We start from the raw sequence: 57,671 nt of genomic DNA, 5'->3' as shown, positions 1-57,671 counted from the left end.
CTCTTCTTTTTGTTTGAATAAGTATACTTTAACGAACAGTTTTGCTAGCTAAATTGTGCTAATCCTTTAGCTGTAATCATTCTACGTTGTGATTAGCAGATCAAGTGTAAATTCTTTTAGCGAATGGGCTTCATATAGACTGTGTCGAAAAATTTACATATATTGTATGATTAAAACAGAATAAAAAGAAAACAAGAAAATGGGGATGGAAGATGTGGAAAGAAATAATGGTCGAGACCGAAAGAGGGAGCTTTGAGGTTTTTGAAAAAGGAATAGGCGAACCATTAGCTGTCACGCACCTCTATAGTGAATTTAATCATAAGGGCAATTCAATGGCCGCCGCTTTTACGGATGATTATCACGTTTATTTGATTAACCTGCGCGGTGCCGGTCGTTCTGTTGGTGCCAATGCACCATGTGAATACAGCATGGACGAAACTGTGAAAGATCTGGAAGCCATCAGAAAAGCACTTAACTATAAAAAGTGGGCTTTTGCGGGGCATTCTACAGGTGGGATGCTGGCCTTGAAATACGCCATTCACTATCCGGCATCGCTCATTAAAATTATCGCCGGCGGTGCGGCAGCGAGCAACGAATATGGAGAGGACGAGAACAGCATCTATTGCCGGAAAAATCCGCATTATAACCGGATTCTCGAAATTATGGACTTGCTGAATGATCCTGCAACTCCCTCGGAAATGCGCCAAGAGATAAGTTACGAATGGGCCAAGATGTCGTATCGCTCAGAGGAGAAATTGAAGCAATCGATGAAAAAGCCGAACAGCGGCAAAACCGTCGGTCCGCGTTTGAATTATTTCAGTAAACACGAATACCCAACTTATGACATCCGTGAGCAGTTAAAAGCAATTCACCTTCCAAGTTTCATTTATTCCGGGAAATACGATGCGCAATGCCCTTTAAGGTTCAGCGAGGAAATTGCCGAATTGATCCCAAGGGCAGCATTTACTATTTTTGAAGAAAGCAACCACAACCCTTTTTCAGAAGAGGAAAGCAAGTTCAGGGAATTTGTCAAAGGAACTTTATGAATGAAGAGGGTTCGGGGGGAACAGGAATGAATGATAAACAGAAACTTTCATCTTGTATACAAATAAGATCAATAGCCATAAATGATTTTGAAGCGGTTTTAAAATGGAGCAAAGACGACTCCTTTTGTTTTGCCAATGGATGGGAGATAAATAGAAAACCTGAAGACTTGTATAGATGGTGGCTTTTGTGTGTTAACAATGTAGCGAACGACTTTATCCGTATGGGAATAGAATATAACGGAAAATTAGTCGGATATGCAGATATGGCCAGCATTAAAGACCAGACTGCGGAATTAGGCATTGCTATAGGGGAAAGCGGGTTATGGGGAAAAGGAATTGGATTTAATGCTGCCAATTGTATGTTGAAGTTTGCAGCAGATAAATTAGGAATTACGATTTTTACAGCAGAAACAAATGAAGCAAATTTACGTTCACGAAAAATACTTGAAAAGATTGGGTTTAAAGAAATCAGCAGAGTAGGAAGTGAAGAATACTTAGGAATGGTTGGCTCGCTTATACAATATAGATTAGAGGTATAATGGGGGAGTTACGAATTTAATATTTCCGTTTCTTTCAGAAAATAGCATTCAGATCTAAATCAAATCTTATAAATACTAGCTTGACTCTTACTTAATAAGATATGCTTATAAATTGCTTGAGGTGTAATTATAGACAAAGTTGTATAGCAAGTTTACATATTAAGACTTTATCGGAACTACTCTGAAAATAGGATTGCAATAAAGGAGAAAAAGAAGTAGTTTAAAGCTTCTTTTTCTCCTTTTCAGTTGTGTAAGAGCGTTTTAATGTTTGCTTAGTAAGAAGTGACAGTGTTCTTTCTTGCTTCAGAAAAAATTGAAAATATTGGGGTCAAAACCAGCTTGGCATCCGTCTAATCTATAGGAAAGGAGTGGCAAAGGAACATGGACAAGAACAGGACCAGTGGCTTGCAGCCTTTAGAAGTTGAACATATATTATTAAGCAAATTAATGAATGAGCATGGTCCAGAGTTAAAGCGGATTGCCTTCCTATACATAAATGACATAACAGAGTCAGAAGACATCGTCCAAGAAGTCTTTATCAGCTGTTATCAACATTTGGCCAGTTTCCGAAACGAAGCTGATTATAAAACTTGGTTGATTCGGATCACCATCAATAAATGCAAAGACCACCGAAGGTTATGGGGTATCCGGAACTTAGTCTATAGACCGATCCATCAATTAGTAAAGAAAAATGAGTCGGCTGAGGCCACTCATCTGGACCAGCAATTTTCTTCAGAACTAATTGAACAGATCTCAAAGCTGTCTTCTAAATATAAGGAAGTTTTAATTCTTTACTACTATCTGGAACTAACAATGCAAGAAATCAGCGAGGTGTTGGAGATTAGTATCAATACAGTGAAATCACGATTATTGCGTGGAAAAAAATCGTTGAAAACGCGACTGGGAAGGAGCGAGCAGCATGGACAAGTTTGACCATGAAGTGAGAGAACAACTGAAATCTTTTCTGCAAGAAAAGATTCAATTTACGTCTGAAGAAAAGGAACAGGTTCACGAGAGAATACTAAGTAAAAAGAGTAAAGGCTTTCAATTCAATCCAGTTTATTGGTCCGTTTTAACAGCTGCAATCGCCCTATCGTTGTTTTTTAGCTTTTTCTATTTGACAGATTTCATGAAAAACCCTTCTTCAAATGAACAGACAGGTTCAGTGAATGGAGGAATCGTCGATACAATGGGAGAACAAAAAGAAGTTTATTCGGGAAAACCTTTGCACATTGCTGTAATCGGCGAAATTCCGATCGTTACTTCCGGCCAGGTGACTTTTAACCAAGTAGAGTCAGAAGCGCTAAAAAATAATTTACAGGCATACGATGCCTTTTTTGTGACCGATGAACATTTCGAGGAGTTGGCTACGGATGAATGGACAGACACTTTTGAACGTATGCCGGTGCCTGTCTTCTTTATCGGACTTGACGTCCAAGCCTTTATCTTTCATGAAAATGATTTGGATTACAAAAGCCATAAATATGAAGCGAATTCACACACACAAGGTTTTGTGGGAGAAAAGGCTGGTGGAAAGAGCTGGGAATATGGAGACCCTATAGAATCCACAAATCCAGGTGACACTCCGAAAGAAATATTTGCGTTGATTTTCGAAGATATCGAAGAATTTCAAACAAATAAAAAAGAGTAATAAGCAGAAGAAAGCTTTAGTTAACTATACATGCTGGTAAAGAAGGTGAATTTTTTGAAATGTGATTTCCAGCGTTTTTCAATGCAGAACCTCCTAATCGCTGCACTAATAAAATCTTAATTAAAAGAAGTAGGAGTGGATTAAGTGGATATAACATGTTTAGGATGTTCGTTAGCCAACAAAGAGTTGCCGGTAAATGTAGTTTATGAAAATGATTATGTTACTTGTATACTGGATCATGACCCTTTTAATGAAGGCCATACTCTAATACTTCCGAAGAAACATTTCCGCTATGTAGATGAATTTGATACGGAAACTGCAATTGCAGTTCTTAAGGCTTCGCAGTTACTTACAAAAGTGATTAAGAAATTGTATGACCCTTATGGAATAACGATTTGTCAAAATGGCGGTGGGGTCGATGATTTAACTCATTACCACATGCATGTAGTGCCTAGAAAAGAAAACCAAGACTTTTCCAGCTTTTTTAATGATGAAATCTGGGAAAATGACCATCTTAAGAAGAAGCTTTCGATTACTAGAAATGAATTGATTATTGCTCTGATGGCACAACTTTCACCACAAACATAAGTTACTAGTTTGCAAATCAGTAGTTATTGGATGGAGAGAAGTTAAAGATATAACTTCTCTCTTTTCTTTTGTTCGGCTAAGTGTAATTTTGCGAAAGGAAAGAAATTTTTTTACTTCTATTCCTTAAATCAGCAATTCGAGACTATCACCAACTTACCAAGAACCAGTGCCTTCCATATTGAGCAGCGTTTTTCTTGTAGGCATGTGCCCACTTTTCATTTATTAATGGGATTGGGAAGAATTAAAAAGGAGTTTTATTCAATTTAAGTAAATTTTGTTATACTCAATTTATATAGTATTGATATTGATGACAGGGAAGTCCGTGATGGCTGGAACTATTCATTCACTTAACAGTTGGGAGATATTAAGTGGGAAATAATATTAATGGGATTGTAAATATTAAACTATGGCCTTTTATGCCGCTGGTCGTGACATGGAGTGTCCTTGACCTACTGCTGCGGCCACAAGTGAATCATGGATTCAGCGACTTCTTATTCGATATAAGCCTTTATCTTTTTGTTTTATTGTGGATCTGCATTCAGTTGTCTAAACACGAAGTAGGCCTCTCCGGAATCAGCAAAACTCCAGCAGAAATTCCGTGGAGGCATATCCTGTTCTTCGTCCCTTTGACAAAAGTGACCGCAAGCATTTTATTGATGACACTAGGAGTGGGAATCGTCTATCTGTTTCCAAGCCTCTTGGATATGGCAGCAACAAGTAACAGTACGGAAACGCCGTTGCTGCCGATGGAAGTAGTTTATCGATTCTTGCTGGTGATTGTCATTGGCCCGATTGCGGAAGAGTATTTTTTCAGAGGTGTCATGCTGAATAAGTGGAAAATAAAGTTCGGGCTATTTCGTGGGCTACTGCTTACCTCTTTGGTCTTCGCTGTTATTCATCCATTAAGCTTTATCGGCGCGTTTTTAATGTCTATGCTGTTTTCCATTCTTTATCTTAAGACTGAACGGATGCTGGTAGCGATTATCGCTCACGCTTTTGGTAATCTGATTGTCTTCCTGACCGAGTTATTCGTGCTCCCGCTATTTGGTACAGACACAGATGGAGCACAGTCAGTTTCAGAAGTTCCAACGACCGGGCACTTGATTGCTGCGAGTTCATTGGCGCTTTTATTTCTGGCCGTTACTGTCTATGGACTGTATAAAATCTATCCAAAGAAAAACAGAAAGGCATTCAATCCAATTTAATGCAGGCTGCATTGATTATAGAACAAACACACGAACAGCCTTCCTGCAACTGGAAGGCTGTTTCATTGGAGAATCTTAGCTCATAGAACGTTTAGCGCAAAGGAAGGCTTTGTATAGAAAAATTTCTCTTTTTGTTCATGAAAGCGAACTTTCATGAACGCTTTGTTTCAGAAGTATCTTTGTAATGTAAAGGATTATTAACCTGTTATGCATCGTTAAGATGGATTCCAAATTTCATATACGAATCATAAAAGCATTGATATACTAAAATATAGAAGAGAAGGAGGAGATTGGGATAAGTATCCTTTCGAAAGCTTTGTTAGTAGCCATTGCTATATATGGCATTTATTTCACTGCTGGTTTTGCAGTAGGCTACATAAAAACAATGAATACTAAACCAAATGGGGAACCAGCTTGGGCGAACGCAGAAAATCTGCCAAGCGAAGTTGCTATCGGCCATGCGCCTTCTCCTTTTCTGTATCAGGGATAGGAATACAAGCAAAGCTATTTGAAAAGGGGAATTTCAGTTATGAAAGTGGCATGGACAGTATATATAATCGGATTAGTTCTTGTAATAATATATTTTAAAACAGATTCCACACTAGCCTTTGTAATCGGATGTGGGCTGCAGCTTATAGGATTTATCATTCAAACAATTACCAAAAAGAAAGTTTACAATAATTAATTTAAAATAAATGGTTGGTAGTTCGGAATATACTGATTGCTAACAGTAAATTTAGGAGTGACGAAAACGTGCCCGGTATTGAAAAAGTAATTGAAATACATGAACAAGTGTTGTCTGTTTCAGATGCACCGCCTGCAATAATTGGCGGGCTAATATGGGTTTTCCTTACAATTGCATTTGTAGTTTATCTACTAAAAGAAAAAAGAATTTTTCACTTCAGGAATGGGTTTTCAACGGTGTTATTCTTGGTATAGTACTGTTGGTTGTAGGTGGTCTATCTTTTACAATTAAGGACTATGATTTTTCGATCAATGAAAAACAATGGAAAGAAAGTTATCTGGATCCTTATATAAAAGCACTGCCTGAAAATAAGGAGTATGTGGAAGACTTTTCACAAATAGTAACTGGTGAAGAAGATGCAATTAAATCTATCTACATAAACGATAAAGTAAAACCTATAACAGTTGAAATCATTACGTTGAATAAAGAAAACGAACTCACAAAAAAAACACCAGTTCAAGTAGTTCTTCAAAAAGAACCTATAAAAAACCCATACTTAACCTATAAAACCATAGAAAAAGATATATCAAGCGAATATACAACTAAACAAAATTACGAAACAATTTTACATATACCTGAAGACTATAAGGTTATAGCTCCAACAAAGTAAATATTTTGTATAACATAACGTGGAGTTTCTCGACAGACAAGAAGCCGACAGTAAGCTGTCGGCTTCTTGTTGTCATAGGAGTTTCACCTTAGTGCGTCATCTCCTAGTTTAGTTCTATAATTTTCAATCACATTGACATACTGGCCATATCAAAGAAAAAATCATCCATTCAAAAGCTTGCTCTTTAAGGGTGTAAAGCTCGAATTTCAAAGGATGTGGTTTTCATATCGGCTGTTAGGAGAAGGCACAAGAATACAAAAAGAGAGGAGAAGCTGATTGCAGCACATTTTCTCTCATTTTATTTATAAAGTGCCCTATTACAAGAATTGAATAGCAAGGTTGGTTTACAGTAGAGCGGTGTGGTGACATCTATCCAACATCTGACCAAATTACGAATAAATTAAATGGATGAGATATTAGGTTGAAAGGGTTCATGAAGTTTACATTCAGGTAATAGATGGCTAATCGAATAACTATTCAAGCAATCCTACAGTATTTTTAAATATATAATCGGCAAAAATTATAATCCGCATTCTGAAAATATTAACTATTGAAACTTTTGTAGCGATAGAACGTATTACCATATAGATAGGTAGTGGACGATGGAAGCGCTGACTGATATGGAAAGGGGGGAAATATATGCATTGGATGATGTGGATTTTTTGGGGTTCTTTTGCAGCTTTATTTTTAGGCAGTTATCTTGTGGATGTTTTGACTCGACGGAAATACAGCTTAAATAGACAGGAAAAGACTTCAAACCAGAATTTAGCTGAAGCAGCTGCTCTGCGAGATGTTGGACGGAATAACAATCAAAGTGGAATGTTTTAATTGAACGGAATAGATTATTCAACTAATGACCTCATAAGACCATGAACTTGGAGATGCATTTCCCAGCTCATGGTCTTATGTGTATTTTTTTATATGAAATGCACCACTTTCTTTTGCGGGAACAGACAGCACTGTATGCTGCAGCAAAAAGCGGTTATGATGGTGAGGCCAATTCTTTGGGATGCTGTGATTGGCAAGGAACTGAAATTAGAAGCAGAAATGCCAGACTCGTATAACTTACTAACTACGACTTAGCCGGACTGGCTATTGATCATATACCAGCTGGTACTGCCAAGAGATGAAGAATAATCTAAAGCTAATGTATCTATCATCGTATGATAAGAGATAGCAGTAATACTAATAGCCCTATACAAAGAGGAAAAGCAGTGCTGGTTTGTACTGCTTTTCCTCTTTTTCTAATAATCGGTTAATGTTTGGGAGCATGTCTAGCTAGAAGGGAGCGGCAAATAAACCCGGCTTTCTTGCTGCAGAGTTAATATTGAGTTTCTTCAATTACCTAACATTCTTACGAAGCTGATTCATTGACATATCGAATTAATTCGATATAAGATGCGTACATGGATAATTTAAATGTTTTAGATATTTTCAAAGCGTTGTCAAATGAAACCCGCCTTAATATTTTGAAATGGTTAAGAGAGCCGGAGAAGAATTTTCCAGCACAGCAAGCGCATTTGCCGAAGGAGGTAAGCATTAAAGGTGGCGTTTGTGTCGGAGATATTCAAGAAAAAGTGAATTTATCGCAATCAACCGTTTCCCATTACTTGTCGCTCATGCAAAAAGCAGGTTTGCTGGAAGCTGTACGTTACGGGCAATGGACCTACTACAGACGAAATGAAGAGACACTGGCGAAAATTGCAAAATTCATTAACGAAGAAATTTAAGGCAATTCCATGCCTTTTTTAACTTTGAATATCGACATTTTTAGATATATCTATATATCAAAGGCACGCTTTCAAATTGGAAACAAACAACTAGGAGTGAGTTTTTCATGACCGCAGTTTTAGAAAAAGATTTGTTGAACACAAAACAAAAAGTACTGGCTATTACGCTAACATTATTAACTTTTGTAATGGGAACCAGTGAGTTTGTCATTGTCGGCCTTTTAACTGAAGTTTCCTCAGACTTACATATTAGCCTTGCGACAGCCGGCACCCTGGTATCAGGTTTTGCCATCGCTTATGCAATTGGAACGCCCGTCTTGACGGCTTATGTCAGCCGATTCCCCAAATACCCATTGATGCTTGTTTTAATTTCCATATTCATTATTGGTAATGTCATCAGTGCTTTATCCGGCACGTATGAGCTTTTAATCTTTTCTAGGATCGTTACAGCGGTAGTCAGCGGCGTATTGGTTGCGCTGTCGATGAGTATTGCCAGCGACATCATGCCGGCAAGCAAGAAAGGATCCATTATCGCTTTAATTTTCGCTGGTTTTACCATCTCTAATGTTATTGGTGTTCCTATAGGAACCCTTATCGGGCAAGTTGGCAATTGGCAATTGACCTTTTGGTTTACAACGCTTTTGGGTGTCATCAGTTTGGCTATGAGTATTTTCATCCTTCCGAGAAAACTGAAGGTGCAAAAAGGGTCTGCAAAAGAACAATTAGGTTTGCTGACTAACCCGCGTATGCTGTTGGCTTTCTTTATTCCGACATTCTCAATTGCCGGAACATATACGATTTATACGTACATCACACCGATATTGGAAGAAGGTCTGGAAATTCCCGAAAGTTACGTGAGTGCGATCTTGTTGGCCTATGGAGCGTTTTCTATCCTCAGTAATGTGTTGGCAGGGAAAATTGCCAGCCACAACGGTGTAAGCAAGCTTCGCTACGTTTTTATTGTCCAAGCTGTAATTCTGGGTTCTTTGTATTTCACAATGGAATCCACCTTTGCCGGTCTTATCAGCATCATGCTGATGGCGGTGATGATTTATGCCATGAATGCGACAATTCAATTATATTTGATGAACTTAGCCGTGCTCTATTTTCCGGCAGCCAAGGATTTTGCTTCTTCATTAACGCCTGTAGCCGTTAATATAGGCATTGCGCTAGGAGCGACAATTGGAGGGTATGTGGTGGCCAATGGAACCTTCATCCAGCTTTCGTTGGTTGGCAGCTTGTGCGCGTTAATCGCCTCTGGCCTGGCATTCGTCAGCTACCGGATGGATACTAAAGAAAACTTATCAGTTTCTGAAGCGTATGAGGGGTCAAATTCATAAATACTGTAGAACATCCTGGAAAAACCAGGATGTTCTTTATTTTTTGAATGAGTAGAAGTAAGTTTATACATTGCCGAATTACCGGACCTTAAACGTGAGTACTGGTTTTTCCATTGAGTTTTAAAAATAATTTCACCCAAAATTATTGGAGCTGCTGTTTATATTGGTGATTTCTGAGCAAGATTAATACCAAGCTCAATAAGGCAGCTAATATACCGGCCACAATCACATAAGGCGTCCCCATTGATGCGAGCAGCAATTTGGTCCATATCTTCTTATTTCAATTCAAAGTCAAAGATAATGAAATTTTCAATGCTTTTGTACTCATTTAGGTTCCTTCTTATGGGAAGTTTTACATCAAAGTGACTGCTGTTTCTCGAAATTCCTTACACCCTTTGTTCTGATCAAATGCTCAAATTCGTTTGTTTTCAGTGGTTTGGAAAAAAGATATCCTTGACCAATCATACAACCGCTTTTTTGCAGGAATTCCAGTTGATTTTCCGTTTCTATGCCCTCGGCCACAATACTTAGGTTTAAGTTCAGACTTAAATCGATAATCGCTTTGATTATAGGGGATTGATCCAGCTGATCCAATTCATCAATGAACGATTTGTCTATCTTGATTGTGTCGATCGGCAACTTTGAAAGAATGTGCAATGAAGAATAACCGGTGCCAAAATCGTCAATGGAAATTTTTACGCCCAATTCTTTTATTTGCGTTAAAATATCCATGCTCTCTCGCATATTCTGCATAATACTTTCTGTGATTTCCAGTTCCAGAAACTGTGCATCCAACTGTGATTCTTGTAAAACGGTTTTTACCGTCTTAAGAAATTTACCGTTTTGGAATTGCAGAACTGAAACATTAACGGAAACACTTAAAGGGTCCAGCCCTTGGTTCTGCCAAATTTTGTTTTGTTTACATGCTGTCTCCAGGACCCATTTGCCAATAGCTTCAATTTGTCCCGTTTCCTCAGCAATCGGAATAAATTCCGCTGGAGAAACCCAGCCATATTCAGGATGTTCCCATCTCAATAAGGCTTCCATACCGATTATTTCATTGGTTTGAAAATTTACTTTAGGCTGATACACCAACGAAAACTGATTTTTATCAATTGCTCTTTTTAACTGATTCTCAATCTCCATTTTTCGCTTCATGTAGCGATTCAACTCGGCATTGTAAAAAGTAAACTCATTCTTACCCTTTTCCTTTGAAAGATACATTGCTGCATCCGCGTTTTTCAGTAAATCTTCCTGTGTTGTCCCGTGTTCAGGAAATAAGCTGATTCCAATACTCGGAGTAAGGTCAATTTCATATGCCATTACGGAAAATGATTTTTGGAAACTTTCCAGGATTCTCTTAGCAGATTCAGCAGCACTTTCTTCTGACGCTTCAGCAAGAATGACAACAAATTCATCCCCGCCAAGTCTATATATGTGAGAATTTGTGTCTAATACCTGGCTTAATCTCGCTGCTGTTTCCACCAATATCAAATCCCCGATATGGTGGCCAAGCGTATCGTTCACTACTTTGAAACGGTCTAAATCGATCAGTAGTAAAGCAACTCGGTTATTTGAGTTTTCCTTCAAGGCCAGTTTGATATTTTCTATAAAACAAAACCGATTAGCTAACCCAGTCAGCGGATCATGATAGGCCAAATGTTTAAGTTCGTCCAGCAACTCACTGTTTTTAATAATGATGAAGAGCTGACGTCCGAGAACCATAAGAAAAGTGATGAGGAAAGATCCACTCAAGGCATTGAAATCCCATTGATAACTATAAATAACTAAAACGGTAAGTAGGATTATACTGGCATATGGTAAAAAGTATTCCTTCTTTTTAAATAGGCTGTCCGGCTTTTTGTATTCCACTGTGCTGACACCGTCTTCATAAAAGCCGGTAAAACCGATCAGAAGTAATGCGATGATCCACATAAATTCGACTATATTTCCTGTCTGGTAAATCCCCGCAATTGATAAATAAGCTAATAGGGAATCTGCAATAAGCTGAAGCAATAGACCGGCAATTAGAAACAATAGACCTCTTTTTTCGTTTTGAAATTGTATGTAGTAATAAAGCATAATACTAAAAAACAAAATTCCTAAGTCTGCTACTTGGTATCCTATTGCAATTAGGCTAATCAATAATGAAGTATCCGGTATAAGGAGCAGCGGTCCTATCAAAAAATAATAACTGATGCCAATGGCTGTAATCATATAAATGATAATATTGAAAAGGTACGTCTTATTTGAAAAAACTGCGCCGGTTTCTTTTGCTTTGTAAACCATTGCAGCTAATAAAAAGAGATAGGAAAGCACCCAAAAGAAAGAAGCAAACGCTGGAGGGTCGATGACTTTTTGGCTTGCCTGGATCAAAAAGGAAATAAAGGAGCCGCTCATGGAACATAACATCCCTAAACTTAGCAGCAGCCAAAAATTTCTGTATCGGTCTGTCTGACGACTATAAGCACCGGACAACCAAATAAAACTGAGGGCTGCGGCAAAAAGCTGAATCCCGTTTATTCCTGCAGATTTCAGCCACGCCTCTTCTTTGTATGTTACATTCCACAATAAAAATGCCAGGGTAATTGCAATTAATGACAGGATAGGTGACCTGCTAGTTTTAAACATTAGATATCCTCCCGCTTATGTTGTGATGATCATTCGAAACGAAGGAGGCAACCGTCTCTTTAGAATGATGGAAGCTAGACCCATAGATATTACAAAAAGCGTACTATGTTAGTCTTGTGAAAAGATGCAGTTAAAGAAAAACAAGCTTTAATTAGAGATAGTAACGTTCCTCGTATAAATTATATCGGCAAATTAATTAATTATTACATAGAAATTTGTGGATTTTAGAAATCGCAAAAGTTTGTTTTTTTTTCAATCAAATTTTTAGCTGCAATCACATATGAATATCTCCTAGAACGGGTTTAGACGATAGAGGCTAGCTTTTAAGGCATGAAAGTGTGTCTTGAATCTAGATGGAAAATTAACGTTTTAACCGTTTTGCTTCATTCTAAATTTTATAAGTGAAAGTACTTTATTTTTTGCATACCATCTCTGCTTAAAAATTTTTTAAATTTGTAAGGATCCACTATTGCGATTGCCCGAAAGTTGAAAGTCATTGCAGGAATTGTAATCAGAATTTTAGAAAGTAAGTGGAGACAGGAGCTGTCCAAAAGAAGTTATAGATGAGATACCGAATGATTGAGGGAAATGAATTATGCCCCCAAAAACTGTCAGTGTGATTATCCCAATTTACAATGTAAAAGTGCTTTTAGAGAAGTGTATAAAGGTGTACTTAGTCAGTCGAATCCCCGTAATGAATTGCTGCTTCTTTTGGGTAAAAAGATGACCTTTATTAATTTTTAAACCCAAATATTATTTTACGTGTTCACAAAGAAATAAGTAATACACTTTACATACGGCAGGGGGGTATGTTAAAGTTTTTGTGAAGTTGATAAAGGAGGTGAAATCAAGGTTAGCTGTTCTCCTAATGCCAGTTCGCAGTTCATATGGATTTTTGGCCAGTGAGCGAGTAATGAAGATGTGTAAAAAACGAAGAGTCATGGAAAAAGAACGTGATACTGAATAGGAGAATGTTTCATAAATTTTTTTGCAATTTAATATACCTTGTACCCGTATGAGGTAAATGAAGTGATTTTTTTGCGATGAAATTTAAAAAGTCATCCTATCTAAAGCTTTACATACTAGCAATACAAATCGAGGAAGGAGAAAAAGTCGGATGGAAAACAGTGAAAAAATAAAAATCGCCATTAATGGTGGAATCGGGTTCGGATCCAAACTTAACGCCAAACAGCTGGCAACAATTTCAAATTATATGGATGAAAAAGAGGAGCTGGAGCTGAACACATTCCAGCAGCTCTACGTCGAAATACCCACTGCTAAACAAGAAGAAATTATCGAAGAATTTACCCAGGCCGGTCTTGCCTGTTATCCGGTCGGCAATTTTGTAAAAAGCTTAAGAACCTGCAATTTCTGCAAAGGGGAAGAAGCGGAAGGGATGCCGATGGCAAAAGAATTGAACCGCCGCATTGCTGGAAGACCGGTACCTATCACGTTAAAGGCAGCCTACACGGGCTGTGCTCTCGGATGCGGGGAACCGATGCTGAGCGATATCGGGGTGATGAAAAACCGGGACCGCTACAACTTATATGTCGGTGGAAAGGCAAAAGGAAAAGATGCTAAAGTTGGTTCGTTGCTATTAGAGAATCTATCTCCGGAAGAATTGTACGAAGTCGTAGAAAAAATCATTGCAGGATACGCAGCGACGGGCAAAAAGCGCGAAACCTTTTACAAATACACAAAGCGAATAGGCATACCCCATTTAATGGGGTAAACTGCATTTTGAGTTTTTAGGAATAATGTTGATTATGCGAAGGAGTTGCTTAACATGAAAAAATCAATTTTCTTCTTACTAACGATGATGTTTGCCGCACTTTTAGCGGCATGTTCCAGTGGCGAACAGGAAGAGTTGCATATCAATATGAACTATGAAGCGATGGAAGAGATGGAACATGTGAATCATTCAAGTTCAGGTGAACTGCCTAAAGGATTAAAAGAAGCGGTAAATCCGTCATTCAAAGTGGGAAGCAAGGCCATTATGCACACGGATCACATGGAGGGAATGAACGGCGCTGAAGCAACCATTGTCGGTGCCTTTGATACGACGGTCTATGCGATTTCTTATACGCCGGAAACCAGCGGCGAACAGGTGGAAAACCATAAATGGATTGTCCACGAAGAAATTCAAGACCCTGGCGAAGAACCTTACCAAGCTGGAGAGGAAGTAACGGTGGAAGCCGACCACATGGAAGGCCTGAAAGGGGCAGTGGCGACTGTTGATTCCGCCGAACAAACGACCGTTTACATGGTGGATTACACATCAACAACTGACGGAAAGCAAGTGAAAAATCACAAATGGATTACAGAGAGTGAACTTTCTGTAAATTAACTTGAAACTAGAAGGAGATGCAACTATGACTACGTATTCACCAAAAATTCAACAAGCCGATCCAAAACGCTGGAAAGCCTTAGCACTTTTATGCTTTGCGAACTTTCTTGTGATGATGGATTCTGCAATTGTCCAGATTGCCCTGCCATCCATTAAAGAGACGCTTGGGTATAGCCAAGAAAGCCTGCAATGGGTAATGAGCGCTTTTCTTCTATTCTTTGGCGGTTTCCTGCTGCTCGGTGGCCGCTTGGCAGATTTGTTCGGCAACCGGCGCATTTTTAATCTGGGTGTCATTATTTTGATCGTATCCTCGTTATTTGCCGGCCTGGCTTGGAGCGAAATGAGCTTAAATGTGGCACGAGGCGCCCAAGGATTGGCCTCAGCTTTCATTGCGCCAGCAGCGCTGTCTTTAATCATGCTGCTGTTTTCCTCCAACCCGAAAGAGATGGGGAAAGCCTTGGCTTTCTGGGGACTATCCGGTGCAGCCGGTGGAGCACTGGGCATCGTGTTAGGCGGCGTGATAACTGAAATATTCGGTTGGCGCTGGACGCTATTGATTTATGTCCCGCTCAGTCTCATCGTGCTGAGCTTGTCGCCAAAGCTTTTGCAAAAGAGTGTACGCAGAGCGGCCGGACGTGTCGATTATCTTGGGGCTGTTTTAGTGACGGTTTCGCTCATGCTGATTGTGTATGGAATTGTCATGGCGGAACAAAGCGGCTGGCAGTCGTTCAATACCTTAACGGCTTTGGCAGCCGGCGGCGCACTGTTCTTGTTATTCCTATTGGTACAAGCCAAGAAAAAAGATCCGCTCGTACCGCTGAGTATTTTCAAGTCGCCTAACCTGACTATCGGAAATATTTCCGTATTCCTGATTGCAGCATCGTGGTTCCCGTTGATTTACATTTTGGTGCTTTACTTGCAGCAAGTCTTGCAGCTTTCCCCATTGGGCGGAGCGATGGCCTTGCTGCCGATGCCAATCTTAATGGCTATCTTCATGATTGCGGTAGCGGAAAAACTGATGGATAAACTGGGCATTAAGAAAACCATGTTCATCGGGTTTGTCATTCTCGGCATGGGCTCCATTCTGTTTTCTCAAACAGCAACAATTGAAGGAAATTACTGGACGAACGTCTTACTCGCGTCGCTATTGGCTGCATTGGGTAATGCCCTTGCATATTTGCCGGCAACAACAGCTTCGGTGTCTGCAGTCGAATCCGAAAAATCGGGTCTGGCATCGGGTCTGTACAATACGTTTTATCAAATAGGATCCGCAATTGGATTGGCAGCCATGGTGGCGGTTGCCGGTGCGGCGACAGCTTCAAGTGTTTCCGCTGATCCGATTGTCGCGTTGAATGCAGGGTTCCAACAAGCATTTTTCTGGTCAGGAATAGTAGCATTTGCCGGTGCAATCCTGTCGCTTATATTTGTACGTACTCCTGAGTTCACCCAAATTCCTGTAGAGGAATAAACTCTAGAGAAATTCATTTTCAAATGAAAAGTAGATTTCCTGATGAATCAGTTGCTTTGACAAACAAAAAATTTCACGTTAAAATACCGGTATAGGGTATGTTGATTCGGGAGTTTCAAAGTATGGAAGAGATGATGAAATCAATAGTGCAACCCAATAAGCAGCAGCTTATGAACAGGATGAAACGGATTGAGGGGCAAGTTCGCGGAGTTCATCAGATGGCCGAAACGATTGCTGCTGTGTGGAGGTCCTGCATCAAGTTAATGCCATTCAGTCGGCGATGAAAAAAGTGTCTCTTGCTTTACTGGAGGATCACGCATCATTGTGTAGCCAAAGCCATCAAAGAAAATAAAGCGAAGAAGCAATGAGTGAACTGATGGATGTCATGAGAACCATGACAAAATAAAAGTAAACAAAATGGTTGGTATACCCACGATGGGTACGTAAAAGTGAAAAAATAGGAATCGAGGAGGCAAACCAATGAATGAAACTTTAAAAGTGCAAGGCATGTCTTGCAGTCATTGCGTGAATGCGGTTGAATCGAGCGTCGGCGAACTTCAAGGCGTCTCAGCTGTAAAAGTGGACCTTGAAAAAGGCGAAGTGGCAGTTGAATATGACACAAACAAAATTTCTATAAGTGAAATTCAAGAAACAATTGAAGACCGAGGATATGACGTTGTATAAGGGTGCTGCACAGCACTATTTATTTTTAAAATAAATATACCCTACCAGGGTATTAAAGGGAGGCGTACAAAATGAAAAAGAATGAAAAAAATCATCCAGATCACGGTTCTCACTTTGAACACACGGATCCCGTTAAAATGTACCATTCTGAACATGTCGGGCATGCCTATCACGAAGCACAAGTAGAAGAGGGCACTAATGACCACAGCAATCCATCCCAGAACCACGATCCTCATGCTCATTCCGATCACAGCGGGCATGAACATGGCCATCATCATCATGGGAATTTTAAAGAAATATTCCTGAAGTCGCTGCCAATTGGCATCATCATTCTGTTATTATCGCCAATGATGGACGTTAGGCTTCCTTTTCAATTCACTTTTTTGTACTCCGACATTTTAGTCGCTGTATTGGCAACCATCTTATTAGTTTATGGCGGAAAACCTTTCTTTCAAGGTGCGGTAGCCGAATTCAAGCAAAAAGCTCCGGGCATGATGGCTCTTGTTTCTTTAGGGATTTCCGTTTCGTATTTTTATAGTATTTACGCAGTAGCGGCCTTCTATCTAAGCGGCGAACACGTCATGAATTTTTTCTTTGAATTCGCTTCGTTGCTTTTGATCATGCTCCTTGGCCACTGGATTGAAATGAAAGCTGTCGGAGAAGCAGGGGATGCGCAAAAATCGCTCGCTGAATTAGTGCCGAAAGATGCGCATGTGGTATTGGAAGACGATTTGATTGAGACGCGGCCGGTAGCCGACTTAAAAGTCGGAGATCTTGTTCGTGTTCAGGCTGGCGAGAATGTTCCTGCCGATGGCATCATCAAACGAGGAGCTTCCCGGATCAATGAAGCCTTGCTGACGGGAGAATCCAAACCCGTTGAAAAAGGAGCCGGAGACAAAGTGATCGGCGGTTCCACGAATGGTGAAGGCATCTTGTATCTGGAAGTGCAGGAAACGGGTGACCAATCATTCATCTCTCAAGTTCAAACCCTTATTGGCCAGGCTCAAAATCAGCCTTCCAGAGCTGAAAACTTGGCACAAAAAGTAGCGGGGTGGCTATTTTATATCGCCATCGCGGCAGCCTTTATCGCGTTTGTAGTTTGGCTGTATATAGCCGATATCCAAACCGCCATTCTCTTTACTGTCACGACATTGGTCATCGCTTGTCCGCATGCTCTCGGCCTTGCCATTCCTTTAGTGATTGCACGAAGCACCAGTTTGGGTGCAAGCCGCGGGTTGTTGGTGAAAGACCGGGAAGCATTGGAACTGGCAAGTAAGGCCGATGTGATGATATTGGATAAAACAGGCACATTGACTACTGGGGAATTTAAAGTATTGAACATGGAAACACTGGATGATCAACGTACCGAAGCTGAAATCGCGGCTCTTATGGTAGGAATCGAAAGCGGATCAAGCCACCCAATCGCCCAATCGATTGTCCATTACGCAAAGAAGCAGGGGATTCAGCCTGTCCGCTTTGATTTGATTGAGGTCGTACCGGGTGCCGGTGTGGAAGGAAACGCCAATGGCCGCAAATACGAATTGATCAGTCAAAAATCACTTGAAAAAGAGTTGGCGGTGGATGTTCCGAAAGGGGCAACAGTAAGTATACTGGTTGAAGACGGGAAACCGATCGGTACGGTCGCATTAGGTGATGAATTAAAAGAAACAAGTAAAACCCTGATACAAGCATTGAAACAGAGCGATATACAACCGATTATGGCTACAGGTGACAATGAAACGGCCGCCCAAGGGGTAGCTGAGCAACTGGGCATTGAATATAGAGCTAATCAATCCCCTCAAGATAAATACGATTTGGTTGAATCACTGAAAAATAAAGGGCAAACCGTCATCATGGTCGGCGATGGCGTAAATGATGCACCGTCCCTTGCGATGGCAGATGTTGGTGTCGCAGTCGGAGCCGGCACACAAGTTGCGATCGATTCCGCTGATGTGATTTTGACGCAGTCGGATCCAGGGGATATTAAATCGTTTATCGAATTGGCCAACAAAACAACCGGTAAAATGAAACAAAACCTCGTATGGGGAGCCGGTTATAACTTTATTGCCATTCCCGTAGCTGCTGGTATTTTAGCTTCGATTGGGATTACGTTGGCTCCTGCAGCAGGAGCGGTGTTGATGTCTGTGTCCACTGTTATCGTGGCTATCAATGCGATGGCATTGAAACTAAAGAATTAGATCTGTTTAATACAGTAATTGATTGTCGTAGACGAATGGAGAGTAGATGTGCATTAATCAGCATCCACTCTCCATTTTATTTTGAAAAAAATGAACTTGTTCGAACAGGTAATCTCTAATAATCACATAAACCGAAGGGTTAAAAATTGGTGTAATAGACTCGCAATAAAAGCATGGTAACACCAAGTTCTTTGGGGGATAGGCTATTTATTAATAATAATGGAAAGTTTGTAATTTACATGCTCATTCAACTCGACCAGAAATTTATCCAGTTCCTTGTTGGATGGAAATTTGCATTCAAGAATATAGCAGCTGTCCCCGCTGATCTTATAGTTGTTGAGAACATATTCCTCTTGTGTCTTCAAGAAAGACAGATAAGGCTGATGATAGGTGCTTTTGGTGAAGATGTTTATTAAGGCATGTACATAATACCCCATTTTTAGTTGATTGATATTGATGGTATAGCCCTCGATAATGTTGTTTTTTTCCAATTTCTCCACTCGTGCTGAAGCGGCGGGTCCACTTAAATGGATTTTCTCCCCCAATTCTTTCATCGAGATGCGGCTGTTCCTGGAGAGTTCATCCAAGATCCTTAAATCTGTATGATCCAACATTTGTTTCATTTCCCTTCATTAATAAAGTCAAACGGCAAAAAGACTTAATTTATGCTGTGTATTTCTAAAGTGCCCTTATTATACACTTAACATAATTCAAACTAAAGGAGTTAAGAATATGAACATACAGCAAATCCGCAACGCGACACTGGTACTCAACTATGCTGGGAAAAAATTATTAGTAGATCCGTTTTTGGCAGAGAAAGGTGCTTATCCGCCTTTTCCGAATTCAGCAAGACAAGACCAAAATAACCCGCTCGACAGCTTGCCTGTTCCAATCGATGAAATTATCAAGGATGTAGATGCCGTCATTGTTACTCATCTGCATTTGGATCATTGGGACGATGCGGCCAAAGAGGCATTGCCAAAAGACATCCCACTGTTCGTCCAAAACGAAGAAGACGCGAAAGAGGTACGAAATTCCGGTTTCCAAAACGTGGAGGTTCTTCAGGAAGATACAATCTTTGAAGGCATTCAATTGATCAAGACGAAAGGTGAGCACGGCAGAGGGGCTATACTAAACCTTACGGGTGTGGTATCGGGTGTTGTCTTCAAGCACCAAGACGAGAAAACCTTATATGTAGCTGGGGATACGGTATGGTATGACGGCGTGCAGGAAGCAATTGATGCCCACAAACCGGAAGTCATTGTGGTAAACGCAGGGGCCAATCAATTCCTGGAAGGTGGTTCAATTGTAATGGACAAAGAAGATGTTTACGAAGTTCATCATGCCTCACCTGATTCAACGATAATCGCTGTCCACATGGAATCTGCCAATCACTGGGGGTTGTCTAAAGAAGAATTGAAAAGCTTCGCAACTGAAAAAGGGATTTCTTCCCAGGTATTCGTGCCGGCAGATGGTGAATCTTACGCATTCTGATGTAAGAAGGAATTTGAGAGAGGAAGCTAAATGGTGAAGCAACTAGAACCGAAATTATGGACTTAAGATTTCATCATTCTCTCTTTAGTCCATTTTTTCTTGAACTTCGTCTGCCTTTTATTAAATGCAACAAGAAGATGCACGATTTTATATAGGGTAGATTTGGCGGATTAATCAGAGCTCCGCCTTTTTTGCATGGCTAAAAATCCTGTATACAAGGCTGCGCTGAAAATCGATGCCAGTTGGAAAGGGAAATGAAAAAGGACCAATTAAGCTTCAGTTTTTAATTTAAAGAGTTATGAATCTCATAGAGTTTGTCTTCGAAATCTTTATAGTGAACTTGTTTTTCTTCTTCAGTAAGTCTCCCATACCCACCGCTAATGATGTTAGCTGTTTTTTGAAGTTCCGCGAATTCTTTTTCCATTCCTAAAGCCTTCATTTCGCTTCTGTCAATGGACCTGAGCGCTATAAAAGTAGTTTCTTTTTCGATGTTCTCTTCATCAATCGCTCCGTTAGACCAGTGATTCCAAGCGGTTTCTATATAATCTTCCGCGTTTCCTTCGCTAGCAACTTCTTCGGAATTCTTCTCCGCTGCAACATCTTCCTCTGGTGCCAGGTTGGCCCAAACAATCAATAACACCACGGCAGACAACAAGGCGACAGGAACGCCGACAACGATCTTTTTCATCAAATTCCGCCTATTCGTTCCCTTCATTTTAGCATATTAAAATCCAGTTATTATCCATATTTAAACTAGGTTAAGGAATTTAAATACCATCAACACGGCAAAGCCGATATAAAAGTGAATTCCAACTGCTAGTCCACAGCTTAATAATTCGAGTTTTCAAAACAATAGTTTCTTTGTTAAGGGATTGGGTACATGAGAAGCAAACGGACGTTCAGGAGGAAACTAGCATGAAAAAGAAGTGGATTGCAATCATTTCGGCATTCGGGTTGTTGGCTACACCTCTTCCTTTGCAATCGGCAGAAGCCACAAGCAACGAATCTGTAGTCCAGGAAGAAAAACTGCCAGAAAACCTTGAGAACTTAATGGACATCGCACCGGAACACCAGTTTATTTTACGCAAGGGCAGTGCGCGCATTGAAGTGGAACTTCTCCAATGGACATTGAATCAATACGGGCTCGAAACAGCGGTTGATGGAATCTTTGGACCCGAGACAGAAAAATCAGTCCGGCAATACCAAACGGACAAAGGCTTGACAGTTGATGGCATAGTAGGCGTGAATACGTGGGTCGCAATATACGGGGAATATTAGGAAACTTTATTTTCAGGGCATCAACGGAAACGGAACCTCTACTCATTGCATTAAGTTTTTGTCAAAAAGAAATTTGCGCGGAAAGCTGAACCTGATGGGAAGGCACCTTAAAAGGGTGCGCCTTTATGAAGTGACCCCATAAGTTTAGGCATGGAAATTTAGCTGCTCCAAAGACATGCATTCGGTATTCCACCGGACTCGTGTCTTTTTGTTTTGTCTTCAAGCGTTTTTATATATATGCAATTATCTTTTCACAACAAAGGAACTATTCTTTATGCCACAAACAGTGCGGGTTGATGAATAAAGGATATAGACGATAAATTATCGAATATATATAGCGGATACTAGTCGCAGGGGGAACTTGGAGTGAGCAATCAAAATAAAGGCAATGAAATTGCTGATGCTTTAAAGAGAAAAATTTTAGCTGCGGTCCTTAGCAGCTTGTTGTTTGCAATGATCTTTTCAATGTTTGGCGGTTTTGATGTTGAAGGGGACGGGTTTGCGAATATGTACTATTTGAATTTCATGTTTGTCAATACTTACGGAGTGGCCACTTCCTTATTCAGCGACTGGCTCAGCAGGAAGCTGGCTGAAAGAGCTTTTACCCGCGAAATTATCTCCTTCTTATTCCATTGTTTATTCGGAGCCATATTATTAGTCATGAGTCTGATTTCCGCCATCTCATTTTTTGTGGTTGACCGTTTATTAAGAAAGGCAAGGATTGGGTGGTTGCCGGTTGCCCTGGCTTTAGCGGCCGCAGTAGTGGTGTTTATTGTCCTGCTTAATAAGTAGTGGATCACATAGTAAATGACAGGTTCTAATTTCACTTTAAAAGCGGTATTTTTTCAACAAAATAAAATGGACTGTGCAATTCGAAAAAGTAGCCGACGATCAAAACGAGAAAACCCCTTATGAGAACATCACATTCTCAAAAGGGGTTTTATATTTGAAACTTAAATCTAATTTATCGATTTTGCAGGAACAAATGTGGAGCGGCTTTTCTGAGTGAAGAAATGCAAGCATTAAGCTGATCTCATCTCACTAATTGGTTGTTTTATATGAGTAAGAATAGGGAAAGCTCTATATTAATATATAAACCAATTTATCTTGAATTAAGAGCAAATAAATTGTAATAAGGTCTATTCAGGCGTAAAATTCTAAGTAGTCACATTGTATAAGTCATGTTGTTGAATAACTGTAATCTATAAAATTTCTTAATATAGCATGTTGGAACATAAGCTTATATAAAATTAGTTTCAGCAAGGTTTTGCTTTAGACCTTGCCGGCTGATTGAAAGGATGGTTTCCGCTATGACAGTAAAAATAAAAGTATATTCCGACTATGTTTGCCCGTTTTGCTTTTTAGCTGAACAGCCGCTTGAAGAAGCGGTCAAAGGAAAAGACGTGGAAGTGGAGTGGATGCCATTTGAGCTTCGCCCTGCCCCGAATCCGACATTGCGTCCAGAGGAGAATTACCTCCAGACAACTTGGGCACAATCGGTCTACCCGTTGGCAAAAAGTATGGGAATTGATATTGTCTTGCCTGATGTTTCACCCCAACCGCATACTCATTTAGCGTTTGAAGGCTTCCAATATGCCAAGGAAAACGGAAAAGCGACACCCTATAATGAACGGATGCTTCGAGCATTTTTCCAAGAAGGAATTGATATCGGCAACATCGATGAACTGACACGTCTTGCTGGTGAAGTTGGATTGGATGAAAAAGAATACCGTGAAGCTCTCGAAAGCCGTAAATACAAAGAGGCGCATCAGCAGGCGCTCAAGCAGGCATACGAAGAAGCAAACGTTACAGCCGTGCCAACCTTTGTAATCGGTGAAACATCGCTTGCCGGCATCTATCCGAAGGAAAAAATCGAGCAGGTCATCGAAGAAGAACTGAAAAAACAGAAACCGAAAGTCCTGTTTGAAGGAATGGCTTGTGGGCCGGATGGTTTCTGCTAAGACGATAATGAAAAAAGAGGTGCAAACCTATGTTGAATAACAACCAAACCATTTTAACAACCAGCGACTGGGTAAAAGGCATTTCCCGCCATGGGGAGCTGATAATTGGATTTGTCGACTCAATGAACATAGCCAAAGAAGCTGTGAATGTCACAGTGGTTAAAAGTGATAATATCGAATTGATAGGAAAAACCATCTCGATGTCAGTCAAGCAAGTCGAAACTGTACCAGCGGGCCAAACAAAAGATGCCGGACAGTTGGAATTCTTGATTGACTTGGCGCTATCGACCGGCGATGAAAAATGGTTTCTTGAGCTTTCCGCTGAATTGAATGCGAAAAAACAAATGGTGAACTGATACGTAAAAGTATGATTCTATCTGATAAAATGCAAAAAAGGAAAAGGCGCTGCAGTTGCAGCGCCTTTTCCTTTTTTATACTGATTGAAACTAAATTGGAAGAATAAACGTATCAATAACAAGCATCCCTAAATTTGGTAGAAAATCGAAAGGAGGAGGGAGTATCGATCAGCGATTTTTTCGAAACATAATTGCCTTCTTTTTGTTTGGTCTTCTAGTCGTGGCACTTCAAATCGAGAATTACCTGCTAGTCAGCGTGTGGCTGCTAGGTTGCTTTCTCTTAACGGTTAAAACTGGAAAGGCGATGAAGAAGCTTCTTTTAATTCAGCTCATATTCGGAATCGGATTCTCTATTTACTTATACATAAATTCACATTGGATTACGCAGATAGGAGCAGCTGAAGCGCAAATGATTTTGCGGAGGGCATCGTTGATAGTCATATTGCTTCCGCTGCTCGGCTACGCGGGTGCGACAGGCAGCCCGTTTATCCGCTATTGGCAAAAGCCAAAATGGCGTGAAACCCTTTACTTTCCATTCATTTGGAGCGGTTTTCACCGTACATCGGTCAAAACGTTTCTTATCATCGCTTTAGCGGTCAATATAATGGCATTTGTGCCCTTCCTAATCTTCAACGGCGGTGTGCTTGTCCGCGAAGTTTGGCTTCTTGCCTTGATTTTCTCCGCAACCAATGCCGTGCTGGAAGAAGCGGTTTGGCGAGGGGCGCTATTAAGCCGCTTTTCCGAATTGCTAGGGGACAAGTGGGCGGTCGCAATCACCAGCTTGGGCTTTGGGCTGCAGCATTTTTCACTTGGATTTCCGTGGATGGCATGCCTTGCTTTTTCGATTGGCGGAATGTTTTTTGCAGGGGTTACCGTAAAATCCAAGAGTATTTTTCCGGCTGTGATGTGGCATTTCGTTTGTAACCTTTTGATGGTATCGAGTGGATTGATATTGTGATGAACCGAATAAGCGATGCTTCAAGAGTAGATGTCCTCTTCGTGTAGGCCAAGGCTTTTAGGCTAGGGGGAAGCGAGTTACAACTCGAGAAGGGCGAGTTACAATTTGTTTAGAGTGAGTTACAACTTTAGAAAAGCGAGTTACAACTTATAAGGAATGAGTTACAACTTGTCGATAAGGAATTGCATGCTGGCAAGGGAAATCTTGGCTTTTCGGAAGCTGCATAATCCGCAATCCTGCTCTGGCATACTCACCAGTAAAAAAGATGAAGGGCCATGGCAATGCCCACTTTCAAGTGGGTTATAAGTAATAAATGTATATATTTACATAAGGAAAAATCAAAAAACAAAACCAGTAACCAAGAAAAAAAGCCGGCAAAAGTAGAACTCGCAACCGTTTTTATTCGAAAGAGAGCCATTTGCTATCAGCACACATAGGAAAACGCCGGCCAAGGAATTATGCAGGCTGCTCGATTGGTGCATTAAAAACAAAATTAAAAGACAAAAAAGCAGTTTCATTTTTGAGATGAAAGCTGCTTTTTTAGGCTGTTAATTCAACTGCTATTTCAAAAGATAATTCTCTTATAACTTCACAGTTTCGATGAAAGTCGGTTCATTATCCATTTCGCGGTGCAGCACTTTTCCGATGCGTTTCATGCCTTCTTTGATTCGGTCTTCTGAAGTATTCGAGAAATTTAGCCGCAACGTATTGGTTTGTGCTTTATTGGCGAAAAAAGCGGCGCCGGGAATAACTGCTACATTGTTTTCTAAACACTCCAAAGAAATTTTCCGGGCATCGATTGCAGCCGGAAGTTCAATCCAAAGAAACAAGCCGCCTTCGGGCTTGACGTAGGAAATAGTTTTAGGAAAATACTGATCGATGCAGTCGATCATCGTCATGCATCGCTTCCTATAAACAATTTTGATGTTTTTGATATGCTCTTCGATGTCGTTTTGCTCCATGTATTTCGCTGTAAGCCGCTGAGCAAAACCGTCCGAATGCATATCCGAAGATTCTTTTAGGGCTATGTATTTTTCAATGAAGACTTCATCCGCACAGATCCAGCCAAGCCGGAGCCCAGGTGCGAATATTTTGGAGAACGAGCTCAAGTAGATGACGCGGCCTTCCGTGTCAAAATGCTTGACCGGCGGAATGGCAGTTCCAGAAAGCCGGATGGCTCCGTACGGGTTATCTTCCAAAATCAGCACATCGTACTGGTTGGCGAGCTCAATCATCCGTTTTCTTCTTTCAAGACTGAGCGTACGGCCAGTCGGGTTTTGGAAGTCGGGAATGGTATAAATGAATTTTGCATGTGGATTTTCTTGAAGCCGCTTTTCCAGCGCTTCCATAATCATGCCGTCTTCATCCATTTCCACATCCACAAAATTGGCCTCATATGTTTTGAATGCATTGATCGCCGCTAAGTAGGTTGGGCTTTCGCAAATGATGGTATCTCCTTCATCAAGAAGAAGCCTGCCCGTCAGGTCAATGGCCTGCTGGGATCCGGAAGTAATCATTATTTGGCTCAGCTCTGCCGGAATGCCGATAGTATTCATGCGAGCAATTATTTTCTGTCTAAGCGGAGTGTATCCCTCTGTCGCACTATATTGAAGGGAAGCAGGGCCTTCTTCTGTAAGAACGGCTTCGCTTGCCGCTTTCAATGCCTCGATCGGAAACAGTTCCGGGGCTGGAAGACCTCCTGCAAAAGAAATCAATTCCGGACGTTCTCCAGCAGTCAGGATGATGCGCATGTCGGAAGCTTCAAGTGAACGCGCTCTTTTCGCAAATTTATTGTGCATATCTATTAGCCCCTTCTCAATAAGACTTGTTAAAAATGATTAGTCTTTATAATACACTTTTCTTGCTGGAATGCCTTGCGATTTGCATAAAAATTCGTAGAAATATACTTTATTGCACAATTAAAACGTTTGCATTATGGTGAAACCAGGCATAAAAATCAAGGAGCGGAGGGATGGAGATGGCGAAAGTTTATTTTGGAATGGTTGTTTCTCTCGATGGCTTTGTCAATGATCGAAACGGGGAGGTTCAAAAGCTCTATGACAGTTACAAACCGACAGAAGAAATCTTAGCTGACAGGGAAAACGTTGGTGCAGTTGTATTGGGGCGCAATACATTTGAAATGGCCGGCAATACAGATGACTATGCCGGCCACTACGAGTACCAAGTGCCGTTGTTTGTGATGACACATAACCCGCCAGCCAGGCACCCGAAAGAAAACGACAAGCTGACATTCACTTTTGTAACCGATGGCATTGAAAGTGCAATCAGGCAAGCCAAGGCTGCTGCAAAAGAAAAAGACGTAGTAGTGTTGGGGGCAAATGTCAGCCAGCAACTGATCAAGGCAGGGCTTGCAGACGAGCTGCAAATCGCTTTTGCCCCAATCCTTCTTGGCCAAGGGCTGCGGTTATTCGAACATCTTGAAGACTTGGAAATCCGTCTGGAGAAGCTGCGAACCTTGGAGACCCCACAGCAAGTTGAAATTTGGTACAAAGTTATTCAGGAAAATTAGCATTGGCGTTCACTATATTTGAGTTAGAGACGAAGAGTGTCTCTTCCTATAAACAGAAGGGAGTAATAGCGTGAAATTCATTGATCCTACCCGGCTTCCGGGCTGGTTAGCGCCTCATTCCATCGCCTGGTACAGGCAACTAGGGGAGACAGAAGGAGCCTACTTGTATCCGTGGAATTCCGTATATGAAGAGCCGAACGGTGAATCGATATTCGACAGGGAAGTGGCTGGCATGGTCCAAGGCAAAAAAGCGCTGGATGCCGGTTGCGGCCACGGCGACTTCACGTTAAAATGCGCCGATTATGCAAAAGAAATTGTGGGGATTGACGCAACAGCCGGCTTCATCTCAACTGGAAACCAAGTACGTAGGACAAATGCTTCTTTTATTTAGGGAATACCAAAGAACGCTTGCCATTTGAAGAAAATGCTTTTGACTGCGCCTATATCCGCAAAGGGCCAACTTCCGCTTACCTCGATCTTCAGAGGGTGGTCCAAAAAGGCGGAGAAATTTTGGGGCTGCACCCGGGAGAGTCGACTGGAAAAGAACTGCCGGTTATTTTTCCGAAACTCTTCAGTCGGGATATTGGAACACCAGTTTTGGATCAATTAAAACAGCGGCTTGAATCGAGCGGGTTCACAGATGCGAAAATTGAACTCGTGGAAACGAAAGAATATTTGCAGTCCGCGCTGGATGTGTTAAAGTACCGCTGTTTCGGCCAACAGGCTTCAATTATGGAGGTTTTGCAAAAGGAACATTTAGAAGCCATAAGCCGGGTATTTGAAAAACATTCAACAAGCAAAGGGCTGCCTATAACGTTTTCGAGGTATATCGTTGGGGCGGTTGTATAAGTATAGAAAAAAGCGAGACACTCTATGAAAGAGTGCATCGCTTTTTTTGTGCCTAGTCGAAGAGGTCGGGTTTTTGCGGCTGAATTCCAACGTAAAGCTCCTTACTTCAGCTCTTAAGATGTTTAGGTTGTTACCTGCGCAATTTCGACAGCAACCGAAGAATCTCGAGGTAAAGCCAGACTAAAGTAATCAACAAACCGAATGCCCCGTACCACTCGAAATATTTGGGCACTCGTCGCTTGGCTGCATTCTCAATAAAGTCAAAGTCCAATACGAGATTCAGCGAGGCAACAATGACAATGATGACAGAAATCGCAATGCCAAGAGGAGTCGCTTCGTGCAGGTGCGGAATCTGAAACCCGAAAAAACGGCCGATAAAGGAAATGAGGTAGACCACGAAGATGGCGCAGGTGGCAGCGGCGACACCCAGCCTGAAATTATGAGTGACCTTGATAAGGCCAGATCTGTAAACGGCCAACAAACCAAGCAAGACGGCGATTGTAAGAAGTACGGCCTGGAACACGATGCCGCCGTATTGAAGCTCGTAACGGGCGGATACCGCCCCGAGAAATAGCCCTTCCAACAAAGCATAAACAGGTGCTGTGAATGGCGAAATTTTCGGAACGAAAATCGTCACCAAAGCTACAAAAAACCCGCCGATCCCACCAACAAGAATTAACGGCATTGCGCTATTTGGATTGGCAGCAAACTGATTCCAGGAATAGACGAAAGTAGCCAATAACAGCAACAACAAAATGAAGGTTTTATTGACAGTGCCTAAAATGGTCATCGACCGACCTGTTCTGTCCACCTTGAATCCTTCAAACGCTCCGTTTTTCAAACTTGGATTTCCACTTCTCATTGCAATCACCCCAACTATTATTTAATGATTCACCGAAAATCCTATTTCTTAGCGAATTTCGACATCCTGTTCAAATTAAGTATACCCTCTTTTAGCCGATAAAAAGTAATTTGAAAAAGACATAAAAGCAACTGCCATTAAAGGAGCAAAGAACTACGGCCAAACAAAAGGAAAGAAAACCATGCAGCAAGTGCAATTTTTCTTCCCTTTTTTATGTATGATCATAATTTCTTTAAAAGTTCTCACCTGGTTTGCGGATCATTTTATTCACACTGTTTTTGATTTACAAAGGATTTTCACCAAAAGCCATCCACAGCTTCGGAAGCAGTTGGCGCAAACTTTCTTCATCCTCTTCAACCCAGTCCAAGCCGCTGTCCGGAACGCTCCAATCTTCTTTCATCAATTGATCATACAGTTTCATGTATTCGTCAATGCCGCCGCCGGTTTTCGCAGCATATGCGCCGCTTGGAACAGCCAACAGCCCTTCCAGTTGAGGTACTTCTTGTTGTTCTTTCAGCAGCTTTAAATAAGGAAGGAGTGTCTCCGGATCTTCAATTGCTTTATAATATGCTTCTTTTCCCAAGCCAAACATCCATGCCCTGAAGGAATCGAAGCTATCGTCAGAACACCCTCCCATTGCAATGGAAGCTGCGGCCCGTAACTCCCGTCTATTCGATTTGCCATAATGATCGTTCAAAAAGGAATCGAAGCTGATAATATCGGTCACAGATTTTCCGGATAAACGAGAAACGAGCCAATCCAAGGGTCCATGAGCATCGTCGGCATGGTTTTTGCACTCATCAATCAGTTGCCAAAAGTAGGATTCTGTCATTGCGCTTTCTTCTATCTCCTGTTGAGAGGGTATAAACGGCTGATAGCCTTTTTTCAATTTTGATTGAATGAGCCGGTGGGCTTCTTTTTTGCAAGCTTCCGGCGAAGGGAAATCTTTTACTCTCGTAGTTCCGCCAGTGCCGATTCTTCCGTATATGACAGCAAGTGAATTTTTTGCCACGGATATTTTCCAAAACTTATTTGAATAGCGGCTCTGAAAAACTAAATGGGCTTCCAATGATGCACCTCCTCAAACCATTCATCTTTTGATCCAATGGAATAGAGCTTTCCTATATCCGGTCATTTTTTATTGTATATACAGACAGGCTTTTTTGCACTGGTTAATTTCAGGCAGAAACATGATAAAAGTCAGGTGCTGATGAAAGGCACTTCAGCTATGATTTCTTCTTAAAAATCAAGAAACGCTTTTTATTTTTTTATAATTGAAAATTGCTAAAATAGACACTATTATATCTGCATTTCGAGCATAATAACTTCCAGGAAAGTTGGCAGTGTTTTATATTAATATTATAAGAAAAGAAAAGTGGTGATGACTAAAGCTTCAAGACGAAGGTCCCGGTCGAATCAGTGATTCAGGTTATGCAAGTGACGATTCGCGTGAATGAGTTTTTACATTCCTATGAGTTCTGCTCTATGATATTTATAAGAAATGGGAGTTAATGATGCAGCAATTAAACTGGTTTGAAAGAATTTCTCATATACTGGAAGCTTATAAAGAAAACAACAGTTTGGATCCTCACCGCCTGCAATTTCACTTGATGCCAGCGGTAGGTTTGTTAAATGACCCCAATGGGCTGATCCAATATAAAGGCACTTATCATGTTTTCTTTCAATGGAATCCATTCGGAACTGTCCATGGGCCTAAATGCTGGGGCCATTATACATCACGGGATCTTGTTTATTGGCAAGAGCACCAGCCATCCCTTGTGCCGAGTGAGTGGTATGAAAAGGATGGCTGTTATTCAGGCAGTGCAGTTGAAGTGGATGGAGATATGGTTCTGTTTTACAGTGGAAATGTGAATCACGAAGACGGCACACACGAAACGTTTCAATGCATGGCTGTTTCACATAACGGTTTTGACTTTGTTAAAAAAGGGCCGGTTGTTCTGTTGCCAGAAGGATACACCGCCCATTTCCGGGATCCGAAAGTATGGCAAAGAGATGGCGTATGGTACATGGTTGTTGGGGCACAAACGTTTTATCAAGAAGGCGCGGTTGTTCTTTTTTCTTCTAGTGATTTAGTGGAATGGGAGTTAAAAGGAATTTTAGCAGGGAGCCATCTTAATGGATTGACGAATTTTGGCTATATGTGGGAATGTCCGGATTTTTTTGAACTTGATGATCAAGATGTCTTGCTCGTCTCTCCCCAAGGGTTGGAAGCAAAAGAAAGCCTTTACCAGAATGAGTTTCAATCAGGCTATTTTGTCGGAAAGTGGAAAGCCGGAACAACTGAGTTTCCGCATGGCGAATTTCATGAGCTCGATAGAGGGTTTGACTTTTATGCCCCGCAAACATTTGAAGATAAAGCCGGGAGAAGAATCATGCTTGGGTGGATGGGCATAACAGACGAACAGCAATCTTACCTGCCAACAATTGAAAAGGGTTGGATACATGCATTGACGATTCCTCGGGAATTAGAGCTGAGAGAGGGCCGGATCATCCAAAAGCCGGTGCAAGAACTAAAGCAAATGCGTGAATGGGAAAGCTTCGAGTACCAAACAAGTTTGGAGAATGAAACAAGAACTTGGCCTGAACTCGCAGGTATAGTAAGCGAGCTAATGATTCGCTTTCAACAAAATCACGCTGAAACCATAGAAATAGAAATCCGTAAAAATCTATCGATCGTCTTTGATAAACAAATAAACCGATTGACGTTGAAGAGAAAACGGTTCGCGGACGGGGAAATTGAAAGCCGAAGCTGCTTTTTGGACAAACTGGAGGACCTTCACATTTATTTGGATACCAGCGCAATTGAAATATTCGTCAACGGGGGACAAGAAGTATTCACTGCCCGATTCTTCGCCGAAGACAATGAAAAAGAAATCATTTTTACAGTAAATGGCCGTGTGGATATCGAACTTGAGAAATGGAATTTGCGAAATCCAAAAGAGCTTTAAAAATTGCTGAATAATTAAGATGCAAAGATATAGAAGTAAGAGCAGTAAAAGCCCACCTGGAGCACCTTGTTCAGCTCTTCTTACTCCTATGTTAATTTAAGTTTTTTCGGTTATTTTTTTAACAAACTTATAGACAGTCTGCAAAAAAGGGGGAATATAATATGTTTGATGTGGTGGCCCTTGGAGAACTGCTGATCGATTTTACGCCAGCAGGAAAAAGTGGAAATGGCAATACTTTATTCGAAACGAACCCGGGCGGCGCACCAGCAAATGTTCTAGCAACGCTAGCCAAATTCAATGCTAAAACAGCGTTTATAGGAAAAGTGGGTGCTGACCAATTTGGTTCTTTTTTAGGGGATACCCTGAAAAAAGAGAATATTGATCTGCAGGGCTTAGTTTACTCGGAAGATGTAAACACTACATTGGCATTTGTTCATTTGAGTGAAAATGGTGACCGCTCTTTTCACTTTTATCGTTCTCCTGGAGCGGACATCATGCTGGAAGTACAAGAAGTAGATACCACATTGGTGCAGAACACGAAGGTCTTTCATTTCGGTTCATTATCCATGACGCATGAGCCGGTAAAATCTGCAACAGTAAAAGCGGTCAAAGCGGCACAAGATAAAGATGTGATCATTTCTTATGATCCCAATTTGCGGCCGGCCCTCTGGAAAAATCTAAGCCATGCAAAAGAAACAATTATTGAAGGGATGCAATATGCGGATATTCTGAAAATATCGGAAGAAGAGTTGGAATTTATTACCGGCATCAGCGATTTTGAAGAAGGATCCCAATTTTTGCATGACAAATTCGACTTGAAAATTGTCTTGGTTACTTTAGGATCGAAAGGGTGTTTTTACCGATTTGGCAAAGATACAGGCCATATAAAAGGATTCCAAGTAAATGCCGTTGATACTACGGGGGCAGGAGACATGTTTTTAGGTTCGTTTTTGTATCAATTCATCAAGAAAGACGCGTCATGGAAATCACTGCAAGCAAAAGGATTGGAAGAAATGATTTTGTTTGCTAATGCGGCTGCGGCATTAGGAACTACTAAAAACGGGGCGATTCCTGCAATTCCCCGCTTGGATGAGGTTAGGGTGCTTATTAGCGGAGATTCGAAGTATTAAGTGGTTTTAGCTATTCGCATGGTGACATCAACTGCATGTTCAAAATAAGACCTGTAAAAAGAAGGTATGGAAGAGTACAAGAAGCCCCTTATTTCGATTAGAATAAGGGGCTTTTTTGTGTTGGTGTCAATTGATGAATTAGAAAAAAGGAAGTTCTTTAGCGAAGTTAAAAAATTCCAAATATCACTATAGGCTAGTTTACTTATTTCTGATATAGTTAAAAAGTCTTCCATTAAATTTTATTAAAAATTATTTTTTCCTAAAAAAAGACAAAACCTATTCAGAAAAGAGGAACAGCGATGAAAAAGTTATCTATGGTTTTATTATCTGCTACGATTGCATTCAGTTTTACGTATAGTGTTGCCCCAGTAGAATCTGTTGACGCTAAAGTAAAAGTTTACTCGAATTGCAAAGAAGTAAATAAAGTTTATAAGGGTGGAATTGCAAGAACATCTAAAGTAAAGAATAAGGGCGGAAAAACCAACTACAAGCCTTACGTTTCTAAAGCACTTTACGATGCCAATAAATCAAGAGATCGCGATAAAGATCTTATTGCTTGTGAACGATAAATTATACCTGCATTAAAATTTAAATAAGACAGCTGCCGTTGAAATGATTTCATTTTAATGGTGGCTGTCTTTTTATTGGAAATAAAAAAAGTATCTATCCCTTATAAAGTCTATTTGTAGGAAACAAAAAGAATAGAGGTACCGATAATTGCTTTTAGAGAATTATTCCTATAACCCGCCAATAATCTTATTTAAAAACCCGCTTATTGGTAAGATTAGCTAACATACTAATTTTATCGTTTATTTATCAAAAGCGATTTGAACTGAAAAAAGTAGATTAAAAATTAAGAGAGGTTCATCTGAAGAAAACCATTAAAGCGCAAGAGAAAGCGAAGAACTTTTTCGACTACATGCTGGCATTAAACAATTTTAGTAGGGAAAGTGGTACGGAATTATGGGTGTTTTGAAATTTCATTGTATTTGAAAGTTTAATCCCTTTTAGTAAAACAATAGAAGGATGTCTATATTTAATAATAAAAGTTAAAAAACCGAATTTGTGAAAAATTGATCTGTCCTACTTGACGGTTACACCAACGTTCTAACATTATAATTGTTAAAAAAATTCAAATGGTTTAAAGTTAGAAAAACACCTAAAGGAGAAAAGATAATGTTAAATTCAGATTTGGATATACGCTTAGAACCGCGCATTAAAGAATTATATCAATTACACAAGGAACGTTCTGCAAATATTGACTGGAGCTATCACGAATTTATTCCATGGGACAAGGCCATGTCCTTTAAACGAGTTCCTTGGGATGAGAGTCAAGTAACTCTTCCAGAAGGTGTAATTATTGCGGTAGAAACAGCATTACTTACAGAAGTAAATTTACCTTGGTATACTTCGCATTTGGATTATACATTTAAAAATTCAATGGAAGTAATAAATGATTTCGTACGCACTTGGACGGCTGAAGAAGATCAGCACTCTAACTTACTTGAAACGTATTTATTGGTGACACGAAACGTAAATCCCGTAAGATTGCATGAATTAAGAAAACGAGTAGTTGAAAGTGGCTGGTTTCCGGATTTCACTAATCCTCTAGCAACAATGGCTTACACTTCTTTGCAAGAGTTAGCTACACTAGTTTTTTATAATAATGTAGCTAAGGTAGCGGGTCTTTACGACAAAGATTTAGCAACATTGCTTCGACGTGTAGCGAAAGACGAAGCACTTCATTATGCATTCTATCGCGATACAGTGAAAGCACATCTTGAACTTGATCCGAATTTCATTGTTTATTTTGAGAAGGTAATTATTAATTTTTCTATGCCAGGTGCCGTTATGCCAGACTTTAACGAGAGAATGAAAACCATTGCAATAGATACGAATTATGGACCACTACAATACTTTGACCAAGTATTAGATGTAGTTGTTAAATACTGGGATATTGCCAACTTGCAACCTACTAGCGAAGAGGCCAAACAATCACAAGCGAACATATTGAAATATCATGGGCGCTTAAAAAGAATTAAAGATCGCCAACTAGGAAAAAAACAAAAGGCAGATGTATGAAAGAGGTTTTTTATCATGAAAACAACTTGCGAATTATGTGGAAAAGAAACGAAAGATAAAGTAAGTTATTTGGAAATTGAAACGTGGGAATTTAATTTTTTGAAGAAAGAGAATAAAGACTTTTACTCTATTTGTTTCCATTGTTTTGATAAACATACGAATAATTTCATTGACAAAGAAATGGATCTTGAATTGAGAAAAAAACGTTCTCTTATGGTGAATAGAGAGATCCAAGAAGAAATCGAGGCTATTCTTGAAATCGAAAATTAATCCCTCCACTCTATTTATTGAGCCTAAGTTGAAAGCATATGAGCAATAAATTGAATCTCTTAAAACAGTACTGCAAGTACGCAATGTATTAAAGATGCATCACTTTAGTGAAATAGATGAAATTTAGATTGGTGAAAAGAAATCCAACTAGGTTCCAATGATATTAACACGGCAAGAATAAATAATTGCTTCATTATATATTAGGAACCTAGGATAAAGGAGTAGGAAAAAGGAAAGCCATCTTCTTTGGAGGATGGCTTTTTACGTTCTAAAATATTGATATAGATAATAGGAGAATAGCTAAACAAAATTCATTAGAAAAATGAACGGTGCCCTTTGCTTTCTATTTTATCCACTATCTGTTATGGTTAAAAAGAATTATTTTTGTTCGTTTTCAGATTGAGAATATAGTTTGTTTTTCGTCTAAGGTATTTGAGCAAGGATAGTAACACATTGTGTGGATAGCCGCACTAGGAGGCAACAATTATGGAACAAGGTAAAGTTAAGTGGTTTAATGCAGAAAAAGGTTTTGGATTTATCGAGCGTGAAGCAGGAGATGACGTATTCGTACATTTCTCAGCAATCCAAAGTGAAGGTTTCAAATCTTTAGACGAAGGTCAAAATGTAACGTTTGAAATTGAACAAGGACAACGTGGCCTACAAGCTACGAACGTTCAAAAAGCTTAATAATAGCTAAAAAAAGACCCTAAATGTAGGGTCTTTTTTTATGTGCTAAATTTGAGGTTAACTACTTCTGTGAAGAAATATATGTTGACTTAAAAAAGTTGGAGGAATATATAGATGCTAAAAAGCCGATTGTTTGAAGATAGACGGCAAGAACAAGTTGGTAACTTGATGGAGCAATTTGCAGCTCTTCCTAAAAAAGTTCCAGCCATTCGCCTTCTGCCTATGTCTGGAAAGGATCCGGAGTTTGAAGGGAAAAGGGTTGAAGAAGTGCAGAACTGGTTCAGGCATACGTTGCCGAACATTGACTATAATTTTAAGAACGGAATGGATACACCGGCGGGTTCCTTGATCCTTTTTCAATTCAAAGGAAGCGTCATAGCCCTGGCAATCTTGGGAAATAAGTATTTGCATTCTGCGCCAGAAAATGAAAGTTATAAAGGTGCATATCAATTTATTAGTTCGTCCATAGCTGTGTTTGATCCACTTCTTTTCGAAGACGTACGAGGTGTTTGGAGCGAGCTAAAGAGTTTTAATCAATCAACCCAAAAACTCGATGTTCAAAATTACTGGCTTTTATTAGAGTTATTATCATCAAAGAACTTTAGATTTGTGGAATATAGAAATGAGGAAGATTTCCAACAATCCATGGAACGGGTTAATGCCCCTTTTCCGGAAGTGGAAGATAAGCCTAAGGATCTTATCGAAACAAGAAATATCATTGCCCATAGGCAAAGTTGGACTAGAGATCCGATAACAGCAAAAAGAGCTATCGCTTTAGCTAAAAGCACTTGTGAAATAGACCACACACATAAGTTTTTCACTTCCTCTACTACAGGAGCGAACTATGTGGAAGCGCATCATTTAATTCCTATGGAATACCAGAGAGATTTTGAAAAAAGCTTAGACGTAGAAGCGAATATTATTTCCTTATGTGCCCTTTGCCACAAAAAGATTCATCATGCGACTATGGCGGAAAAAAAGCCTATGATAAAAGATTTGTATGAAGAGCGTAAAGGACGGTTAGAAAAATGCGGGTTAGAGATTAGCTCTAGTGATTTGTTAAAACTATATCTATAAAAATTTAAAATTTTAATCAGCGAAGGCATTGATAAAGAGCTGAAATATTAAGGCAGTAGCGATGTTTAACTTAAAGAATGACCACCGATAACCCCAGCAGAAAAAAGTGGTCACTCTTTTTTGTTTGTGGCGATTGTAATACTCACATCTAACTCACATAATCCTCTAGAGGCATTGCACTTAAAATAATTTCGCCTTTTAGCAACAAATCCAAATGCCACCACCATTCGTCAACCGCCTCTTTTGATTGGGAAAAATCATATATTTTATTTGTGTGTTCAAATACGTGTTTAACATTGCTTAATAGTTTCAAGTCGTAAGCGGCAAGGATTTTCTTTTCCTCTTTCGATAAAGGCAGATGATGCAGCTCACTTCGAATGTGGAAAGCTTCGAGCATCTCAAAAGGACTGGTTTCAAGATCAGTGATTCCTTCACCATAAAGATAAATTTTTTCCATCTGACTCATGAAATAACCTCCTTTACTGTACCGATATAGATATATCCTTTCTCTTCAGATAGATACCGTTCAGTAGAACTTGTTTTCATAGCGGTCTCCATTAATCCATCCTCGCCAATAATAACTATCCAATGGTCTGAAGAAAAAGCAAAGTAACTTTGATGAAAACTATACAGACGATAGAAGTGAATGTTATTTTCAACGTTTGTCACGATTTCAACTATAAGTTCGTTGTAATCTTGCAACAAGAAATCAACAGGTACATCTCTTCTGCTAATTCGTTTCTTCAAATGAACTAAATCTTTTCAAGGTTTCCATTGCGGCCCTTTTTCACTGTAGAGATGAATGATCTGAAAGAGTGCTTGTTTAATTTGCTGATCCAAAAGGAAGGCTCCTTCATCTGTATAATACGCAGTTTTGTTATTTCTATTCTACGTTTTAAAGTATCTCATTACAACTTTCATTTAATACACTTGCAGTATAGAAGTAAGGAATAAGAAGTATTAACGTTACTACTTGACAGAGTCTTAATGTAAAAATTAATTATAGATGTTTCGAATATTGGGCTCAGTATCAAATGGAAGTCATGTGAAGAGTCTTACTCTACTATTTAAATTTATGAAATAGAAGATTTTTCAATTGAAGTATTATGATATTATTAAAGCGGAACAAGTCATAGACATAAGTAATCATAAAAATTCAAATAATATACAGATAATTTATTAATAGCAGTGGCTTATATTCTATAAGAAAAAGGAGTTGAGATAGAATGTCGGTTGCATTTTTGGAATTCTTGTTAGATATTATTGAATCAGTTAAAACTCCTTTAGTAGTTGGATCCATGCTTGCTTTTTATCATTATTATTACCATGTTAGACCGTCAAAAAGATGAGGAGATAAAAACATATAGCTACCTATATAGAAATCCATTCATTCATAAAACAAGAGTACGGGTATACCGCTAAAACATGCTGGATTGCTCATATGAAAGAAGTGAACGGATTGAAACCTAAAGTTTCGCCGAGGAGAATTTCTGAAACTAACAGGGTACACCCGTGCCCCGAAAAGAAACAAAGGGATATTACGGCGGCTTTCAAACATTTTAGGATGATTTAGCTATATCCCTTCTAAAATCTTCAACGATCTAAAAGCTTGTAAAAAACTGGCAGTATATAAGAAAACATAGAGGTGTTGCAATGATTCGGGACCGATTATTAGCAGTCGTCAATTGTCTCGCTACATATTCCAGCGAAGAAGAGCCGCTTTCTTTGCAGGAAATAAAAAAGATACTGGAATCAGAATACGATTTAGAACTGACCGATAAGATGATTCGCAAAGAGCTTAAATTTTTGGAAAGCGCTGAATCTTCCTATGATTTTTTCACACGCAGAAGTGCGACCAATCACAGGGAAAACGTCTTTTATTTAAAAAACACCGCCTTTGAAGTGCATGAACTTCGTTATTTGATGGATGCCATTTCAGCGGCGAAATTTATTTCGCCCAAAGATACACTAGAATTGATTTATAAAATAAGAAGATTCACAGATGAGAAAACGTCTAAACGGTTGTCCAACCAACTGGTGAAAAGTGAAGCCAAAATAGAGATCAAGCATTTTGCGGACAATATCCAAGCCATACACGAAGCCATCCGGCTGAACAAATGCATCAAGTTCCAATATGGCAGATACAACGTAGATAAAGATTTCCTCTTAAGCAGGGATGGAGGATTTTACGAGGTTATTCCTTTTGGCGTCATCTGGAGCCAAGAGTTCTATTATTTGATCGCCCAGGAACATGGGCAAGAAAACATAAAACAATACCGGATTGACCGAATGAGCAATGTCTTGGAAAGTGATAAATCATGGATTGAGTATCCTGGGTTTAATTTAGAGGAATACGTTTCTAAATTATTTAACATGTATTCCGGGGAAGTAAGTGGGCTTGCAATCGAATTCGACAATCATTTGATCAGTGTGGTCATTGACCGCTTTGGCCTGGATGCAAAAACAAGAAACCTCGGTAATGGCCGTTTCTTGCTTGAAGTAGAGGGTGTTGTCAGTATGGGGTTGGTCAGATGGCTGCTTACTTGGGGAGCCGATGCAAAAGCGGTCCGGCCGGCTAAATTGGTGGAAATGATGAAAAAAGAAATTGACCGCTATGCGGGCTTGTATACATAAGTAAATCCTCGTTTCCTTTCAGAGGGAAACGAGGATTTTGATTTAAGGATATTCTTGGTATAACAACATTTAAGGAGTGATTATTTTTGCAGGAAGCTGAACAATCACCAATAAGTTCGCTTTTCAATCAGAACTCCGAAAGAAAAAAAGAAAGGAATGTGTTAAATTTGGCAATCGAAGTGAAAACAATCGCAAACCTCATCTATAGCAAGCAATTTGAAGAACTAAACCGCATGTTCAAAGCGTTCAATCCCTTGAAAGTGCTGCGGATGGACAGCCATGAAATCCGGCATTCCAATGTATTGGCATGGTTGTTGGACCATGAAGAAAACCACGGGCTGAATTCGGTATTTATTGAAAAGCTCATCAGCAAGCTCGTAATGAAACCGGAGAATGACCGCTTTGTCAGTGATTCTCAAGTTTTTTTGAAAACGCTGGCGATGAAGTACGCGGATTGGAAAGTGGAACGAGAAAAGCTGACAGCAAAAAAGCGGTATATCGACCTTTTGTTAACTTCCGAGGAAAATAAAACGGTAATTATCATCGAGAATAAATTTTATACCTCCCAATCGCACAAACAGCTCGATGATTATTTGGAGTATGTACATAACGAATTTGCAGGCTATACCATCATACCGGTGTTCCTGACGTTGCTTGATGAAGAGCCGGCGAATGACCAGTACTGGGCGTTAAACTATGCGGATATAGCGGAAGTGCTGGAGTTTATCTTGAAGTTTTACAAGGAATCGGTGAGCGGGGAAGTGTACGTTTTCTTGAAGAACTATTTATCCGTCCTGCAGGAACGGTTTGCGCCTGATAAAGACCGCTTGTTGCTGGCGGAAGCGATTTTTGAACAGCACGGCGAGGCCATTACATACCTTTATTTATTGAACAATCCAGGAATTAAGTTTCTAAATCACCATCAGCCGTTCAAAGCGCAGCTGGAAACCCTCCATGCCGAGGAAGAACAATGGATGAAAAAGATCTATTCCGTGTCAAAAGAGACGATTGATTTCATTTATACGGAAGGGTCCCTTGTCCTGAAAAAAGCTTTTGAGCGGTTTATTCAGGAGAACGGGCGGTACGATATTCAGCTGTATGATGCATCAAAATCTTATCCGAGTTTTATTTATCCCGAATGGGTCAGACAGGCGGACTTTTTAACCCAAATAAATGATAAAGCTCCTTACTGGCTTGGCTATGGCCTTATTATTTTTATGCACCGGGTAGGAAATGACCGCCTACGGATGTATATTGAAATTGGCAATATGGAATATGATCACCGGATGGAGCTGCTGGAGAAACTTGAAGACAATGGGTATTCAATCAAGCCGTCTTCTAAAACGCCAAACTCGATGTACACGCGCATCTTTTCTGATCAAGTGGATGTCTCGGACTGGACGAGTATTGAAGTGGTGCAGGCAGCGATAGGGAAATTAACGTCATCCAAGAAGTTTGACGACAATATGGACCGCATAAACAAAAGCATCGCGGCTGCTTCTGAAGAGCTCGGCTATAATAAAAATCTTAAAATGGTAAAAAACTAAAACTCATTTACTGAAAAGGAGACTCACATTCATGGCAATTGCAACATACGCTAAGTTTCACCAATTCAAAGAATCAATTCAATCTATCCCTGCATCTTTTTCGGATGACTATTTGATCAATGACCATTTTTTACTCGAAAAGGACGAAAAGATAAAACTTGAAATTTATTACGCACCATTTGAATATGTCAACGAACAGGCTAAAGTCGTGATTGTCGGCATTACGCCAGGCTTGCATCAGATGAAAAAATCGTTTTCCACTGTTATTGATTCAATCGGAAGCGAGAAAAGTGACGAAGAAATTCTTCGGCAAGTGAAAAACAATTCCAGTTTTGAAGGGACGATGCGGAAGAATCTGGTGACTATGCTCGACGAATTGGGTTTGAACGAGTATTTGGGTTTGGCCTCATCCATCGAGCTTTTTGAAAAAGCTAGCCGTCTGGTGCACACGAGTTCGGTGTTGCCTTATCCGGTATTTTATAATGGGAAGAATTACAGTGGTTCAACGCCTAACTTGTTAAAGAGCGAAGTATTAAAGAAATACGTTACAACTCATTTTGCGACAGAACTCAACAAAATGGATAACCCTTTGATCATTCCTTTAGGCGTCAATGTTTCGAGTGCCCTGAACTACTTGGGCGATCAAGGGCTAGTGGCTACGGAAAATATCCTTTCCGGTTTTCCGCACCCTTCTGGAGGAAATGGCCATCGGCACAAACAGTTTGTTGAACATAAAGAAGCGATGCAAGGAAAACTGAAGGCTCATTTTCTTCAGCAAAGTTATAAGTAAAAAGAGGAAAAAGCCGATAATTACAGTTTTCCACTGTATTTGGCGGCTTTTTTTAATGTTATTTACTCCATATAGTTTTATTCACTAAGCAGCTCTTTAATGATACTTTACTATCCTTTTTTGTAGAGTTTTGTGCTCAGCAAATTCAAGTTAATTCATGCGGGCGGAAGTTTAACTATTATTTGCAATAGAAAACAGCCGGTTACCGCAGCTTGATGAGTCTGCGGCAATCGGCTGTTTTCATTCTTATAAAAATTCGATCGGAGAGTGAAGCCAATAGAATGCCGATGGAGTAGCGGATGAGGTCCACCCAAAGAAAGCCATGTCCAAGAACCAGCGCTCCCAGTAGAGAGCTCCGGATCCCTACAATCCAGTCTGCCTGGTAAAGCTGGGTAAACTCGATCCCAAAGCTGAACAAAAGGCTGAGACTGATCGCTATTGGTATGCTTTTGTCTGCCATCAGAAAGCGGAATCCGAAATAAACCATCATGGCCCATAAAATATCTCCTGCATTTTCTGACAGCGCAGATGGCAAGTAGTTTCCATATATCCTGGAAGCGAGGCCCAATACGACTACAGCTCCAATTGCAAGGAGATAGGTCCATCTAATATGGCTATTAAGAAAGTTGAGCGGCTTGCTTTTACCAATCAATAAAATCACTCTTTTTCAATAAGGATAAAATTTCTGGCGTTTCCCGTATCTTATCACCCTATAATGAAAGGATACAAATTTCTGGAATCTCACCGAGCGGTTATAACTTATTGGGAAATAACGGACTGAGTAAGCTGAAAAATTTAACAGCTCGAATAAACGATTGAATTTTCACTCGAATTTCACCAAAAGCAGTTAATGTAAAATTAAAGAGAGTTAGTGAAAAAATCAGTTTTCAACATTTTTTTAATCTGTTTTTAACGTTCATATGGTGTAATAGAAGGAGAATCCATAAGTTTTTAGGGAGAGGATGTTCGCTGTGAAAATTTTACTGGCGGAAGATGATGAAATGCTTGGCGAACTAATCGTTCATTTGTTGAAGAAAAAGGGTGCGAAAACAGTCGATTGGGTAACGGAAGGGGAAGAGGCATATGACTTCGCCCTTGGGTCGTTTTATGATGTCATCATACTGGACTGGATGATGCCGAACGGAGACGGGGTTTCTGTGTGCAAAAATCTTAGGCTGAGCGGATATAGCGGTGCGGTATTGATGCTTACTGCAAAAGACGCCCTGATGGATCGTGTTGAAGGGCTTGAAGCAGGAGCAGATGATTACTTGGCCAAGCCATTTGAGATAGAAGAGTTATGGGCGCGTTTGCGCGCACTTTCCAGGCGGACTTTTTCTCCTCTACAGGAAGATCTGATGAAAGTGAACGGGCTTGAAATAAATCGTACAGCGCGGTCGGTACGCCGGGGCGAGAAAGAAATCAATTTGACGCCGCGTGAATTCCAGCTTTTGGACATGTTAGTTCTTAACCGCGGTGCAGTATTGACCCGGGAAATGATTTTTGACCGGATTTGGGGCTTTGATACAGAAGTGGCGATGAAAACCATTGATGCCACTGTGAAGCTGCTTCGGAAAAAAATCGATACCAAAGAGGAGGGGAGTTTGATTGAAACTGTCAGGGGAGTCGGATACAAAATCGAAAAAACTTAGTTTTTTTAGAAAAGGCGGTAAAGGTGTGTTTGCTCAAACCCGCAATCGCCTGACGCTCTTCTATAGCATCATTTTAACGCTGTTTCTGTCGGTTTTTGTTGGACTTGCATTGCTGGTGTTCTACTTTGTCATTACAAACGAACAGGAACAGACTCTCCGAATCTTGTCAGACCGCGAAGTCGATATGGCTGAACGGGCACTTGACGGCAGCCGCGGGGCCTGGAAGGAACAGCAGCGCCGAATGTTAGCGGAAAACCAAGTTTTTTATTACGTTATTGAAAACGACGGGGACCTAACAATCAATAAAGACAACAACGAAGATCTGCGCGACCGTTACTTAAGCCTAGTTGATGAATGGGTCACCGATGAAGTTGAAGTAAATAGGACGACGGTCGAGATAAGTGAAAATGACCCGCTTTATGAGGATTATCAGAACACCGACATGGATCTGTTGGTTCTTGCCCGGCCAGTTAAGGATGAAGGCGAACGGGTTGCCATGTTGTATATGGCGATTGATAATTCATTTTACAGCAGCATCATCAAGTGGATCATGATCATTTTCATCGGCTTTGCACTCGTGTTTGCCGTTATCGGTGTGGTGTTGAGCCACTGGATGTCTAAACGCGCTTTGAAGCCGGTCGAACTAGCCTATAATCTTCAAAGGGAATTTGTTTCAAATGCATCCCATGAACTCCGGACACCGCTCAGCGTCATATTATCAGCTGTGGAAGCATTGGGCATGGAAGCGGATAAAGATAATCCATTTACGATGAAAGTGCTGGAAACCTTGAAACATGAAGTGAAGCGGATGTCTAGTCTTATATCGGAATTGCTTGCGCTTGCCCGGTCAGATTCGGAACAGGCAGCGGTAGAATTGAAGAAAGAACTTTTTGATATTCGCCCGATTGCAGAACAGATGATAGAGTCTTTCAGTAAACTTGGAAGCGAAAAACAAATCAACCTGAGACTGGTGGCACCGGAAAGGGTCTTGGTTTTCGGAGACCGTGATAAGCTTGCCCAATTGATGTACATTTTTACAGATAATGCCATCAAATATACGCCTGCCGGCGGCCAAGTGGAAATTGCCCTAGAAAAGCAAAGCAACAAAAAGCTTGAAGAATTTGTCTTGTCAGTCACGGATAGCGGCATCGGCATCCTTCCGGAAGATCAATTGAAAATTTTCGAGCGCTTTTATCGGGCAGACAAAGTTCGTTCCAGAAAAGAAGGGGGATTCGGGCTAGGCTTGTCCATCGCGCAAATGATTACTGCCGCGCACGAAGGCGAAATAAAAGTGGCGAGCGAGGGCGGAAAAGGTTCTGTTTTCAGTGCGAAAATCCCTTTTGCTTCAACGGTTTCGTCCCTTTGAAAGGGGGAAGTTGCTGCCCAAGGAAGCCATGGAATTGTAGGTTCTTCCAGTACAAGTATTTTAAGGGGCTGCATTTTTGTATAATATAGTTGAAAGCAACAGCAGGCATGCCTCGAATATAATTGCTGGGCATAAAAAATGAGGTGAACGATGAAAGAACAAGTTATTGAAACCTTTAATCAACTCGCAGCGATTTACGCGAATACAGTGGATTCCGGCAGCCTTTTCAATAGCGAATATGAAAGGCCGGCAATGTTGGCTCATCTTCCGGCTGATTTGGTTGGCAAGAAGGTGCTGGACGCCGGCTGCGCCGCTGGATGGTATACGGAGCAATTGCTTGCCAAAGGCGCCGATGTGGCCGCTGTCGACATAAGCCCGGAGATGGTCCGTTCGGCCAAGCAGCGAGTCGGGACCAAAGCAGAGGTTCTGTGTCTTGATTTGGAGAAGGGGACGCCTTTTAAAACAGCTTCCTTTGATGTGATTGTCAGTTCCTTGACCCTCCATTATCTTAAAAACTGGGAAGAAACGTTCAGCGAATTTCATCGAATTCTAAAACCTGATGGTGTTTTCCTATTCTCAATCCATCACCCTTTCACCGATATCAACTGGATGGAAGATGCCCATTATTTTTCTGTGGAGCTTATCAATGACCGCTGGCATAAAGAAGGGAAAGTTTTTGAAGTTCCATTTTATCGAAGGCCACTTAGCGAAATCATGAACAAGACGCTTGCTTATTTTTCAGTTGATGAAGTTATCGAACCGCTTCCGACTAATAAATTTAAGGAACTGGCCCCAGAAAGTTATGGGCGGCTGATGAAAAGGCCTCAATTTTTACTTATTAAAGCGCACCAGCGCAGTTTGGGGTAGCAATTGAACATAAAGTAGAAAGCGAAATTCAAAAGCCGCTGAAGAAGTTTAACAGCGCCTTCGAATCTCGCTTTTTTAGACTTTCATTATTTTTCTAGCGATTGTTTTTTTCATGCTTTTTGAAGAAAGCCAGCGTTTCATCGATTATGCGCTGTTGGTCATTGTCGAGTGTGGCAACGTGGTAGCTGTCTGGCATTTCAATAATGGATTTTTCTTTGGAAGAAATTTCATCATAAATGATCTGTGCATTATTGGCGGGAACCACATGGTCTTCGGGAGACACGAAAATCAGTGTCGGACATTGGACTTTTGCTAGGTTGCTGCGTACTTCGGCCATAAACTTCAACAATTGTTTGACCGAGGCGACTGGTGTCATTTCATAAGCGAGTTCCGTAACCCCTGTTTTTTTGATGTCGGATCCGATGGCGTCTAAAAAACGGACATCTTGCATATCGGTTACTGCGACCATTGAAGGGACGTCTACGGCAGCGTTAACGAGAGAAATTGCACGGATTTCAGGATGATTTTCGGCTATGTACAGCGCAAGTGTACCTCCCATCGACAAACCGGCCATGAAGATTAGGTCACAGCGCTCATTCAGCCAGGCGAATGCTTCATCAATAGAAGCAATCCAATCATGATAGGTAGTTTGCTCCATTTCTTCAGGATGAGTACCATGCCCTTTAAGCCTTGGAATGGACACGGTGTATCCTTTTTCGGCAAATGCTTCGCCAAGCGGCCGCATGCTTTGTGTTGTGCCCGTAAATCCGTGGGAGACCAGAATTCCAATACGGCCGCCTTCAGCAGTATAGGGTTCCGCGCCTTCTAATATGTTAAAGTTTTGAGTCATTTCTACTCCTCCTTTGTGTGATAGTTCTAACTTCGATATGCATTCTATAAATTCCTTTTGAATTGTTTTCAGCTTTTAAAATAACGCCTATTTTATTAAATTACAAATCCCTATGGCTAAAATTATTATTAGAAAAATAAAAATATATTAGGTTTATTTTATTAGGACAAGGGAACTTTAATGATATAGAACATACGTTCCTTTGTTTTGGAGGTTATAGAAGCTATAAGGGAAAGCCGAATAGGAGTTTTATTTTGCCATTATCTATTGACGCTTACACGCTTAGTGACCAAATGGAAAGGGTGAAGATCGTGAAAGAAGCAAGACAATTTCACGAAATTGACGGATTGGCGATTGAGGCAAAGGGGCTCGTGAAAATGTTTGGAAAGCACCGGGCAGTGGATGGGGTGGATCTAGCGATCCGCAAAGGTACGGTTTATGGTTTTTTGGGCCCGAACGGTGCGGGAAAAACGACGACTATCCGGATGCTCGCAACACTGGTGAAACCTGATGCAGGAAGTGCCCGGATATTTGGGCATGACCTCAGTGAAGAAGGGGACGCTATCAGAAGCCGCATCAGTATGACCGGTCAATATGCATCCATTGATGAAGATTTGACCGGGATGGAAAATCTCGTCATGATGGCAAGGTTAATGGGCTACGGACGCAAAGAAGCGAAAATGCGGGCAAAGGAATTATTGGGGGCTTTTGGATTGGAGGAAGCGGCAAAACGCCAAGTGAAAAACTATTCTGGCGGGATGCGTCGGCGGATTGATATTGCGGCAAGTATTGTGGTGACGCCGGATTTGCTGTTTTTGGATGAACCGACTACCGGGTTGGATCCGAGGAGCCGCAACCAGGTTTGGGACATCATCCGGGCGCTTGTCGGCTCAGGCACTACAGTTTTATTGACAACGCAGTATTTGGATGAAGCAGACCAGCTAGCGGATCGAATTGCGGTGATCAATCACGGCAAAATCATTGCAGAAGGAACAAGCGGGGAACTTAAGGCTTCAGTTGGCCGCGGCACGTTGAATATACAGCTTATTGATGCTGCGGACCAAGTGCGGGCAGCACATATTCTGGAGCAAAAGCTCTCCGTGCCTGTTCATTTTACTGCTGAATCCACTTTGCTTACTGCGCAATTGGATGATCCGCGCCTGGTCGCAGAAGCATTGGGCGATTTGGCACAGGAAGGGATTGCAACCAGTGATTTTTCTTTTGGCAGACCGAGCCTGGACGAGGTATTTTTGACACTAACCGGACATGCTGCTGGTGAGGAAACACAGTCTGAGGAGGGGACGTCATGACCGATATTCTCGAAAATGGCAGCCGGACAAAAGAAATCCAATTACGGGATTCCATTTCTTCAACCAGGCGGCCGAAACCGCCTAGTGCCCTTGCTTCTACACTAACGTTTGCTACACGTGCACTTCTGCGCATTAAGCATGTACCTGAACAGATGTTTGATGTGACGGTGTTTCCGATTATTTTCTTATTGATGTTCACTTATTTATTTGGAGGGGCAATTGCTGGTTCGACTGCAGAGTATCTGCAATTCCTGCTTCCCGGCATCCTCGTCATGACCGTGTCCCAGATTACAATGTATACCGGCATTGACTTGAACAATGATATCCGAAAAGGCATATTTGACCGATTTCGGACCTTGCCAATCTGGTTGCCATCGGCTTTGATCGGGGCATTGCTCGTCGATGTTGTCCGTTATACGATAGCATCTGTTATAATGATCGGCCTCGGATTTGCGCTCGGCTTTCGGCCGGAAGGCGGCATGCTGGGGATACTCGGAGCCATCGTATTGATTTTAGTGTTCTCTTTCAGTTTTTCGTGGATATGGACGGCCGTTGGGCTGGTTGTGCGTTCCGAGAAATCGTTGATGATGATCAGTTTTATGGTGTTGTTTCCGCTGACTTTTGTCAGCAACGTGTTTGTCGATCCGAAAACCCTGCCGACATGGCTGGAAAGCTTCGTGGAAGTGAATCCCATCTCGGTTCTTGCCACTGCTGTCCGTGGTGCGATGCATGGCACTGTGACATCTTGGCAAGTTATGTGGGTGATTATTGTATCCATTATCATGACTGCAATCTTCGCACCTATCACAATTTACTTATACCGCAATAAGAAGTGAACGTAAATTAAGGAGACGGCCCAATCAATAGGCCGTCTCCTTTCTTCGTTCATAAGCTGTTCTTTTGTAAACTGCACAGCTGAAAAATTTCACTCTAATTTCTTATTGGTAATTGAAAACTTGCGTTGAGATTGAAAACGGCTCTGGCTTTTGACATGTACTTTCCATATGATGAAAAAGGTTATTATGAGAGGAAGCATGGAAGCCGTGCATCGCTTCCAGAACATGGTACGCCAATTCGCCGTTAGCTCGGTGGGCATTGCCATGCACAATGGCATGCGCCATTTCAGCAACGCCGATGCCGCGGCAGTTGCCCTGTACATCGGACAGCAAAGAAATGTCGGTAAACACCTCTTCATCTTTCTTGCGAAGCTGCACTGGGCCGCCGAAAGTATTCGGATCCGGAACCAGTAAGGTGCCTTCGCTGCCATAGATTTCAATCGGAGGAAGGGAAGAACCGCCGAATGCGTCAAAACTTGTTGTAATGGTTCCTACTGCACCAGCTACGAAATCAATGGTTCCAGAGATATGAGTCTCCGTTGTTACGGTAATTTTCTCGCCGGCATTCGGCTCGCTCAAAACTGTGCGCTGCGGATAGCTGATACGGGCAGAACCGGAAAGTCGCTTGATGGGTCCGAGCAGCGCAATCAGCGCAGTTAAGTAATAAGGCCCCATGTCAAACATCGGACCGCCTCCTTTTTCATAATAAAAGGCTGGGTTGGGATGCCAGTGCTCATGGCCACGGTTGATCATAAAGGCAGAAGCTCCAACCGGGGTGCTGATTTCACCTCTCTCAATCAGTTCCAGGGCGGTTTGGATTCCTGCTCCCAAAAAGGTATCCGGTGCACTGCCGACAAACAGACCTTTTTCTTTTGCCCGTTCTAAAACCAACTTTGCATCAGAAAGATTGGCTGCAAGCGGCTTTTCAACATAGACATGTTTGCCGGCTTCAAGAGCTAGGAGGCAGATTTCGGCATGGACTTTCGGGATTGTCAAGTTGATGACCAGGTCGATGTCCTGGTCTGCAAGCAGCTCTTGCACCGTGCAAGCTTTCGGGATTCCGTAGCGTCTGGCTTGATGAAATGCCCGTTCAAGATCCAAATCTGCGCAGGCGACAAGCGATAAATGATTAAAGGATCGAACGTTCTCCATATATATGGAACTTATGTAACCGCAACCGATTATTCCTATTTTTAAAGTCCTCATTCTATTCCTCCATTTTTACTGGCTGTCGCCCATGCCGGTATAATTTTCAGCTGCAGCATATGGGCTGTCTGCATTGGCATATAGCGCTTTGCCTTCTGCAGCCCATAAAAAACCTTTTTTCATGATGAACGAAACTTCAGGCATGGCAATAATATCTGCAACATGGCCCAATGAACTGTAGAAGACACGGCCGACGCCCCAGCGCTTTGTCCAGACAACAGGCATGTCGACCGCCTTGTTCAGAACATGCGGCCCCTCTGCAATGGGGAAGCGTGTGGTGGCAAGCACTTCCACAGCGGGATCGACATGCAGATAGTACTGTTCGCTGACTACTTTAAAATCATCCAGGCCCTCTAATAAGGGACTTGAAGAATGCTTGACGTTGACGATATAATCGATGCCGTCGTTTCCAGGATGCGCAACCCAGTTGCCGCCGGTCATAAATTGCCAGTCCACGTTTTTCCGGAAACTATCGCACATTCCGCCATGGCTTCCGGCGAGTCCGACGCCGCTTATGACAGCATGAGAGACGTTACGCACATACTGAGGTTCAATTTCTCCCATTGTCCAGTGCGGTACGATTAAATCGAGTGCTTTCAATTTTTCAGGATCCGCATAGGACTCCAGCGTATCGGAAATTTCGACTTCAAAATTCTCTTCTATCAGCAGGTTTTTATAGATGCTTGCGACTTGCTCAGGCTCATGGCCATCCCAGCCTCCTTGGACGATCAACGCTTTTTTCTTCATCAACTAACCATTCCTTTCGAGGTAAAATCCACTGCTCAAAGACTGGCAACTTGGATCCATTTTTTGTCTCTTGTTGATAATTCCACTGCCTCAAGAACTTGCTGGCATTTTACACCGTCGTTGAAATTAGGGACTGGCTGCCGGTCCTCCTTAATAGCTGCCAGCAACTCGACAAAAGCATGTGTAAACGTATGTTCATAACCGATAGGATGCCCTGCCGGCCACCAGGCAGCCGAAAAGGCATGTGCCGGATCCGTCGCCAATACCCGGCGAAATCCTTGGACATCGTCCCGGTCATCAGAGAAATACACTTGAAGTTCGTTCATGCGTTCAAAATCAAAAATTACGCTGCCTTTGCTGCCATTGATTTCGAATGAATTGGTGCTCCTGTGCCCAGTTGCGAAACGGGTCGCTTCAAAGCTGCCGAGAGCCCCATTCGCAAAACGGGCCAAAAACAAAGTGGCATCATCAACCGTCACAGGGCCTTTTTCAGTCTTATTGCCACTTGTGGCGCTCAATCCGCCAGTCTCTTCAGGAAGCGGCCTTTCCTTAATAAAGGTTTCACTCATTCCAATCACTTCGTCAATGCTGCCAACAAGATAATGAGCCAAGTCAATAAGGTGGGCACCTAAATCGCCGAGTGCGCCCGAGCCGGCAATTTCTTCTTGAAGCCGCCAGACGAGAGGGAAATCCGGATCGACAATCCAGTCCTGCAAAAACCATGCTCTGAAGTGAAAGATATCACCCAAACGGCCTTCATCAATCAGTTTCTTTGCCAGCATGATGGCCGGGGTAAAGCGGTAATTGAAGCCGGTCATGTGCTTGATGCCTGCTTTCTCGGCGGCTTTTAGCATGTCCCGGGAATCTTTTAAAGAAAGTGCCAGCGGTTTCTCGCAGTACAGATGTTTACCGGCTTCTGCTGCCGCGACGGCTATCTCTTTATGGACATTGCTTGGTGCGTTGATATCAATTACGTCGATATCAACGCGGCTAAGTAAATCTTTCCAATTTACAGTAGATTCTTCCCATCCGAATTGTTCAGCTGCTGTTGCAACCGCTTCCATATTTCTGCCGCAAATCGCTTTCATAATTGGCTTAGGGCTCTCTGGAAAAAACATTGGTAATGTCCGATAGGCATTGCTATGGGCTTTGCCCATAAATTTATAGCCTACCATTCCAATATTAACTTCATTCATTGTTTCGACCTCCCTTTGTATATCGATTAAACTAACTGTTTTTATTTTCTCGAAAACCTTTTGTTTTGTCAAAATTAAAATGAAATTTTTAAAAAATTCCATGTACTGGGCTAATTTTCTTAAGCAAAATATTATGTACAGTATTTGAAAATCGGAATTGCAATAATTGCATAAAATTTTCTGCAGGAGAAAACAATTATTTTTCATTTTGATTATGTGGGCATCTTGAAGGAGAGGCAAGCTCGTTTCACTTAAATAAGGGGAATCCCAGTTGAATTTTATTAAATAATCAAAAAATCTTATTAAAAATACCTTTTATGAAGGACCTGCGGTTTTTCCATATAAAGTAAAATAGAATTGACAGTTACAAAAATTTGAATAGAATGAAAAATAAAACTATTATATAGGGGGATTCACATGCCGATTAAAAAGAAACTAGCAGCAGGAACTTTCGCTTTCGCTTTAAGTGCAGCTTCATTGCTTGGCAGCACAGTTAGCGCAGCAGGTGCAGAAACTAAACAAGAAGATTATATTGTTGTATTTAAAAATAGCAACAGTTTGCCGAGCGGTTATGAAAATGTGCTGGCTAAGGCTGGCGGTGAAGTCAAAACTAAACTTGGTAAGTTGGGGTCGGTAGAAGTTTCTTCTGCTAATCCAAACTTCTTGAATGAAGTCAAAAAATCTTCCATAGTATTGGATGTCGACGTTGAAAAGGTAGTTTATCCTGAGACGCCTGCAGTAGCAGCAGAATCCGGAACAGAAGGCGTTGGGGGAGACGCTGATCTATACAACGAGCGCCAATGGGACATTAAACAAGTCACTGGGAACGGAGCTTCATGGGAACTGCCGGGCGGCACAGGGAAATCTGTTGATGGCCAGGATATTGTCGTGGCGGTAGTGGATACTGGAATTGACTACAACCATCCGGATCTTAAAGAGAACTATGCATATGGCAAATCATTTGTGCCAGGTTATCCGGATGCAATGGACGAAAATAGCCACGGAACTCATGTAGCTGGCGCAATTGCGGCAAATGGCCGCACATTAGGTGTCGGCCCAGATCTTAAAGTGGCAGCATACCGCGTATTTGGGCCAACGGGTGGAGCTTCTACGGCGCATATAGCGGAAGCTTTGAAAACAGCAGCGGATGACAATGTTGATGTTATTAATATGTCTTTGGGCGGCTATGACTGGCTGCAAGATCCGGAGCAGGAAACTAGTGATATTGCGGCCGATATGCGCCTATTTAACCGAGCGATCCAATACGCCATCCAACAAGGCGTTACAGTTGTAGGATCTGCTGGCAACAATGGACTCGATATTACAAGCCCGGGAAAATTGTCCGGTGATGATGTAGGAGCTACACACCGAAGCCCAAGCAGCCAGACGCTTATCCGCGTTTCTGCTGGTGGAGCGAATAAAAACTTGGCATTCTATTCTAATTATGGCGTTGGAAAGATTGACGTCATGGCGCCGGGTGGAGATTTGGGGCCAAACTATGACCAGACTACCGGACTAGGACGCGACAACTCGTACTTGGCGTATTCGACCATTCCAGGCGGTGGATATGGCTATAAAGGCGGTACTTCCATGGCAGCACCAAAAGTGGCTGGCCTTGCAGGTGTCATTATCGCCCAGCACGGGAAAGACAAGTTAAACCCAGCACAAGTAAAACATATTATCCAATCTTCTTCAGAGGATATTTTCAAGAAAGGGTACGATAAGCAAAGTGGTTTCGGCTTGATTGATGCCGTTGATGCATTAAACTGATCCCCCTATAAAAAAGCAGAAACACCTCTAGTGGATTAAGTTTCCATGGAGGTGTTTTTGCTGTGTTTATTTAGAAAACTTACCGCTAAGCCGAATGCTTCCGTGCTCAAATTTTCGTTGAAGCTGGCATTAAAGGGATCACTGAATCCATGATCGCCATTAAAAAGGACCACTTCGGTATTTTGCCGGGTGACTTGGTCTGGCATTTTATTGGCGTCAAAACTTTTTTCATGTGCAGCAAAAAATAACAGGGCAGGACATGCGGGCATAACATCTAAATAATCGCGAATACGTGATCCGTAATAGCCGACAATGCCAGCCAGCTCTTTTTTTTCACTGCATAGCCAGGCAATTGTAGCTCCTGCGCTAAAGCCGACCAGAAAGATGCTTTCATACATTGCTGCACACTCTTCGATCAACTCCGAAACTTGCTTGGCTGCCTGCTTGAAGCCGACGTGTTGAGAAAAATGCCGGTAAGCCTCTGATTCATCGGAGTATGGAAATGGGCGTTCCTTGGTTAAGAGGTTCGGGCAAAAAACTTGATAACCCATTTCGGAGAAATGCTTTTCATAATGAAGCATATGGCCATTGATGCCATAGATTTCATGAATTAAAATAACTGCGCCAAATGCTGGTTTTTTAGGCTTCATCGGTAATCGCTCCTATATTAAATCTTTGTTTCTTCTATTTTAATTAATAAAAACAAATTTTATACAAGAAACTTTACAAATATATTAGTACCTAATACTAATAGTTGCTGTTAGAATAGTGCTAGAACGTAAAAAGGGGCGAGACTTATGAACAGTTCAAACGCAAGAATTACAGCCATCGGTTCGTATGTGCCAGAAAAAAGGCTAACCAATCACCACTTAGAAGAATTAGTGGATACCAATGATGAATGGATTGTTCAGCGGACAGGGATCAAAGAACGCCGTATTGCCGCAGACAATGAATATACAAGTGATATCAGCATCAAAGCAGTAGAAAATCTCATGGCCCGCTACCAGAAAACCGTCGAAGATGTGGATATGATTATCGTCTGCACGATGACGCCGGATTTTAAGACTCCTAGTGTATCTGCTCTGGTACAAGCAAAACTCGGGATAAAAAATACTGGCGCTATCGATTTGAATGCTGCCTGTGCCGGTTTTGCATATGGGATGCATGTTGCAAACGGTTTAGTAAGTGCCGGCTTGCATAAAAAAATACTGGTAATTGGTGCGGAAACATTTTCTAAAATTCTTGATTATACCGACCGTACAACCTGTATCTTATTCGGTGATGGAGGCGGTGCTGTACTTGTTGAATACGATGAGCTGCACCCAAGTTTTATCGCTTCACATATGGGTACAGACGGAGTATTGGGAAAAAATTTATACTGTACGGATTTATCGGCCAGCATGTTTGGCGAAGATCTTCCGGTTAACGGGTTTATTGCACAAAATGGCCGCGAAGTTTACAAATGGGCGGTCAATACTGTTCCCAAAGGCATGGAGGCGTTAATGGAAAAGACCGATTTGGAGCTGAACGAAGTGGATTGGTTTGTTCCCCATAGCGCAAACCTAAGGATTATTGAATCAATTTGCAGCAGAAGCAAATTTCCGCTTGAGCGCGCTATTTACAGTCTTGAGCATTATGGGAACACATCAGCCGCTACCATCCCTTTGTCGCTTGACAAAGGTGTCCAAGAAGGGAAATTTAAAACAGGGGATAGCCTGCTGCTTTATGGATTTGGGGGAGGGCTAACTCAGGCGGGATTGCTGATTAACTGGACGTTATAATATTGCACGGATGACGGAGGAATCTGGCTTTTCATTTTGCTGTCGAATTGATGGTTTTCGTTTCTAGGCAATTGCTTGATAAAAGTTCATTTAAAAGAACAAAATATGGCATATGGCAAATGAAAGGAGTGAACGATCATTTCTTCTGATTGGTGGATTTCTTTTCAATGGTGGAACACCGTCAGCAATTTGTTCTTGCTGGCGAACACTGCGGTGGCTTTTTTTGTTCTTTTTTTTGAACGGAAACGGGCAACTTCAATTTGGGCTTGGGTTTTGCTTTTGTTTTTCTTGCCGGTTGTTGGATTGCTTTTGTATTTGCTTTTCGGCCTTCCCCATAGGCAAAACAAAGGAAAGCACCCTTCTGTCTATTCCAATCCTAATCTGCAGAAACTCTGGCAACAACAGTTGCGGCAAATTGATCGTGGTTGGTGGCCGGATACGCTGGGAACAGTGAAGGATTTTCGCCAAATTATCCGCATGAATTTGAAAACCGGAGAAGCACCGTTATCTACAAACAATGGTATTGCCATCTTCATAGATGGAAAAAACAAATTTGACTCGTTATTCAAAGACATTGAAGCTGCCAAAGACCATATCCATCTTGAATATTACATTTTGAGAAATGACAAAATTGGCTGTCAGCTGATTGAACGGCTTACAGAAAAAGCGAAACAGGGTGTTAAGGTACTCATCCTTTATGATGACATCGGGTCAAAGTCTTTGCCGAAAAACTTTTTTGCCGATTTTTTTCAAGCGGGAGGAAAAGCGGCTGCATCGCTGCCTTCCAGAATACCCATCGGCAATCCGCGCGTCAACTACCGAAACCACAGAAAAATTGCTGTTATTGATGGCAAAGTGGGTTACATCGGCGGCTTTAATGTCGGAGACGAGTATCTTGGGGAAAAAGGAAAGTTTGGGTATTGGCGCGATACACATTTACGGATTGAAGGAACTGCTGTCCACTCACTTCAAAACCGATTTTTAATTGATTGGAATTCGGCTTCAGATAAATATTCAGTAAAATACGCCGATAAACTTTTTCCTTCCGGGGAAAATTCAGAAGGAGCAGCAATGCAGGTTGTCGGAAGCGGTCCTAATGAAAATATAGATCAAATCAAGAACGGGTTTCTCAAACTTATAGTCCAGGCGAAGGAATCCGTTTATCTCCAGACGCCCTATTTTATACCGGATCAATCCATCTTAGATGCACTTTGCACTGCTTCGCTCAGTGGAGTGGATGTAAGAATTATGATTCCGAATAAAGCCGATCACCTATTTGTCCATACTGCTACTTTGTCTTTTGTCGAAGTGCTGCTAGAGGCTGAAGTAAAAGTATATAAATACGATAATGGGTTTTTGCATGCCAAGACGTTAGTCGTAGATCGAAAAGCATTTTCAGTCGGTTCTGCAAATATGGATATCCGGAGTTTTTCATTAAACTATGAAGCGAATATTTTTGCTTTTGAAGAAAAAGCAGCTGAAGAAATGGCTGGAATTTTCCTTCAAGATATCAAGTTGTCGAAAGAATTAACAATGGATGCGTTTGAAGATCGATCACTTTTCGAGTATGCCAAACAGCGAATAGCAAAACTTGTTGCACCAATTTTATAGCAGCAGAATATAAAATCATGAAAAGAGGCCTTCTATTCAGAAGGCCTCTTTTCATCGGGCTGTCGAGAAATTCCCGGCAGCTTTTTCATTTCGCTCCAGCAGGCGGACGCTTTCTTATCAGTAGTCAAGCCTTTTTCTTTTACAGAAGAGGGGAATGAGGGAAGCGTAGGCAGCGGGCTTTCCGTTCCGGCGCTCGCTTTCCGCGGGCACGGCCTTAGCCGCTTCA

57 protein-coding genes and 1 pseudogene are annotated in these 57,671 nt (G+C 41.3%); 43 read left to right on the top strand and 15 right to left on the bottom strand.

Features of this window, described 5'->3' with window-relative positions; all coding sequences use genetic code 11:
- The first annotated feature begins 212 nt into the window (after positions 1-212).
- The 10 genes from FQV28_RS03300 (at position 213) to FQV28_RS03255 (ending at position 9,454) form a co-directional block, all read left to right on the top strand.
- A complete protein-coding gene (locus tag FQV28_RS03300) occupies positions 213-1,046 on the top strand; it encodes an alpha/beta fold hydrolase (protein WP_146494176.1) in 834 nt (277 codons plus the stop codon).
- A gap of 26 nt (positions 1,047-1,072) precedes the next feature.
- Positions 1,073-1,585, top strand: coding sequence for a GNAT family N-acetyltransferase (locus FQV28_RS03295; protein ID WP_146494175.1), 513 nt, complete (start codon positions 1,073-1,075; stop codon positions 1,583-1,585).
- A 381-nt stretch (positions 1,586-1,966) separates the two neighbouring features.
- Positions 1,967-2,518, top strand: coding sequence for an RNA polymerase sigma factor (locus FQV28_RS03290; protein ID WP_146494174.1), 552 nt, complete (start codon positions 1,967-1,969; stop codon positions 2,516-2,518).
- The gene (locus tag FQV28_RS03285; protein ID WP_146494173.1) at positions 2,505-3,236 is read left to right on the top strand and encodes a hypothetical protein; all 732 of its coding nucleotides are present in this window, start codon (positions 2,505-2,507) and stop codon (positions 3,234-3,236) included. Before FQV28_RS03290 ends, FQV28_RS03285 begins: the two co-directional genes overlap by 14 nt.
- A gap of 144 nt (positions 3,237-3,380) precedes the next feature.
- Positions 3,381-3,824: an HIT family protein gene (locus FQV28_RS03280; protein WP_146494172.1), complete on the top strand. Its 444-nt coding sequence runs from the start codon at positions 3,381-3,383 to the stop codon at positions 3,822-3,824.
- Between the two features lie 368 nt (positions 3,825-4,192).
- On the top strand, positions 4,193-5,029 hold the full coding sequence (locus FQV28_RS03275) for a CPBP family intramembrane glutamic endopeptidase (protein ID WP_146494171.1): 837 nt from the start codon (positions 4,193-4,195) through the stop codon (positions 5,027-5,029).
- An 839-nt stretch (positions 5,030-5,868) separates the two neighbouring features.
- Entirely contained in the window at positions 5,869-6,384 is a 516-nt protein-coding gene (locus FQV28_RS03270; protein WP_146494170.1) for a hypothetical protein, read from the top strand.
- A gap of 639 nt (positions 6,385-7,023) precedes the next feature.
- Entirely contained in the window at positions 7,024-7,212 is a 189-nt protein-coding gene (locus FQV28_RS03265; RefSeq protein WP_146494169.1) for a hypothetical protein, read from the top strand.
- 578 nt (positions 7,213-7,790) lie between these two features.
- Complete coding sequence (locus FQV28_RS03260) at positions 7,791-8,114, top strand: ArsR/SmtB family transcription factor (protein ID WP_146494168.1); 324 nt, start codon at positions 7,791-7,793, stop codon at positions 8,112-8,114.
- A 107-nt stretch (positions 8,115-8,221) separates the two neighbouring features.
- Entirely contained in the window at positions 8,222-9,454 is a 1,233-nt protein-coding gene (locus FQV28_RS03255; RefSeq protein ID WP_146494167.1) for an MFS transporter, read from the top strand.
- Between the two features lie 357 nt (positions 9,455-9,811).
- Here the strand turns inward: FQV28_RS03255 and FQV28_RS03250 are convergent, their stop codons facing one another.
- Positions 9,812-12,085, bottom strand: coding sequence for a putative bifunctional diguanylate cyclase/phosphodiesterase (locus tag FQV28_RS03250; protein ID WP_255472786.1), 2,274 nt, complete (start codon positions 12,083-12,085; stop codon positions 9,812-9,814).
- Positions 12,086-13,202: 1,117 nt separating this feature from the next.
- Between FQV28_RS03250 and FQV28_RS03245 the strand changes: the two genes are divergently transcribed.
- The 6 genes and pseudogenes from FQV28_RS03245 to FQV28_RS03220 all read left to right on the top strand — a co-directional run bounded on the left by FQV28_RS03245 (position 13,203) and on the right by FQV28_RS03220 (position 18,782).
- Positions 13,203-13,817 carry an NAD(P)/FAD-dependent oxidoreductase gene (locus FQV28_RS03245; RefSeq protein WP_146494166.1) on the top strand — a complete coding sequence of 205 codons (615 nt, stop codon included), beginning with the start codon at positions 13,203-13,205 and terminating at the stop codon, positions 13,815-13,817.
- A 54-nt stretch (positions 13,818-13,871) separates the two neighbouring features.
- Positions 13,872-14,432, top strand: a complete 561-nt coding sequence (locus FQV28_RS03240; RefSeq protein WP_146494165.1) for a YdhK family protein — start codon at positions 13,872-13,874, stop codon at positions 14,430-14,432.
- A gap of 25 nt (positions 14,433-14,457) precedes the next feature.
- Positions 14,458-15,900 carry an MFS transporter gene (locus FQV28_RS03235; RefSeq protein WP_146494164.1) on the top strand — a complete coding sequence of 481 codons (1,443 nt, stop codon included), beginning with the start codon at positions 14,458-14,460 and terminating at the stop codon, positions 15,898-15,900.
- Positions 15,901-15,998: 98 nt separating this feature from the next.
- Positions 15,999-16,252, top strand: a pseudogene (locus tag FQV28_RS03230) (metal-sensitive transcriptional regulator).
- 128 nt (positions 16,253-16,380) lie between these two features.
- Positions 16,381-16,584 (top strand): copper chaperone CopZ, encoded by a 204-nt coding sequence (copZ, locus tag FQV28_RS03225; protein WP_146494163.1) that lies wholly within the window; start codon positions 16,381-16,383, stop codon positions 16,582-16,584.
- Positions 16,585-16,721: 137 nt separating this feature from the next.
- The gene (locus FQV28_RS03220) at positions 16,722-18,782 is read left to right on the top strand and encodes a copper-translocating P-type ATPase (RefSeq protein ID WP_222433233.1); all 2,061 of its coding nucleotides are present in this window, start codon (positions 16,722-16,724) and stop codon (positions 18,780-18,782) included.
- Between the two features lie 203 nt (positions 18,783-18,985).
- Here FQV28_RS03220 and FQV28_RS03215 read toward each other — a convergent pair whose 3' ends face one another.
- Positions 18,986-19,396, bottom strand: coding sequence for an Lrp/AsnC family transcriptional regulator (locus FQV28_RS03215; protein ID WP_146494161.1), 411 nt, complete (start codon positions 19,394-19,396; stop codon positions 18,986-18,988).
- A 118-nt stretch (positions 19,397-19,514) separates the two neighbouring features.
- On the opposite strand from FQV28_RS03215, the gene FQV28_RS03210 reads away from it, so the two are divergent.
- Entirely contained in the window at positions 19,515-20,276 is a 762-nt protein-coding gene (locus FQV28_RS03210) for an MBL fold metallo-hydrolase (RefSeq protein ID WP_146494160.1), read from the top strand.
- A 283-nt stretch (positions 20,277-20,559) separates the two neighbouring features.
- Here the strand turns inward: FQV28_RS03210 and FQV28_RS03205 are convergent, their stop codons facing one another.
- Complete coding sequence (locus FQV28_RS03205; RefSeq protein ID WP_146494159.1) at positions 20,560-20,964, bottom strand: hypothetical protein; 405 nt, start codon at positions 20,962-20,964, stop codon at positions 20,560-20,562.
- 227 nt (positions 20,965-21,191) lie between these two features.
- On the opposite strand from FQV28_RS03205, the gene FQV28_RS03200 reads away from it, so the two are divergent.
- The 5 genes from FQV28_RS03200 to FQV28_RS03180 all read left to right on the top strand — a co-directional run bounded on the left by FQV28_RS03200 (position 21,192) and on the right by FQV28_RS03180 (position 24,829).
- Positions 21,192-21,554 (top strand): peptidoglycan-binding domain-containing protein, encoded by a 363-nt coding sequence (locus FQV28_RS03200; RefSeq protein ID WP_146494158.1) that lies wholly within the window; start codon positions 21,192-21,194, stop codon positions 21,552-21,554.
- 366 nt (positions 21,555-21,920) lie between these two features.
- Entirely contained in the window at positions 21,921-22,346 is a 426-nt protein-coding gene (locus tag FQV28_RS19120) for a hypothetical protein (RefSeq protein ID WP_186763771.1), read from the top strand.
- 518 nt (positions 22,347-22,864) lie between these two features.
- Entirely contained in the window at positions 22,865-23,515 is a 651-nt protein-coding gene (locus FQV28_RS03190) for a DsbA family oxidoreductase (protein WP_146494157.1), read from the top strand.
- A 29-nt stretch (positions 23,516-23,544) separates the two neighbouring features.
- A complete protein-coding gene (locus FQV28_RS03185; RefSeq protein ID WP_370455109.1) occupies positions 23,545-23,871 on the top strand; it encodes an IDEAL domain-containing protein in 327 nt (108 codons plus the stop codon).
- A 430-nt stretch (positions 23,872-24,301) separates the two neighbouring features.
- The gene (locus FQV28_RS03180; RefSeq protein WP_255472783.1) at positions 24,302-24,829 is read left to right on the top strand and encodes a CPBP family intramembrane glutamic endopeptidase; all 528 of its coding nucleotides are present in this window, start codon (positions 24,302-24,304) and stop codon (positions 24,827-24,829) included.
- A gap of 581 nt (positions 24,830-25,410) precedes the next feature.
- Here the strand turns inward: FQV28_RS03180 and FQV28_RS03175 are convergent.
- A complete protein-coding gene (locus FQV28_RS03175) occupies positions 25,411-26,628 on the bottom strand; it encodes an aminotransferase-like domain-containing protein (RefSeq protein ID WP_146494155.1) in 1,218 nt (405 codons plus the stop codon).
- 179 nt (positions 26,629-26,807) lie between these two features.
- On the opposite strand from FQV28_RS03175, the gene FQV28_RS03170 reads away from it, so the two are divergent.
- From FQV28_RS03170 to FQV28_RS19415, 3 genes are all read left to right on the top strand, one after another.
- Complete coding sequence (locus FQV28_RS03170; protein WP_146494154.1) at positions 26,808-27,359, top strand: dihydrofolate reductase family protein; 552 nt, start codon at positions 26,808-26,810, stop codon at positions 27,357-27,359.
- Positions 27,360-27,429: 70 nt separating this feature from the next.
- Positions 27,430-27,750 carry a class I SAM-dependent methyltransferase gene (locus FQV28_RS19420; protein WP_255472781.1) on the top strand — a complete coding sequence of 107 codons (321 nt, stop codon included), beginning with the start codon at positions 27,430-27,432 and terminating at the stop codon, positions 27,748-27,750.
- Positions 27,751-27,767: 17 nt separating this feature from the next.
- Positions 27,768-28,208, top strand: coding sequence for a hypothetical protein (locus FQV28_RS19415; RefSeq protein WP_255472780.1), 441 nt, complete (start codon positions 27,768-27,770; stop codon positions 28,206-28,208).
- 130 nt (positions 28,209-28,338) lie between these two features.
- Here FQV28_RS19415 and FQV28_RS03160 read toward each other — a convergent pair whose 3' ends face one another.
- Both FQV28_RS03160 and FQV28_RS03155 read right to left on the bottom strand, forming a co-directional pair.
- Positions 28,339-29,070: a Bax inhibitor-1/YccA family protein gene (locus tag FQV28_RS03160; RefSeq protein WP_146494153.1), complete on the bottom strand. Its 732-nt coding sequence runs from the start codon at positions 29,068-29,070 to the stop codon at positions 28,339-28,341.
- Positions 29,071-29,353: 283 nt separating this feature from the next.
- On the bottom strand, positions 29,354-30,139 hold the full coding sequence (locus FQV28_RS03155; RefSeq protein WP_146494152.1) for a DUF4240 domain-containing protein: 786 nt from the start codon (positions 30,137-30,139) through the stop codon (positions 29,354-29,356).
- A gap of 445 nt (positions 30,140-30,584) precedes the next feature.
- Between FQV28_RS03155 and FQV28_RS03150 the strand changes: the two genes are divergently transcribed.
- The 7 genes from FQV28_RS03150 to FQV28_RS03120 all read left to right on the top strand — a co-directional run bounded on the left by FQV28_RS03150 (position 30,585) and on the right by FQV28_RS03120 (position 37,285).
- Complete coding sequence (locus tag FQV28_RS03150; protein WP_146494151.1) at positions 30,585-32,039, top strand: glycoside hydrolase family 32 protein; 1,455 nt, start codon at positions 30,585-30,587, stop codon at positions 32,037-32,039.
- Positions 32,040-32,200: 161 nt separating this feature from the next.
- Positions 32,201-33,169, top strand: a complete 969-nt coding sequence (locus tag FQV28_RS03145; RefSeq protein ID WP_146494150.1) for a PfkB family carbohydrate kinase — start codon at positions 32,201-32,203, stop codon at positions 33,167-33,169.
- A 299-nt stretch (positions 33,170-33,468) separates the two neighbouring features.
- Complete coding sequence (locus tag FQV28_RS03140; RefSeq protein ID WP_146494149.1) at positions 33,469-33,738, top strand: excalibur calcium-binding domain-containing protein; 270 nt, start codon at positions 33,469-33,471, stop codon at positions 33,736-33,738.
- 607 nt (positions 33,739-34,345) lie between these two features.
- Positions 34,346-35,251, top strand: coding sequence for an acyl-ACP desaturase (locus FQV28_RS03135; protein ID WP_146494148.1), 906 nt, complete (start codon positions 34,346-34,348; stop codon positions 35,249-35,251).
- Between the two features lie 15 nt (positions 35,252-35,266).
- Complete coding sequence (locus FQV28_RS03130) at positions 35,267-35,521, top strand: hypothetical protein (RefSeq protein ID WP_146494147.1); 255 nt, start codon at positions 35,267-35,269, stop codon at positions 35,519-35,521.
- A 486-nt stretch (positions 35,522-36,007) separates the two neighbouring features.
- Positions 36,008-36,208, top strand: a complete 201-nt coding sequence (locus tag FQV28_RS03125; protein WP_106531654.1) for a cold-shock protein — start codon at positions 36,008-36,010, stop codon at positions 36,206-36,208.
- A gap of 114 nt (positions 36,209-36,322) precedes the next feature.
- Positions 36,323-37,285 carry an HNH endonuclease gene (locus tag FQV28_RS03120; protein ID WP_146494146.1) on the top strand — a complete coding sequence of 321 codons (963 nt, stop codon included), beginning with the start codon at positions 36,323-36,325 and terminating at the stop codon, positions 37,283-37,285.
- A gap of 148 nt (positions 37,286-37,433) precedes the next feature.
- Here FQV28_RS03120 and FQV28_RS03115 read toward each other — a convergent pair whose 3' ends face one another.
- Both FQV28_RS03115 and FQV28_RS19380 read right to left on the bottom strand, forming a co-directional pair.
- Positions 37,434-37,751 (bottom strand): hypothetical protein, encoded by a 318-nt coding sequence (locus FQV28_RS03115; protein ID WP_146494145.1) that lies wholly within the window; start codon positions 37,749-37,751, stop codon positions 37,434-37,436.
- Positions 37,748-38,032 carry a hypothetical protein gene (locus tag FQV28_RS19380; protein ID WP_222433231.1) on the bottom strand — a complete coding sequence of 95 codons (285 nt, stop codon included), beginning with the start codon at positions 38,030-38,032 and terminating at the stop codon, positions 37,748-37,750. The genes FQV28_RS03115 and FQV28_RS19380 overlap by 4 nt, the downstream gene beginning before the upstream one ends.
- 906 nt (positions 38,033-38,938) lie before the next feature.
- Between FQV28_RS19380 and FQV28_RS03105 the strand changes: the two genes are divergently transcribed.
- From FQV28_RS03105 to FQV28_RS03095, 3 genes are all read left to right on the top strand, one after another.
- On the top strand, positions 38,939-39,919 hold the full coding sequence (locus tag FQV28_RS03105; RefSeq protein ID WP_146494144.1) for a helix-turn-helix transcriptional regulator: 981 nt from the start codon (positions 38,939-38,941) through the stop codon (positions 39,917-39,919).
- A 167-nt stretch (positions 39,920-40,086) separates the two neighbouring features.
- Complete coding sequence (locus tag FQV28_RS03100) at positions 40,087-41,466, top strand: PDDEXK-like family protein (protein ID WP_146494143.1); 1,380 nt, start codon at positions 40,087-40,089, stop codon at positions 41,464-41,466.
- A gap of 31 nt (positions 41,467-41,497) precedes the next feature.
- A complete protein-coding gene (locus FQV28_RS03095) occupies positions 41,498-42,256 on the top strand; it encodes a hypothetical protein (protein WP_146494142.1) in 759 nt (252 codons plus the stop codon).
- 202 nt (positions 42,257-42,458) lie between these two features.
- Here the strand turns inward: FQV28_RS03095 and FQV28_RS03090 are convergent, their stop codons facing one another.
- On the bottom strand, positions 42,459-42,917 hold the full coding sequence (locus tag FQV28_RS03090) for a ribosomal maturation YjgA family protein (protein WP_370455108.1): 459 nt from the start codon (positions 42,915-42,917) through the stop codon (positions 42,459-42,461).
- A 310-nt stretch (positions 42,918-43,227) separates the two neighbouring features.
- On the opposite strand from FQV28_RS03090, the gene FQV28_RS03085 reads away from it, so the two are divergent.
- The 3 genes from FQV28_RS03085 to FQV28_RS03075 all read left to right on the top strand — a co-directional run bounded on the left by FQV28_RS03085 (position 43,228) and on the right by FQV28_RS03075 (position 46,138).
- Positions 43,228-43,905 (top strand): response regulator transcription factor, encoded by a 678-nt coding sequence (locus FQV28_RS03085; RefSeq protein WP_146494141.1) that lies wholly within the window; start codon positions 43,228-43,230, stop codon positions 43,903-43,905.
- A complete protein-coding gene (locus FQV28_RS03080; RefSeq protein ID WP_146494140.1) occupies positions 43,862-45,271 on the top strand; it encodes a sensor histidine kinase in 1,410 nt (469 codons plus the stop codon). The genes FQV28_RS03085 and FQV28_RS03080 overlap by 44 nt, the downstream gene beginning before the upstream one ends.
- A 150-nt stretch (positions 45,272-45,421) precedes the next feature.
- On the top strand, positions 45,422-46,138 hold the full coding sequence (locus tag FQV28_RS03075; RefSeq protein ID WP_146494139.1) for a class I SAM-dependent methyltransferase: 717 nt from the start codon (positions 45,422-45,424) through the stop codon (positions 46,136-46,138).
- A gap of 94 nt (positions 46,139-46,232) precedes the next feature.
- Here the strand turns inward: FQV28_RS03075 and FQV28_RS03070 are convergent, their stop codons facing one another.
- The gene (locus tag FQV28_RS03070; RefSeq protein ID WP_146494138.1) at positions 46,233-46,988 is read right to left on the bottom strand and encodes an alpha/beta hydrolase; all 756 of its coding nucleotides are present in this window, start codon (positions 46,986-46,988) and stop codon (positions 46,233-46,235) included.
- Between the two features lie 293 nt (positions 46,989-47,281).
- On the opposite strand from FQV28_RS03070, the gene FQV28_RS03065 reads away from it, so the two are divergent.
- Positions 47,282-48,298 (top strand): ATP-binding cassette domain-containing protein, encoded by a 1,017-nt coding sequence (locus FQV28_RS03065; protein WP_146494192.1) that lies wholly within the window; start codon positions 47,282-47,284, stop codon positions 48,296-48,298.
- Entirely contained in the window at positions 48,295-49,134 is an 840-nt protein-coding gene (locus FQV28_RS03060; protein ID WP_146494137.1) for an ABC transporter permease, read from the top strand. Before FQV28_RS03065 ends, FQV28_RS03060 begins: the two co-directional genes overlap by 4 nt.
- A gap of 102 nt (positions 49,135-49,236) precedes the next feature.
- Here the strand turns inward: FQV28_RS03060 and FQV28_RS03055 are convergent, their stop codons facing one another.
- The 3 genes from FQV28_RS03055 to FQV28_RS03045 are packed head-to-tail and all read right to left on the bottom strand — an operon-like array spanning position 49,237 to position 52,283.
- Entirely contained in the window at positions 49,237-50,340 is a 1,104-nt protein-coding gene (locus FQV28_RS03055; protein WP_146494136.1) for a Gfo/Idh/MocA family protein, read from the bottom strand.
- 15 nt (positions 50,341-50,355) lie between these two features.
- Positions 50,356-51,087, bottom strand: coding sequence for a ThuA domain-containing protein (locus FQV28_RS03050; RefSeq protein WP_146494135.1), 732 nt, complete (start codon positions 51,085-51,087; stop codon positions 50,356-50,358).
- 35 nt (positions 51,088-51,122) lie between these two features.
- Positions 51,123-52,283, bottom strand: coding sequence for a Gfo/Idh/MocA family protein (locus FQV28_RS03045; RefSeq protein ID WP_146494134.1), 1,161 nt, complete (start codon positions 52,281-52,283; stop codon positions 51,123-51,125).
- 417 nt (positions 52,284-52,700) lie between these two features.
- On the opposite strand from FQV28_RS03045, the gene FQV28_RS03040 reads away from it, so the two are divergent.
- The gene (locus FQV28_RS03040; RefSeq protein ID WP_146494133.1) at positions 52,701-54,053 is read left to right on the top strand and encodes a S8 family peptidase; all 1,353 of its coding nucleotides are present in this window, start codon (positions 52,701-52,703) and stop codon (positions 54,051-54,053) included.
- 35 nt (positions 54,054-54,088) lie between these two features.
- Here the strand turns inward: FQV28_RS03040 and FQV28_RS03035 are convergent, their stop codons facing one another.
- On the bottom strand, positions 54,089-54,703 hold the full coding sequence (locus tag FQV28_RS03035) for a dienelactone hydrolase family protein (protein WP_146494132.1): 615 nt from the start codon (positions 54,701-54,703) through the stop codon (positions 54,089-54,091).
- Positions 54,704-54,850: 147 nt separating this feature from the next.
- Here FQV28_RS03035 and FQV28_RS03030 point away from each other — a divergent pair, with 147 nt between their 5' ends.
- Together FQV28_RS03030 and cls are read left to right on the top strand one after the other, a co-directional pair.
- Positions 54,851-55,834 carry a ketoacyl-ACP synthase III gene (locus tag FQV28_RS03030; RefSeq protein ID WP_146494131.1) on the top strand — a complete coding sequence of 328 codons (984 nt, stop codon included), beginning with the start codon at positions 54,851-54,853 and terminating at the stop codon, positions 55,832-55,834.
- 189 nt (positions 55,835-56,023) lie between these two features.
- Complete coding sequence (gene cls / locus FQV28_RS03025) at positions 56,024-57,445, top strand: cardiolipin synthase (RefSeq protein WP_146494130.1); 1,422 nt, start codon at positions 56,024-56,026, stop codon at positions 57,443-57,445.
- Between the two features lie 32 nt (positions 57,446-57,477).
- Here cls and FQV28_RS19375 read toward each other — a convergent pair.
- Positions 57,478-57,671: hypothetical protein (locus tag FQV28_RS19375; protein WP_222433228.1), on the bottom strand; the 194-nt coding region annotated here is incomplete at its 5' end.

This window comes from Planomicrobium sp. CPCC 101079 (assembly GCF_007859275.1).
Lineage (GTDB): Bacteria > Bacillota > Bacilli > Bacillales_A > Planococcaceae > Planococcus.
The sequence above is the reverse complement of the archived record's forward strand: the minus strand, read 5'-3'. Positions and strand labels throughout refer to the sequence as shown.

Coding starts and splice junctions, on each gene's coding strand:
- FQV28_RS03105 (WP_146494144.1), top strand. CDS start 38,939: ATGATTCGGGACCGATTATTAGCAGTCGTCAATTGTCTCGCTACATAT.
- FQV28_RS03150 (WP_146494151.1), top strand. CDS start 30,585: ATGCAGCAATTAAACTGGTTTGAAAGAATTTCTCATATACTGGAAGCT.
- FQV28_RS03190 (WP_146494157.1), top strand. CDS start 22,865: ATGACAGTAAAAATAAAAGTATATTCCGACTATGTTTGCCCGTTTTGC.
- FQV28_RS03215 (WP_146494161.1), bottom strand. CDS start 19,396: ATGTTGGATCATACAGATTTAAGGATCTTGGATGAACTCTCCAGGAAC.
- FQV28_RS03075 (WP_146494139.1), top strand. CDS start 45,422: ATGAAAGAACAAGTTATTGAAACCTTTAATCAACTCGCAGCGATTTAC.
- FQV28_RS03240 (WP_146494165.1), top strand. CDS start 13,872: ATGAAAAAATCAATTTTCTTCTTACTAACGATGATGTTTGCCGCACTT.
- FQV28_RS03200 (WP_146494158.1), top strand. CDS start 21,192: ATGAAAAAGAAGTGGATTGCAATCATTTCGGCATTCGGGTTGTTGGCT.
- FQV28_RS03140 (WP_146494149.1), top strand. CDS start 33,469: ATGAAAAAGTTATCTATGGTTTTATTATCTGCTACGATTGCATTCAGT.
- FQV28_RS03130 (WP_146494147.1), top strand. CDS start 35,267: ATGAAAACAACTTGCGAATTATGTGGAAAAGAAACGAAAGATAAAGTA.
- FQV28_RS03035 (WP_146494132.1), bottom strand. CDS start 54,703: ATGAAGCCTAAAAAACCAGCATTTGGCGCAGTTATTTTAATTCATGAA.
- FQV28_RS03245 (WP_146494166.1), top strand. CDS start 13,203: ATGGAAAACAGTGAAAAAATAAAAATCGCCATTAATGGTGGAATCGGG.
- FQV28_RS03300 (WP_146494176.1), top strand. CDS start 213: ATGTGGAAAGAAATAATGGTCGAGACCGAAAGAGGGAGCTTTGAGGTT.
- FQV28_RS03290 (WP_146494174.1), top strand. CDS start 1,967: ATGGACAAGAACAGGACCAGTGGCTTGCAGCCTTTAGAAGTTGAACAT.
- FQV28_RS03260 (WP_146494168.1), top strand. CDS start 7,791: ATGGATAATTTAAATGTTTTAGATATTTTCAAAGCGTTGTCAAATGAA.
- FQV28_RS03185 (WP_370455109.1), top strand. CDS start 23,545: ATGTTGAATAACAACCAAACCATTTTAACAACCAGCGACTGGGTAAAA.
- FQV28_RS03055 (WP_146494136.1), bottom strand. CDS start 50,340: ATGAGGACTTTAAAAATAGGAATAATCGGTTGCGGTTACATAAGTTCC.
- FQV28_RS03205 (WP_146494159.1), bottom strand. CDS start 20,964: ATGAAAAAGATCGTTGTCGGCGTTCCTGTCGCCTTGTTGTCTGCCGTG.
- FQV28_RS03145 (WP_146494150.1), top strand. CDS start 32,201: ATGTTTGATGTGGTGGCCCTTGGAGAACTGCTGATCGATTTTACGCCA.
- FQV28_RS03030 (WP_146494131.1), top strand. CDS start 54,851: ATGAACAGTTCAAACGCAAGAATTACAGCCATCGGTTCGTATGTGCCA.
- copZ (WP_146494163.1), top strand. CDS start 16,381: ATGAATGAAACTTTAAAAGTGCAAGGCATGTCTTGCAGTCATTGCGTG.
- FQV28_RS03295 (WP_146494175.1), top strand. CDS start 1,073: ATGAATGATAAACAGAAACTTTCATCTTGTATACAAATAAGATCAATA.
- FQV28_RS03060 (WP_146494137.1), top strand. CDS start 48,295: ATGACCGATATTCTCGAAAATGGCAGCCGGACAAAAGAAATCCAATTA.
- FQV28_RS03175 (WP_146494155.1), bottom strand. CDS start 26,628: ATGCACAATAAATTTGCGAAAAGAGCGCGTTCACTTGAAGCTTCCGAC.
- FQV28_RS03065 (WP_146494192.1), top strand. CDS start 47,282: ATGGAAAGGGTGAAGATCGTGAAAGAAGCAAGACAATTTCACGAAATT.
- FQV28_RS03040 (WP_146494133.1), top strand. CDS start 52,701: ATGCCGATTAAAAAGAAACTAGCAGCAGGAACTTTCGCTTTCGCTTTA.
- FQV28_RS03270 (WP_146494170.1), top strand. CDS start 5,869: ATGGGTTTTCCTTACAATTGCATTTGTAGTTTATCTACTAAAAGAAAA.
- FQV28_RS03170 (WP_146494154.1), top strand. CDS start 26,808: ATGGCGAAAGTTTATTTTGGAATGGTTGTTTCTCTCGATGGCTTTGTC.
- FQV28_RS03255 (WP_146494167.1), top strand. CDS start 8,222: ATGACCGCAGTTTTAGAAAAAGATTTGTTGAACACAAAACAAAAAGTA.
- FQV28_RS03045 (WP_146494134.1), bottom strand. CDS start 52,283: ATGAATGAAGTTAATATTGGAATGGTAGGCTATAAATTTATGGGCAAA.
- FQV28_RS03285 (WP_146494173.1), top strand. CDS start 2,505: ATGGACAAGTTTGACCATGAAGTGAGAGAACAACTGAAATCTTTTCTG.
- FQV28_RS03070 (WP_146494138.1), bottom strand. CDS start 46,988: ATGACTCAAAACTTTAACATATTAGAAGGCGCGGAACCCTATACTGCT.
- FQV28_RS03120 (WP_146494146.1), top strand. CDS start 36,323: ATGCTAAAAAGCCGATTGTTTGAAGATAGACGGCAAGAACAAGTTGGT.
- FQV28_RS03095 (WP_146494142.1), top strand. CDS start 41,498: ATGGCAATTGCAACATACGCTAAGTTTCACCAATTCAAAGAATCAATT.
- FQV28_RS03135 (WP_146494148.1), top strand. CDS start 34,346: ATGTTAAATTCAGATTTGGATATACGCTTAGAACCGCGCATTAAAGAA.
- FQV28_RS03250 (WP_255472786.1), bottom strand. CDS start 12,085: ATGTTTAAAACTAGCAGGTCACCTATCCTGTCATTAATTGCAATTACC.
- FQV28_RS03160 (WP_146494153.1), bottom strand. CDS start 29,070: ATGAGAAGTGGAAATCCAAGTTTGAAAAACGGAGCGTTTGAAGGATTC.
- FQV28_RS03125 (WP_106531654.1), top strand. CDS start 36,008: ATGGAACAAGGTAAAGTTAAGTGGTTTAATGCAGAAAAAGGTTTTGGA.
- FQV28_RS03265 (WP_146494169.1), top strand. CDS start 7,024: ATGCATTGGATGATGTGGATTTTTTGGGGTTCTTTTGCAGCTTTATTT.
- FQV28_RS03220 (WP_222433233.1), top strand. CDS start 16,722: ATGTACCATTCTGAACATGTCGGGCATGCCTATCACGAAGCACAAGTA.
- FQV28_RS03235 (WP_146494164.1), top strand. CDS start 14,458: ATGACTACGTATTCACCAAAAATTCAACAAGCCGATCCAAAACGCTGG.
- FQV28_RS03115 (WP_146494145.1), bottom strand. CDS start 37,751: ATGAGTCAGATGGAAAAAATTTATCTTTATGGTGAAGGAATCACTGAT.
- FQV28_RS03210 (WP_146494160.1), top strand. CDS start 19,515: ATGAACATACAGCAAATCCGCAACGCGACACTGGTACTCAACTATGCT.
- FQV28_RS03050 (WP_146494135.1), bottom strand. CDS start 51,087: ATGAAGAAAAAAGCGTTGATCGTCCAAGGAGGCTGGGATGGCCATGAG.